A 54857-nucleotide genomic window follows, 5' to 3' on the forward strand; every position below is an offset into this window, starting at 1 on the left:
GGCCGCGTAGCGATCCCGCTTTGTCGGAGGTTATAAGCTCAAGTAACAGTAAATCACCATCAAGTATTGGGTGTTTACCGCCATTCATTGAGTTACCTGATGCGCGTGCTAAAAAATGTACTTGTGGGTCGAGCTTGCCCGCGCCAAGTGGCGCGTCCATCAATTCCATATCGCTTTCATCCCCTGTTTTAAAATGCCCACAAGCTATTTTAATATTGGGGAAATACGGCAGCTTTAATGCGTTATCTTGCTCTTTTGTTGTATCGGCACGATCTTTAAACGCTAGCTGAGTCACATTGTCAGCTTGTTGCACGGTATTTTGTTCAGTTGTTGCTACGTTTACTTTTAGCCGTTGGCTGTATTTAGCTAAGCTGTATTCAACCAGTTCTAACACGGCGTTGTTTAGTAAGTCGCATTTTTCTGCGGGTACGTCAAACGTGGCTTTTACTGTGTCGTTTTCTAGCTTAAACCACTGCGTGCCGTCTTTATTTTTATTGGTATAAGCTTTGATTGGGTTTTTACGCCAGTAGCTTTGCCATGTTTGTGAATCAGCGGCAGCTCGCTGCTCTTTGGCTGATAAATCGTGTTGTTTTAAATTTGGATGACGCGCTAATACTTTAGCACTCATGGCTGCAAGCTCTGCAACTGTTGGGGGAATAGCAAAACCATTTAATGCCACATAAGCTTCAAGCAAAATAGCTTTAAAGCATTTGGTCATACTGGTTGTTTGTATGCCCTTATGTAAAAAGTCATAGAACGGCGATAGTTGCTCAGCGCCTTGTTGTGCCTCATCATCAATGTTGTGTGTTTTAGCGATTAACTCAAACCAACTTGTGTAATTGCTGTTTACCTTTTTTATATCCCCATAGTGGTAGTAAAACTCACTTAAGGTAGGTAAATGCCCAAGTTGCTCAGCAAGTTGTGTTATATCTTCAAGAGCAGTGGTGCGCTGCGCCTTAGCAAGTTGTTGCCAAAAGTCGGTGACTTTTAAATCAATATTTATAAAGCAGCCGTTAGCAAGATTTGGCTTTTTAAGCTTTTTTACTACACCACTTGGCGTAGTTTCATGGAGTAACGCATAAGGCTTATTTAAAAAGCTATGGTGGTTACCAATAAAGTCGAGCACCACTAAATGCGTTTTACCTTCTAGCGTACGCAAACCACGCCCTAATTGCTGTAAAAACAGGATTTTAGAATCACTTGGGCGCAGCATTAAAATAGTATCAATGCTGGGTAAGTCAGTCCCTTCATTAAACAGATCAACGGTAAATAGCACTTCAACTTGGCGTTGTTCTAATTGTTTAAGTGCCTCATTTCTGCGTACTTTTGATTGGCTATGTACTGATAGTGCTTTTACACCCGCTTTATTAAACGCATCAGCCATGTAATCGGCATGTTTGGTGGAAATACAAAAGCCTAGCGTACGCTGTTGTTTGTATTGCTGCCACTGTGCAAGCGCATGATCGGCTCGTTTTTGTGTCGCAAATTTGTTTTCTAGTGCTGCAGGATCAAATCGACCATTGCGCCATGGAATGGCTTGGTAGTTTACGTTTTCGTCCCAAATACCATAGTAATGAAACGGCACTAACGTTTTTTGATCAATTCCTTGCGTTAAGTTTCTCTCAAACACTAAATTGTTGTCGCACAATCCTAAAATATCGGCTTGGTCGGTTCGTTCTGGCGTGGCGGTTAAACCGAGTAAAAACTGTGGTTCAAAATAGTTTAATAGCTGACGATAAACACGTGCGCTGGCATGATGAAACTCATCAACAATGATGTAGTCGAACGCCGTTGGTGCAAATTGCTTTAAATGATTACTTCGTCCAATGGTTTGAATAGAAGCAAATAAACAGTCGGCGTTTTTGTCGCGGTGTTTACCGTTATAGAATCCCGTTGAAAGCGGCAGTAGTTCAGCAAAAGTACGCTGTGCTTGTACAAGTATTTCTTCACGATGCGCGACAAATAATACCCGTTTAGCTTTGAATTGTTTAACATCAAACGCGCTTAACCATGTTTTACCCATGCCTGTTGCTAACACTACTAAGCCCCGTTTAAAGCCCTCAGCGCGAGTTTGCGCTAGAGCATTGAGCGCTTCAATTTGAGCTGGCCTTGGTGTTTTAGCTTCGCTTTGTTCAATAATTTGTTCCGCTGTATCGGCATGATTTACCGCTACAAACCGCTGTGTTTTGCGCCTAGCAATGTAGTTATTAATCCATTCATGGCTTAAATTGCTGACAAACTCGTGGTTGAAAATATGATTAAAAGCATTCCGAATACTTAAAAATTGCTGCGCTGCTTGGCTTGTTTTTGGCTGCATGTAATCATGTCTAAAATTCCACTCATGACCTTTAGTAAGTGCGCTGGCGCTAATGTTACTTGAGCCGATAAAGGCACAACCAGACGTAATTTCGCTGGTGTCGTTTGTTTTGACAAAAATATACGACTTCATGTGAAAGCTTTGGTTGCTCTGTGTTTGGTAAATACGCACATCGGCACCACGATCCACTAATACCATTAGCTCTCTGAGCGCATTAGGATGAGTAATATCAAGGTAATCGGAGGTTAACAGCTTTAGTGTTGCGCCACTTTGTAAAGCTTCATTGAGTGGGTCAAATAACAAAGCCAAGCCACTGGGTTGGATAAATGACACTGTGATTTCAATCTCTGTGGCATTATTTATTGCATGTACAAGATTAGGTAATAGCGGGTCATCGGCACCCGTAATAAGCTGCTGCTTATTACTTTGCAATTGGTGCTGTTCGTTAAAGCTATTCATTTATTAATTCGCTGCGCGTTAATAATGCGTTGAGCCACACTTCGCTTTCGCGCTCTGGTCGTTGGTCGACCGTTTGCCATTGTTTTAGTATTTTAAGCTCGGTGTGATGAGCAACTAGCGCGGTTAGGCCGTCTTCATTTAAATCGGTAAATTCGCGACCGTTATGTACGCGTTCTGTATCGCCATATTTAAACGACACATACAAAACCCCGTTTGGTTTTAGGGCATTTTGCAGTTTTAAAAACACCTGCGGAAGTTGGTTTTTTGGTACGTGTAATAAACTAGCGCAGCACCAAATACCATCGTATTGGTTGCTGCAATCAAGCTGCTGAAAGGTTTTAACTGCAACGGCTTGTTGTAAGTAACTACTGGCTAACTTTGCAAGCTCTTCGCTTGCGTCAAACGCGCTTACGGTAAAGCCTTGCAGTTTAAAATACGCAGCGTCGCGGGCAGAGCCGCAGCCTGCATCTAAAATATGGCCGTGGTTAGGGATAAGCGGTAAAAACTCAGCGTAAAGCGCCGACATATCAACATTAAGCGTTGAGTCGCTAAAGCTTTGTGCGTTTTGATTGTAGTAACTGAGTGTTTTATTAGACACTAAATCTACCGCTCCGTGGTTAATTAATAGTACTTAATGATTAGAGCGTTAAGCTTTCATTAAGTTTAACTCTAACCTAACATGAAAATGTATTAAAAACATAGAGTTTTCCGATGAGCACCAAGTACATAGCTGCTAATTAGCAAAAATTAAGAATTTTGTATTGGTTATATTTATTGAGCGAAGGTGCTAGGTTCTAGGGAAGTGACTAGGTGCTAGGGTTTGCCCGCCGTCCGTTATCTTCTCTGTGTAGCGCAGCGCCTCGGTGTTCTCGGTGGTAAAATAGCTTTTAAAACAATCACAGATCGAAAAAGCTGCGAGGTTCTAGGGAGTAACAGGCACTAGGTTCTAGGAAAGTGACTAGACTCTAGGCTGTATTCGTTACTCGTCGCTCGAAGCCCGATATTCGCAGCTCGTTGCTCGCAACTCGTTACCTTCTCTGTGTAGCGCAGCGTCTCGGTGGTAAAATTAATTTTAAGTGATTTATTCACCACAGAGATTAAGAGGCCTGCGCTTTAGAGAAAAACATAAAGAGTCTAATGTAGGTCGTGCTTTAGCGCGTCAATTTTCAACATTAGACATTGTCGCCATAAATGACGACCTACAAGGAAGCGCTAGGATTAGCCCGCCGCTCATTGCCCGAAGCCGGTTTATAGGGTGATATAAGTACGAGGGCTAGATGACAATACAAGTCAAACTAGAGTTAATCTAAACTCTAGTTTGCTTCAATTAAGCTTAAGGTCTACAATTAATAACATTATAAGTATGTAATTGTAGACCAAATGAATAAAGCAGAAAGATTATTAGCAATACTAGCTAGCTCTGTTAAAGCAGGTGGCGGTATTCATACCAGTGCAGAATTGGCTTTTATGATGGCTGAAAAACCCACTCCTGCATTCACTAAGTTTCTGACTGACAATGTTAATAAAGGGCTATTAAGAAGAGTCTGCAATGGTATTTTTGAAAGCACGCTCACGCCACCTGACCCCACCACCGCTATTTATAAAATAGTTAAAAAACTACGTGGCGACGTTTTAAATTACATTAGCCTAGAAAGCCAGCTCAGTTACACTGGCGATATTTCGCAAATATTATTTGATAGGTTAACGGTAATAACGAAAGGTCGTAGTGGCACATTTTCAACTCCGTATGGGGTTATTGAGCTGACCCATACAAAAAAACCAATTGATAAATTTGCGAAAAACCTATATTTCGATAAAAGCATCAAGATGTACCGAGCAAATACGCTGCAAGCGATTGCGGATCTAAAAGCCTGCAATCGCAACGTACACATGCTGGAGAACTAAATGTTAACAGAATATATACGCCAAATTATAGCTGCAAATCCAGAGTACGCTGGCGTCACGCCTGTGATTGAAAAAGAAATTCTTCATCACGACATTATGGCTGCAATGGTAAAACAAGGTGTTATGCCTTCGCTTACTTTTATTGGTGGCACCTCACTTCGTTTGTGCCATAACAGTTCTAGATTATCTGAGGATTTAGATTTTAATGGTGGGCATGACTTCAAGCCAAGTAGTTTCAGTGGCTTAGAAGTTGAAATCCAAAAATACATACAAAATAAATATGAGGTGCAGGTATGGGTAAATAAACCAGCTGAAGATAATCAAGCTAATACTTCATCTTGGAAAATAAGTATCGAAAAAGAAAGTAATCGTCCTGATCTTCCCCGCCAAAAAATGCATATAGATATTTGCGCTATCCCGTCATTTGATATCGAAAAAAGGCCATTAATAAATCACTATAATATTGTCGCGCCAACAGAAGGTTTGCTGATCCCTGTACAATCATTAACGGAAACGCTTGCAGACAAGTTTATTGCATTAGCCTACCGTGCTAGGCGCATTAAACCGCGCGATGTATGGGATATAGTATGGATAAAACAAAGAGGTGTTGCGGTATCTAAGCAACTGATCAATAAAAAGCTTGCGGCCAGGGGTAAAACCAACGAAGACTTTATTGAGGCACTGACTATTCAATTAGACAAGCTACAGCATGACGATGAAGTTCGTAAAGACTTTAATATTGAAATGAGCCGTTTCATTCCAAACCAAATCAAAGAAAGAACAATCGATAACCCTGATTATTGGCCATATGTACAATCAGAAATTAGTACTATGTCACTCTCAATCCTTAATAATGGTATTAAAAATAATAAGTTTGATATGGGGAGCTAACTTTAAGGCCTATAAAAAAGCACCTTAAAGGTAATATTTTGTAGACTGTAAGGAGCTAGGTTCTAGGAAAGTTACTAGGTGCTAGGATGATTACCTTAGACCGCTGCTTTGTCTTCTCTGTGCAGCGAAGCGCCTCGGTGCTCTCGGTGGTAAAATTGATTTTAAATGATTTATTCACCACAGAGGTTAAGAGGCGCTGCGCTGAAGAGAAAATGACGAAAAGACTTTTGATTTAGGGAAGTGACTAGGTCCCGAAGCTCGTGGTTTTATATCTTCTCTGTGTAGCGAAGCGCCTCGGTGAGCTCGGTGGTAAAATTGGTTTTTAAATAATCACAGCTAAAGCTCGTTCCTACAAAATAAAGGCGCTAGGTTTAGGGAAGTGACTAGGTGCTAGGGTGTATTCCGTAGCACGAAATCCGAAGCCGGTTTATAGATCGCGGGGTGAACCCGCTGCTAGGCGATTTAATGTGCATTCCTAACCAGCGTACTGGGTTTTTAACCCTTCACCTTTAGCCTTTAACCTTTCACCTACCTATTTACTTTTTTCTTAGCCAAAACAAGCTGCCTTCGGTGGCTATCCAAGCTTGTTTGCCAAGTGAATTTAGGTATATACCCACTTCTTCTTTACTGCCTGGGCTGTAAAAATGAAACTCCTCAGATTTTAGTTTTTCTTGCCCGGTGAGTATTTTTATAAAATGTTTATTAAGCTGTTTAAGTTGCTTTTTGTATTGCTTGGCTTGGCTAGAGTCACCATGTTTATGAAACTCACTCAAGGCGCGGCTTGCTGTGGCATGAAGTTCTTCGCTGTCGAAGTCGGCTAAAAACGCATCCAGTTTTTGCCACTGTCCTTTAATTACATAGCAGTTCATTAGCCAATGGCGATTAGCTTGATTATCCATGGGGTTTAGTTGCCAAAGCGCTTCAAATTCGTCAATAGCGTATTGTATGTTACCTTGTAATGCGTTGATTTGTGCACGATGCGCTCGTAACATCATATAAGGGCGTGTTTCGTGGATCAGCCAAAAGTGGCCTTGGTTCTGTGCTATGTATTGCTCTGTAATAACACCTTCAAACAGTTCCAGTAACGCTGCTATAGGTTCAAATGCGCTTGGAGTAAAATCGCTAAGGATTGCTTCCATTAATTGATCAATCACTTCGTCGTCGAGCACTTTACCAGCAAAGTCATCGTTGTGGTGTTCACCTGCAAACTCTTCCGCGAATTGTTCGTTAAACGCGGCTTCGTCTTCATCTGTCCAGCTGGGGTCTTCAATAAAACGAATGTTATAAAGCACGTCGGCTACAAAATAGCTGTAGTTCTTTTTATAGGCTTGCGCTAGGCCTTGGTTGTCAGCAAATTTTTTAACTGCTGCTTGTTCAGAGCTAAATGCACTCAGTACTTCGTTTAAACTCGTTAGCAGGTCTTTTTGGTGTTTGTTTAGGCTGCGCTTGTCGATAAATTTAAGTGCTTGTAATGCCCCTTTACAGTAATTAGGCAGTGGCATATTAGCTTTAAGTGAATCGCGGTAGTCACTTTTCGATAGGCTGCATTTAGCGGGCATTTTAAAGTCTTCGGCACTGACTTTATGCATGCTGCTATTGTAATTTTCCATCAGGCTTTCAAGGTACTTTAACTCAGTGTCTGTTGTAAAATTAATGTCACCTAATAGGTCTGACTGCCATTGGCTGGGCATTATTATGTCGGGCAGTAAGCCTAACCCTAAAAAATAACCTTGGATAAAATAGTAATCTGGTTTTTTATCGCTTAATACAGTTAATTTAATGACATCACTGCGTATTTTGGCGGGCGACATAGCTTGTCCTGCTCTTTATAAGTTGGCTCTAGTGTACCAATTGATTTATGGGTTACAAGATTATGGCGCGAAATTTTCGATAAAAACAACGATAGGAAGTTGATTAAGTTAATAACAAAAAACCCAGAGCGGTACGCTGGGTTTTTTGTTATTCGTTGAACTACCAAGTATTTAGTTATTCAGCAACACATTCAGGCCAATCATAGAATAAGCTTGATTTGTTGGCTGTGCGCCATGTTTCATATACGAAGGTGATTTCAGGAATTTCTTTAATGTTAAAAGAAAAATGAAAACCTTCAGATGCTTCTTCGTTACGAATACACGCAACCACAGGCAATATAGTTTTAAATGCAACTGATTTGCCCTTTGCTATTACTTGCTCATTTTTTAGATTTTCGAAACGCGGTGTTAAGCTTGCTAACCCACCATTAATATGGCGCACCTGTAAATTTTCAATGGTGTAATCTGCATCAGTGGCGGTTAATGACCAGCTAATATAACCCTCTTCAAGATAAGGTTTAGAGCTGGCACTAAAGTCATTCGCAAAGGGTGGAATATTCTCATACGGTAATGGATACCATAGGCTTTCATTATCTTCGTTGATGCTACGTAAACGTACACCTGTAGCCTCTGTGAGTGGGTCAACGTCAACGACAAAGTCATACTGCGGCGCATCATCAATTAGGTCTGTTGCAGAATAACGGAATGTATATTTACCTGGCTTTGTAAATACTTGCCCACGGGTATTTGGGCAATCTGCTTCACTTGGGTTGCTAGTAAACTCGCCGCCTGCTGGTGTACTGACAAGCTCTTCATGAGTGAATACTTCATCGCCATCGGCATCAACGGTTACTGGGCGATGTAATAACGACATGCACGGTAAAATTTGATAGTAGTCTTGGCCAGGATTTAAGCGTCCCCAGCTACGCGCCCATACAACGGAACGGATCTCTGGAGCGGTATTGGTAAATTTAGCTAAACCACTGTCTTGTGCATACGCCTTAGCAAATAAGCCACGGTCATCTTCTACAATTAACTGCGCGGTATAAGATCCCGGCACATCGGTGAGCACTTTTGCACGACGGTATTCTTGGCTTTGTGGTTCAATTACCGGTTCGATAGTCGCATTACTGCCATCAGGCTTATCTGTTAACTGCCAATGAAAGGTCAGTGGATCATCATTAGGGTCGCTACTTGATGCATCAAACACTAATGCATCACCCACCAGCACTGACTTTGATTGTGCATCAACGCCGCCAGTTGCAGGTTGACCGTTAACGTTACCTATTTTAGCTTGCATGCTGGCATCAACTGAAATTTGGTTTTCGCCGTCAGAGACAACCATACGTACTAAATAACTGCCGGTTATATCAAGCTTTTGAATCTTTTTACCCATAGGTTTCCAAGAACCAATATCCACTAGCTCTGCAATACTTCCTTGCGGTTTTTCAATAAGCGTAGCTGCAATAATTTGTAACGGCTCGCCTTCTGGATCATAGCCGGTAAAATTAAATTCAGCTCTTAAGCCTACTTCTTGTTCACCAATACTATTAGATGGGTAATAGCCGGTTGCTAATAATTTACCGATCGGTGGGGCATTGCTAGTCGCGTTAGGATCTTTTTTGACGGTAACTGTAACTTCTTTTTCTTCACTTTTTCGGGTGCCATCAAATACAAATAGTATTAATTTATAACTTGCCACAGCTTGTGGGGTAAAACGCACTACAGCCGTTTTTGTACCTGTAAGCTCTGGTAGTGGTACATTTTCGGGATCCGTTGCTGAGCGTGACGGCCATTGCCAGCGATATTGTAGTGGCTCCCCTTCAGGGTCAATGCTGGCTGATGCATCTAAGATAGCTTCTTCGCCTAGGATAATAGTTATGTCGTCGGCTTTAGCCACTGGTGGCGCATTACCTTCTGAAACGCTTACCACAACTTGTTTTGGTTCACTTGCTACGTCGTTATGAGTCACCACTAATTGCAATGTGTAATCACCGGCTAAATCAACAAACAGTGTGCTTTGGCTTTGCTCTGCGTTATTTAAATAACCCGCACTGTCAGTGGGCTTTTCCATAAGCGTCCATTGGTATAGTAATGAATCGGTGCCACCTGCTGGGTTTACACTTTGGCTACCATCTAAACCTACGCTATTAGTGCCTAAATTAACACTATGGACTGAGTCAGTAATTGCGACTGGATACGGGCTGGTTGCGCTTAGCGTGATACGCGCGGCTTCGCTATTATTTGCCCCGTCATTAACAATTAAACTCACAACATAATTGCCTGGTAAATCTGCAGTAAAGTCTGTTGTTATGGTATTGGTGTTGGTGATATTAGCAGTACTTGTTGCTGGTCGTTCAATGAGCTGCCATTGATAAATTAAATCTGTTCCCTCTGCACTTGTACTCGCCTCAGCATTCAGCGTGACTTTTACCGCGCCATCCTTTAGTGAGAATGCTGATTCTACTGGCGATTGCAGCTCAACAACCGCTGTTGGTTTTTGCTCTGTTGTTTGTGTACTGTCTTTGTTATCACTACCGCTACCACAGGCTACCATAGTAAGCGAAAGCCCGACTATGGCTATTGCGCCAAATAGTTTTTTCATTCTTTTGTACTCCTTGCTGATAGGTGTTATCAGTTAAAAATTATAAGTTAGGCTCAGCCGTGCAGTTCTTCCTGGTGCAGGTACTAAACCTAAACTTAAAGCGTCGAGGTAATAACGATCTGTAACATTATCGATGGTAAAATCGAGTGTTGTGTCGTCGTTAAATTTATAACTAGCGTAGATGTCTAAAAGGTTATAACTGTGCCAAAGTACCGGTTCATTAAACCCTGTAGGTGCGTTATAGCGAGGAATTGAGTTGCGCTCTCCCATAAATGTGCCACGCAGCCCAGCTTCTAATTGCTGCTCAAATAAACGTAAGCCAAGGTGAGCACTGGCGTGCCAATTTGGCGGGATCATGTTATTGATATAGCTTTCAGGAAGGCCCCAATCATTACAGTAGTAGCGCACATAACTGCCTACATTACATACTTCAATCTGGGTATAATGCGTGCCGCTAATCTCAGCAACCCAGTATTTTGTGTCGTAGCTAAAATTAAGCTCCCAGCCATTTAAATCTAGGCTGTCAATATTTCGCATTCGAAAAAAATCGTTGAGGCCGCCTTGTTTTTGCTCCCACGCATTGGGTTGCGTACGGGTTAAATAGTTATCAACATGATTTTGGAAATAGGCGAGCTTAAAGCCCACTTTATAGTTATTTGTTAGTAATGAGTCGGTTAAATAATTAAGGCCAATTTCTTGGTTTTTAGCATGCTCTGGCTCTAAAGGGATATCTAAAACGGGGCTGACAGACCAACCAGAGGTACTTTCAAATAGGCTTGGCATACGCAAAGCTTCACTGTGGCGAATATAAAACTGCAGTCCTTTATATGCCTGCCACTTTATAGCAACCAATGGTGCTGTGCCTGAGTGGCTATTTTCATACTGTACTTCTAGGCAACCATCGGCGCCGTCAGACACACAAGCAGGATCGTTGCTAGTAATGGTTACTGGGTTATTATCTTTCGATGAAAAGTGCGTAAAACGCAGTCCCGATTCGAGTGTCCATGCTGTTAAAAACTGCCAATCAATGGCTGTAAAAGCACTAAATTCTTTGCGCCAACCACTGCGCGACCCTGCATAGAACCCTTCGGTTTCAGGGGTGTCGGTATCCATGTCTTCATACTGTGCGGCAACACCATAGCTCAGCGCTAGTTCGCCCGCTGAATAAAACATCATGGTATTACTCACATCAGTTCCAAAGCGCTGATAATCATCGCTGCGAGCAACATTATCGACTATATCTACTGAGCCGACACCAGGGGTATTTAAATGGGTAAGTGCATCGGTATGCCAAAAGTTGGCTTTAAAATCAGCCCAATCATATTTGATTGGCTGCCAGCGATATCGCACTGTGTAAGTTTGATTAGTGACTTCGCTATCGAGCCATTGCCTTGCTTGACCAAAAGAGCGTATTTGCGATGGCATCATTTCGCCGTAGCTGCTGTTATAGCGTATATAACTCATTTCGAGGCTTTGATCGTTGGGCAGCAACACATTGCTTTTTAACAGCCAAGATTCACTAGAAAAATTGGTATTGGGGATGCGTTCATTGGCACGAAACCGCGATGCCCCTTGCATTGACACCGCCGTTTCGGTGTACCAAGCAAGTTTGTCGGGGGCTGCGTAAATTATTTCAGGTGCAGGGCCGTTACTACCTGCATAGTAATTACCTTGCTCGCGCTTAGCATAAGCAGCAATTAGATCGCCCCACTGAAAATGCTTAGCGGCAGCAAAACTGCCTGCATAACTAGCAAACTCAAATAAGCTGGGTCTATCCATGCCCTCCTCAGGAGCAAAGCGCTCTGGCATTATGTACTGCTCAGTACAATAACTCGAAAAGCGACACTGTGAACGATAGGCATTGCGTGGTAAATAATACCCTGCGTATGTACCTGGCTCTGGCGTATTAGCGCTATTACCTATGGCGCTAACACGTAATCTAAACCCGCTGAGCTCACCCTCTTTAACAATATCATCAGCCGACAATGTACTAACGCTCACCAAGCCACCTGTCGCCCCAGTGCCATCAGCACTCATGATAGGACCTTTACTGATTTTAAGTGAGCCAATCAAATCGGGATCAATGTAACTGCGGCTCGATACACCAGAATAGCCGCGATACACGGTGGTTTCTTGACGACTACCATCTATCACTACAGGTACTCGTCCTTGGCCTTGCATGCCACGAATATTAACATCAAGCCCGCCTGAGTTACGGTTTTCGCTGATCAAAACACCGGGTGTACCTTGAAATATATCGCCAACACTGGTTCCTCTAAAGCGTTCAATATCTTGCTGGGTAATTAGGTTTACTGATGCGGCTTCGGTATAGGTTTGATCTTTTAGATCCCTATTGCGACTTTGCACATTAATGGTATTTAGCGTGATCAAATCTTGGGTGGTTTTTTGTTGCACTAGCCATGCGCTATTACTAACAGGTAAAGCTTGTAGATTGGTATTGCTTAACAGCCTTTGTAAGGCTGCCTCTATGGTCATTTCATCGGTTATTGCAGCGACTGAAAAACCACCGACAACACGCTCTTCAAATGATAAAGTCACACCCGCTTGGCGTGAAAATAAAGTCAGTACATCACCAAGCTGGCCTGCGGGAAGATCAAATTTGATCATTTTTAATTGTGATGTTGCAGATACTTGTTCAGCTAAACTTGCTGAAGGGGTAATCACCAACAAACCTGTGACTACGATGAGTAAATTTAACGCTGCGCGGGGCATAAATGGTTTCCTATTTCTTTAATGCATACTTATATGACGCATGAAAATAGTAATCCCGTAACTCTAAATGATAATTATTTTATATTTTTTCCTGATGAACTAAATAAACATAGTTATGGGCGAATTTCGGCCCACCAACGGGTTCTGTAATGCACACTTGCCCGAGCGCTACGAGCGACTGTTTTAAGGATCAGGTGAGTGTCATTTAACTGAAAAACGCCGGAGACAAGGTAGTCATTTAAACTGGGGGCAATTTTTACAAAACCACGGTGATAACGAGATAGTTCAGCTAAAAAAGAATTGATTGACATATTTCGCACTGACAACAGCCCTGCTGTCCAACTACTGTAGTCAAATATATGATTGTCTAACTGTTGCATTGAATTTACGGTAATTTTATATAGCTCGCCAGCCTTGATCGCCTGATTGGTAAATAAGCCGTTTGCTTGCGCGAGCTTAACACTGCCTTGCATAACTTGAACTAAAGCATGATCGGCTTCATTACGCACAAAAAATTGTTTGCTGTCACAAAGTAAAGTTCCGTGCTGTAACGCCACCTGCACAGGCTGCGTATTAGCTGAAGCTATAAATTGCATTTCTCCTCGGGTTAAATGAATGTATCTATTGTGAGCATTAAAATTCAGTTCAACAGTGCTGTTATGATTTAACCAAAGCTGGCTATTATCGGCGAGCGTAAATAATTGCCGTTGATTGGTAGTTGCGTGATCTGCGTTAAGGTATTGCCATGCCCCCTGTTTGTCTGCCAACCAGCTTACACTGGCAAGCCCTAGTGTGGTTCCAGCGATCCTTTTTAGCGCCTGGCGACGACTCATGCTTTGTATATCATGATCGGTTTTTTTTAAGGTCATGTGAGCAATACGACCATTTTTTTTACTCACCCCGGCAAATGCAGCCTCCATGTTTTCTATCCGTTGCCAGGCTAATTCATGCATCGGATCGGCAAGCCGCCATCGCCTATATTCAGCCATATCTGCAGACTGTGCGTTGCCCGACTCTAAACAAATACGCCACGCAATCGCTTGCTGTACGACTTGTTCTGGTAAAGGTGTTTTTTGTGCACACGTATTATTCACAATCGCTTACTCTATATCACAGTATGTAAGGGTGTAGCACTCTAACATCGCTTTCGCCATGTATTTTTCAATAGATGATAGGCTCACCTTGAGTTGCTTTGCGACTTCTTTATAACTGAGCCCGTCGAGTCTAACCATTAAAAATGCTGTTTTTTCGATTGCTCTCAAACCACTCAATAATTTATCTATTTGCTCTAGTAAACTAAGCAGCTGTAGTTGCTCTTCAGGCGAAAAATAGGCTGCTTCTGGCATGCTTCCTAAAAATAATAAATAGTTTTCTTCTAGAACTTTGCGACGAATGTTATCGGTTACTAAGTTTCCGGCAACTTTTGTAAGCCATGCTCGCGGGCTTTGTATTTCGTTATACAAAGAGGGCTTATTAAGTAAACGCATAAATGTATCTTGAGCAAGATCTTGTGCATTATCTTTGTTGTAGGTACGTCGAGCGATCCAGCGAACAAGCCACTCATGGTGTTCCTGGTAGAGCGCATTAAACCCTACTGAGTTAGCGGTAGTGCTAGTCAAAATTTAACTATTCCTGTAGCATATTTACCGCAAGTATAAATGATTTTCATTCCCATTCAAGTTAATTTGGGTATTCTGCAAACATTATTAATAAAAAATTTATTATTCTTTTGATGAAAATCGGATCTCGTTCGGCATTAGTTATATAGCCAATAATTTGTCCATCAAAACGATGCGGCATATTGATCTAGTATGTTGGTGTTACATCGCCACATTTACAAATTACGTAAAAATTAGGGAGCAAAATGTTTATAAGAACTATGTTATTTGTGTGTTTAATGGGTGGTGGAACGTCTGCGGTTCACGCACAACAAGCGGCGCCGTCAACAGCCTCCAAAGTAGAAGTTACAGGTAATGCTGTTACACCAGAGGTGAATACAAATACGCTATCAGCTAAATCTTTAACCGTAGGATCTGACCTTGATACAGACACCAATACCACGGTTAGTGTTGACGAGGCGGCTTTTGATCAACATGACTTATCGCCAATCGGCATGTACAAGGGCGCTGATGTGGTTGTGAAGAGCGTAATTATCGGGTTACTTTTAGCATCGTTAGTCTCATGGGCTATCTGCATATTCAAATCTGTACAGTTAAATATTACTAAGCGAAATGCCAAAAAATTGCTTAAACATTTAATTCAAAGTGAAAGTTTTGCAAAGGCCAACCACACTTTATTACTACAACAAAGTGATGCCTTAACACTCCTAAAAGCAACCCAACATGAGTTACAACTAACTGGCGAAGGACTTACTACTGACGAAGGCTTAAAGGAGCGATTAGTCGCGCGTTTAGAGCGTGTACAAGCAGCGCTAAGCGCAAATATGAATCAGGGTACAGGCATATTGGCAACAATAGGCTCTGTTGCACCGTTTGTCGGTTTGTTTGGTACGGTTTGGGGCATTATGAATAGCTTTATTGGTATTGCTAAAACACAAACAACTAATTTAGCCGTAGTCGCCCCTGGTATTGCAGAAGCTTTATTAGCAACGGCTCTGGGGTTAGTTGCAGCGATCCCAGCCGTTATTATGTACAACCATTTTTCTCGTGTAATTGGCAGTTACAAAGCACAGTTAGCCGATATTCTGACAGCGATCATGATACTCGTGAGCCGAGATCTTGACCGAAAGCACCCTGATGCAAAACACATAGCCTACCTACTTAACGATGAAGACGCTGCAGATGCAGTATCTAAAGAGCTTTAAAATGGCATTTAGTAGTAACCGTACCGATAGCGATGAATTACAAGAGCAGCATGAGATTAACGTCACTCCGTTTATTGATGTGATGCTGGTGTTGCTAATAATTTTTATGGTGGCGGCCCCATTAGCCACTGTCAGTGTGCCAGTTAAGTTGCCTGCTGTTGCGGCACCAACCCAACCGAAAAGTGATGATCCAACTTACCTTACTCTACAACAAGACCTTACTTTAATACTTGGCGAGGGAGATAAAATAAACCAAAAAAATTTGGCGCAAGCACTAAAACAACATGGTATTGAAACACAGCAGCAAATTTTGATTCGTGCAGATAGCAAAGTTGAATATGGTCAGTTCATGGCATTAATGAATCAATTAACTAAAGCCGGCTACTCACAAGTTGCTTTAGTCGGTCTTGAACATGAAACGGATGTTGCCCAGTGAGTTTATTAGCAGGAAACGATACCAGCGCTTCTCGCTTGGTGCGTTGGCATGTTGTAGGCGCTTTTTTTATCGCCGCGATGCTTCATGCCGCCATTGCGGGTTATTTTTTAATGCCGACAGAGCATAACAATATCGTACCCATGCAAGCTTCACCGCAGGTGTTTGAAGTCAATATTGTGGCAGCCCCCAAAGCGGAGCCATCGGCACTTCCTGTCGGACCTGCGCAACAAGAGTCAGCACCAGTAAAGCGGCAGGTAAGCAAGCCGACAACAACAATAGATAACCCCTTGGTAAAGCCATTACTCGAAAGCAAATCTGACTTTACCATTAGCGATAAACAACCTGAGCCAGCACCAAGTAAACCAGTAGAGAAATCTAATCAACAACAAGAGCAAGATCCACAACCGACTCCGCTGCCTGATAACACCAGCATAACAGGAGCCAGTGAACACTTGGTAGAGCAAAGTAGTGCTCCTTTGGCTATTCCAGTGAAAGAGTCAACAGTCGCATCTGGTCCGGTAAAAGGTGCTTTAAGTGAACAGCAAAGTACAGCTAAACAACTATGGCAAAGTGCTATTCAGATCCACCTAGAACGAAAAAAGCGCTATCCACGAATGGCAAAGTTAAGGCGCCAACAAGGTGTTCCTTGGGTGAGTTTTACCATGGACAGAGCAGGTAATATTTTAGATGTCACATTATTTAAAGCAAGCGGAATAGCTGCATTAGATAATGAGGTCATCGAATTAGTTAGACGTGCTGAGCCCTTGCCCGTCCCTCCAGAAGAAGTTACAGGGAACCCAATAAAAATGGCCGTGCCTGTGGCATTTTTTATTCATTAACAGCTACTTGCTGTGCTTATTACGAATTACTGAAATATAAAACTAAGGACATACAATGATTGCAGACCAACATGTTAACAATGAGATTAATACGCCTTCATTAACAACACTATTTAAACTCAATACCACGACTATTCACGATAACCTTGATAAAACGATTATGACTAAGCGACCGTTTGCAAGTTTAGACCGTTATGCTTTATTTTTAGAAGTTCAATATCGATTTCATTTGGCTATTGCCCCTCTTTATAGCGATACTAATTTAAGCCGCTTAGTGAGCGATCTGCCAACACGGCAGCGCCTAAGCCATCTTGAACAAGACTTACGCGATATTAACGTCGATCTGAGTGAAGTAACAACCAGCGTTAACTTAGTGCCGGTTGACTACCCAGCCTCACTGGGTTGGCTTTATGTATCAGAGGGGTCTAATTTAGGCGCTGAGTATTTATTAAAAGCAGCAAAACGTATTGGCTTATCAGAAGAATTTGGTGCCTCGCATTTAGCACCAGCAACAATTGGCCGCGGGCAATCATGGCAAGATTTTACAACGGCTTTAAATACGGTTGAATTAACTAAAGAACAACAGACACTCGCAATTAATGGCGCTCGCGATGCTTTTAGTTTGGTTCGTAGTGCTGTTGATTGTGTATTTGTTTAAGTAAAGCGTGAGCTGCAAGTGCATTAAAATTAAGCGATAAAGTATGAAGCGTACAGGTAAGAAAAACTCGATGTTAGTTATTAGTAAATTTAAGCAAGTGACTTATTTATTAAGTGGCTTCGTGTTAACCGTAATGGGGATTGTCGGTGCTTTTTTGCCGATAATGCCAACAACAGTATTTCTTATTGGTGCTGTTTTTTGTTTTAGCCGTTCATCAAAGCGCTTTGAATCTTGGTTAATTAATCACCCTCGCTTTGGTAAAACACTAATCAATTGGCAAGCCCATGGCGCTATTTCTAAGTCGGCAAAAGTAATGGCCAGTTTAGGTATGGCTGTTGGGTATGGATTATTTTACCTAAGCGCGCAACCTTCTTTATTACTGGCAACTGTTGTCGCGCTTTTTATCGGTGGCAGCGCATATTACGTTTTATCTCGCCCCTTACCACCAAAAGACTGCTCGTGATGGTTGCCACTTAATTAGGCGCGAGATTGATAACCTCGTGCCTAAGTAAAAACAGAGGGAGTTAAGGTATCCAGTCAGCGCTAGCTTGTTAGCTACAGCTAAGTAAACAACTCACCTTTAAGCTGGTCCTCAGGCAGTAGCGGTTTAAGTTACCCTGTCACCAGAATATTTACTCAACAATGACCGTATTCTTTACGAGCAAATTGTTTGAGTATCATGCTAAAACTCTGAGTTTTATCAAATATAGCTAGCTCAGGCTCAGTGGAAAAGTAAAAGTGACGGTAATACCTTGCTCTGGCTGACTATGTATTTTTACATCGCCCTGAAGAGCTTGGGTGGCAAGGTTATAAACAATCGCCATACCTAAACCGCTGCCGCCATTGCCACGAGTGGTGGTAAAAAAGGGTTCAAACACACTTTGTAATACGTCCTTGCTCATACCGTGGCCGTTATCGCTATAGCGTAATGTGTAAGTGTGTTGCTGGGTATCTAGGTGAACGGCTATATTGATATGATTATCTTCGCGATCTTTAAAGCCATGCACACAGCTGTTACTCACCAAGTTCATAATAATTTGGCTTAAAGCCCCCGACACTGTGATAAGCGTTAATGCTTTGTCGCACTCAATTGTGGTGGTTACTTTGTGGCTGCGGGTTAATGGGGTGAGACTATGTATTGTATTAGCTAAGTAGTCATTTAACTTCACGGTGCTAATATCAAGAGAAGATTGATCGACCACTGTTTGTTTAAAATTACAGATCAATGCTGCGGCTCTATCAAGATTACTACTGGCAATGATTAAACACTCATTAATATGCGCGACAAATTTTTGCAAATTGCTTTTCGATAATGTGTTGTCATTTAGCTGTTGAGTTAGTTGTTTAAGATTATCTGTTGCCGAACTATTGGCGGTAACGGCATACCTATTGGCGTGTTTACTTCATGGGCAACACCTGCCACTAGGTTTCCTAATGCGGCCATTTTTTCCGCTTCAATTAGCTTTTCTTGGGTACCGGTTAACTCTTCCAATGTTTTTTGTAAGGTATTCGTTCGCTCAATCACCCGCTCTTCTAGGCGATGATTGGCAACTTCTAATTGTTGCTTAACTAAACGACTTTCTTGCGCCGACAATGCGCGGCCATAAAGATCAGCAAGTCCACTCAAAAAAGTGCATTCATCATCCTCCCATTGCCTAAAACTGCCAGTATGTTCACAACAAAAAATACCGATCATTTCTCCTTTGAATCGGATCGGTGCATCCAACATTGATTTTATTCCTAAAGGCGTTAAATAATGCTCTGAAAATTCAAAGGTAGCGGGATCAGTATGCGCATTATTAGCAATGATCACGCGCTGAGTATCTAACGCAGAAAAATAAGCCGGATAGTTCTCACGTGATAATATGAGGCTTTGGTTTACATTGTTGTTCGCGCGGTCAAACAGTAACTGACAATGACACTCGGTATTATCTTTATTAAATAACCAGATGCTAGCACGCGTATTATTTAAGCCATCAATAATGGCATTTACAATTAATTGTTCTGCAAGCTCTATATAGCCATCATCTAACGCTGATGAAGTAGACACTTTATAAAGTAATTGCACAAGCTGTTGCCGCATTGAATACACCTTCCCCAAACTATGGTCATCAATTTAGTTTAGTTGATGAAATTAAATCCTACCTCAACAATTATAATGCTTTAAATATTAAGACGTTGTTCAGATATGTTTGGTTATTATAAACACTCACTCCTGTTGATATCCCTGACGACTTTATGTTGTTTAAGCAGTTTTACCAGCTCTTTTTAGAGCTGGTTTTTTTTGCCTGTTTTTAATGGCTTCATTTTCTTCCATTACAGCAATGCAGCGATTACCAAGCACACAGCAGTAAAAACAACCTCGAAAGATCAACCCACCCTAGTTACTAATAGGTAGTCATGTTACAGTTTCAGTAATTTACTTAGCACTTTAATTTATCGACTAGGCAGTAGTATGCGTCATTATTTTGTATCAATTTTACTTCTTTTTGCCACTTTAGTGGCAGCTCAGGCACAGGCACAAGAGTCTCGCGCTGTACCCAACCTGCAACAGCAAAAACAGGCACTCAAAAAACTCCAAGAGCCGATGTACAGACCCTTGATGGAACGCTATATTCTTGATGAACTTAAAGCAGTACGCCAAGATCAGCAAAAACTACGTGAAGACGTTACCAAACAAGTCACTCATGCTCAGCTTGATACCGCTGATCGCGCACTGACTTACACCACAGATACAATTAATAATGTATTTTTTATCATCACTGCCACAGCCTCTATTTTGGTACTGGTTGGTTGGAACTCGTTACGTGATGTAAAAAACAAAGTAGAAGATATTGTAAATACCCGTGTCAGCGTGATCACCAATGAATACGAAGCACGTTTGAATACATTTGAAGAAAAGCTACGCGAGCGCTCTGAAGAAATCTTAAGTAACCAACAAAAAATATCTGTTACCAATGAAGTCCACTCTTTATGGATGCGTGCAAATTTAGAAAGCGATATAGCCAATAAGATCGAAATATTTGATGAGATTTTAAAACGTAAACCCGAAGATGTTGAAGCTATCGCTTATAAAGCAGATGCATTACTAGAGCTTAATGAAACAGCTCAGGCGATAGAGTTGTGTAACCAAGCCTTAGATATAGACAGTGACTACGGCTACGCTTATTGGCAACGTGCATGTGCCTATGCGTTGACGCATAAACACGCTGATGCGTTGGCCGATATTAAAATGTCGTTGGAGTATTCACCAAACTTACGTAATGAGCTATTGCATGAAAGTGCATTTGCCAGTTTGCACGACAATAGCAGCTTTAATGCGATTGTATCTGGCGACAATGATTAGCGTTCTAAGAAGCTTTCTATTGCTTGAGTGAGTAGTTCATCGAGTTGCTCCTCAAACTCATCTTTGTTGGTTTTAAAGTGCGCTAGATATGCCTGCGCATGCTGATCAGATAACAGCCGAGCATTAATACTGTATTCGCGCTCGGCTTTAGTTTTATCAAACCGCGGGGTAAAGTGGTACAAAGCAAAATAAGGGGCAACCAATTGCTGATTAGCATAATCGCAAAAGCGTTCAATTGTTTGCGCACCTGTTGGTCCTAAACAGCCAGGCTCTACACGATAAAGTAACTTAATTTTTTTATCATCACTAATGTCCATACTCGTCGCGGCCCCTTTATTTGCCTATATAATCTGCCTATTAATGCTCTATCTAAAAAAGAGCACTTTAGTTATTTTGCCGTTTTCAACTTGATAGCTAGAGATTAACTCCCCGCGCTTATCAACTACATTTGGATCTGTTGAACAGGTTTCTGACAGTTCATGATCGATAACGATATTACCGTGTACAATGCGTTTAATTGGGGATGATTTTATACACTTTAATTTTTTAAACATTATCCCGTAACGGGCAATCAGTTTTTCTTTGCCCTTAAACAGTAACTCATTTGGAAAGGCATAAAACTCTACATTTTCATCATACATACTAATAAATGCGTCGATATTTCTGGCGTTGTACGCCATAATTAATTGCTCGATAACGGCTAACGATTCGCGTGACTGTTTGGCTTTAACTTGTTGCTTGAGTGTTAGCGCTTCTTTAGCTTGGATCACCGCTTGCTCTGCTTGTGCGACTGCAAGCTGTTTTTCTTGTTGCGTTTTAGGAAGCTCAGCAGGTTTTGCCGCTTCGGTGCCAAGTACCTTACTGGTATCAACTTCAGGCTCGCTTGGTTTGCTGGTGTCTGTTTTAATTGGCTGTGTTGGTTCAACATTTACAGGTTCAGCTGATTGCTCATTTTGCGGGGTTAAAGTGATCACCGCAGGGCTATCTTGTAATTCAACCTCAGTTGATTTAGCTGGGGCTTTACTCTGCACTGACTTTTCTTCACCAGCGCTAGTGTCAGTCGTTTTTACTGCAGCAGGTAATTCAGCTGCTTTTGTTTCAGTTTTAGTCGGTGGTTCAACTACTTCAGCTGCAGTTGCTAATAATTGCCACGCAAGTAACAAACTTACTAAAAAAAATAACGGTTTCATACTGTTCCTGAGTAATTTAAGAAACTCTAAAATAACAAAATTTACCGGATCGCGATAGCTTTTTACCAATACTGCTCAACGGTGATTTGCCCAGGCTCCCGACGACGATTGCGAGTGTAGCCTTGTGCGGTTAATAATGCGCTGGTGTCTTTAACCATTTGCGGATTACCGCAGATCATAAATTGACTATTTTGCGGGCTAACTACACTGTCACAATGCTTAAATAGAGTGCCATCGGCGATTCGATCAGTAATGCGCCCATCTAAGCCGACAATTGCCTGCTCGCGACTCACTACGGGCAGATAACTCAATTGCGGATACTGCTGCTGCAACTGCGCGATTTTTGCTTGATAACTTAAATCTGTATTCAAGCGCACACCATGCACTAAGGTAATATGCTTAAACTGCTGCCACACATCAGGCTGCTCTAAAATGGATAAAAACGGCCCAATTGCGGTGCCGGTACTAAGCATAAACAACTGTTCACTAGCGGGAATTTCATCAATAGTAAAAAATCCACTGGCGCGGCTTTCAATCATCACTGTATCGCCAGGTTTAAGCTTGGCTAATTGTTGTGATAATAAGCCATCGATTACATTAATTAGGTAAAACTCTAAATCGGGAGAGCTTGGTGCATTTACGTAAGAATACGCTCGTGCAATACGTTTTTCATCCATCATCATAGAAAGCTTAGTAAACTGCCCTGCTTTAAACGGCTCCACATCGGCATTCACAATTAAACTAAATAACGTATCAGTCCACCAAACAATATCTTTAACACTCGCTTCAACCCAATTAGACACAATTAACACTCCTTAATTATTGCTTTGTATAACAGTGGCAAGAGTGCACAGCATTGTCAATGTTTGCGAGTTTGCATTCACTTATAAGGAGTGCGAGTTTGCGAGTCTCGCTAACTTTTCCCCACAAAAAAAGCCGCTTAGTTTAACTAGGCGGCTTTGGAGGTTAGTCTCACTGTATTTGGGCGTGTCTCCAAACGAGTGAATACGTTACCAAGGAACTTGTTGTTTATTACGCTTCGATTGACTCAAGCGCAATTTTAACCATTTCATTGAAAGTGCTTTGACGCTCTTCACTTGGGGTTGCTTCACCGGTGATCACGTGGTCACTTACGGTAAATAATGCCATGGCTTTTGCGCCATATTCAGCAGCAACACCGTATAAACCGGCTGTTTCCATATCTACCGCTAACATACCTAGTTTATCAAGTTCTTGATAAAAGCTGTTATCGGCTTGATAAAATGTGTCGGTGGTAAATACGTTACCCACTTTCGCTTTAATACCTAGCTCTTTTGCTGCATTAACGCCGTTTAATAGTAAATCAAAATCAGCAATTGCTGAGAAATCATAACCACGTACACGCGCACGGTTTACATTTGAATCTGTGCTTGCGCCTTGTGCAAAAATAACGTCACGAATTTTAATGTCGCTACCAATACCACCACAGGTGCCGATACGAATAAGGTTTTTAACGCCATAGCTGACGATTAGTTCGCGTGCATAAATCGACATTGATGGAATGCCCATACCAGAACCCATGATGCTTACTGGTTTACCTTTATAAGTGCCAGTAAAACCATACATGTTACGAACGCCGGTTACTTTTACAGCATCATCAAGAAAATTTTCAGCAATGTATTGCGCACGTAATGGATCACCCGGCATTAATACCGTTTGTGCAAAATCGCCATTATTTGCGTCAATATGTGGAGTACTCATTATTCGTTTCCTTTTACTTTTAGCGCGTTAAGCTTATCAATAAAGCCATCGCCATATTCAAGTGCAGGTAAGTTAAACCACTGGGCAAGTGTTTGACCTATGTCTGCAAAACTAGCACGTTCACCAAGCGGGGTATTTTCAAGCCCTACCTGATAAGCAAGTACAGGCACATATTCGCGGGTGTGCTCACTGCCCGGGAATGTTGGATCACAACCGTGATCCGCCGTAATAATTAGTACGTCGTCGGCTTTAAGCTGCTTAAGTATCGTTGGTAAGTAATCGTCCAACTGTTTAAGCGCTTTTGCATACCCAACAGGGTCGCGGCGATGACCAAATTTTTCATCAAAATCAACTAAGTTAGTAAATATCAAACTGTGATCTGGCGCTGATGCCATTACCTCAGTGGTTTTTGCTAACAAGTTTTGTAAGCCTGGGGCTTTGTGTTTTTGGGTGATCCCTTGATGCGCATAGATGTCAGATATCTTCCCTATGCTAATCACTTCACCACCGTCATCGGCTAGTTTGTCTAGCAATGTTGGCGCTGGCGGTAACACTGAATAATCTCGACGATTGCCCGTTCTGGCAAAGTCTTGATTATTGGAACCCAAAAATGGCCGCGCAATCACTCGTCCTATGTTCATTTCATCAAGCAGCGCCCGTGTGATTTCGCAGACCTGATAAAGTTTTTCTAGACCGAAAGTTTGTTCATGCGCGGCTATTTGAAACACGCTATCAGCTGAGGTGTAACAGATTGGTTTACCTGTTTTTATGTGCTCTTCACCTAGCTGTTCTAAAATCGTAGTACCCGAGGCATGGCAATTACCTAAAATCCCCGGGATACCGGTACGAGCAATCAGCTCGTCAATTAACTGTTGTGGAAAACTCGGTTGTGTTTTAGGGAAATATCCCCAATCGAATAACACCGGTACACCGGCCATTTCCCAATGACCTGATGGGGTATCTTTACCGCTAGAAAGCTCTTTAGCGTAACCCCAAGCAGCAATCGGTGTTTGGCGGTCGCTAACAAGGCACGGTTCGTTGCCTGCAGCTTCACATGCATCAACTAAACCTAATAACGATAAATTAGGTAGTGATAGCCGTTCGCCGGTTTCTTCAAAGTATGCTTTAAGCAAATGTGCAAAAGTGTTTGCGCCCACGTCGCCAAACTTATCAGCGTCTGGTGCTGCACCTATGCCTAGGCTATCTGCCATTAATATAATTGCTCTTGCCATACTCACCTCGATTATCCAATGTAGCTACTTTATATTTTTGTGCTTTTTAACGTACAGGACATAAGTCCTGTTTCATAAAACCTAAACATTATAAATTTCACCCCTTAAAGCGAAGCAAGAGAGATTATTCGTGTCTTTTTTGCTATTGTGATCTACCAACAATGTATCCTTCTGTGTGGATGAGAACTTTAGTGACACGAACAATAATAGCCATTGCTGGCGCTTCTGCGTCTGGCAAATCTCTTTTTAGCCAAACAATTTACAATGAATTGGTAAATGAGCTTGAACCAGGCGCCATCGCCGTGATTGAAGAAGATGCGTACTATAAAGACCAATCGCATCTGCCGTTTGATCATCGTACGCAAACGAATTACGACCACCCTGATGCGTTTGAACATGAGTTAATGTGTAAGCATTTAACACAGTTACGTGATGGCGAAGCGGTAGAAGTACCTACCTATGATTATGCGCAGCATACTCGCAGTGACAAAACACGCACTGTGATGCCAGCAGAAATTCTCATAGTTGAAGGGATTTTATTGCTTAGTGATAAAGCGCTACGTAAAGAATTTGATATCAAAGTGTTTATTGATACACCGCTTGATATTTGCCTGATGCGCCGTATGCAACGTGATATGGAGCAACGAGGCAGAACATTACAGTCCGTTGTTGAACAATATCAAGCTACTGTGAGACCGATGTTTTATCAGTTTATTGAGCCTTCAAAGCACAAGGCTGATTTAGTGGTTACACGTGGTGGTATGAATCGTGTTGCGATTGATATAATTAAAAGTAAAATAAAATATTTACTGCAAAAATAACAACGGGAATAAGCAAAGATGACAACATTTATGAGCTTAGTCGGCATGTGTATGCTGCTAGGCATTGCATTTGCGGCTTCGACAAATCGCAAAGCAATTAGTTTAAGAACTGTCGGTATCGCTTTTGCCCTGCAATTTATAATTGGTGGTTTTGTCCTGTTTTCAGACGCAGGCAAAAATGCATTAGTTGGCATGTCAAAAGCCGTATCATCGGTAATTGGTTTTGCAAATGACGGAATAGCATTTTTATTCGGTCCGCTTGCTAGCCAAGATGCCTTAGGGTTTATTTTTGCCGTACAAGTTTTACCCGTTATTGTGTTTTTCTCTGCATTGGTTGCAGTGCTTTATCACATTGGCATTATGGATTGGATAATAAGAATATTAGGCGGTGGTTTACAAAAGCTATTAAAAACCTCACGCACTGAGTCGCTCTCAGCGACTGCGAACATTTTTGTTGGCCAAACAGAAGCGCCGCTGATTGTAAAACCATTTATAGCAACCATGACTAAGTCAGAGTTGTTTGCTGTTATGGTGGGTGGTTTAGCCACCGTAGCAGGCTCAGTTATGGCCGGTTATGTGATTATTGGTGTAGAGCTTAAGTATTTAATTGCCGCCAGCTTTATGGCAGCGCCAGGTGGTTTTTTAATGGCCAAGATGATTGTGCCAGAGACCGAAACACCTAAAGATACTTTAGCCGACTTAGATGATATTGAAGATAAACCAGTTAATGTGATTGATGCTGCGGCATCAGGGGCAGCAAACGGTATGCATTTAGCACTAAATGTAGGTGCAATGCTATTAGCATTTGTTGCTTTAATAGCTTTATTAAATGGTTTGTTTGGCGGCATTGGAGGTTTATTGGCTAGCATCGGCGGTTGGTCAATTAACTTCAGTCATTTATTATATAAAACTGCTGGTGACTGGGAGGTAATAGATGGAATCGCAAGTTTATTTAACTCCATTGGTGATTCGCTAAATAGCACGGGTGCTTGGATAAGCTCTTTAACGTTACAAATGATTTTAGGTTATATCTTTGCTCCGGTTGCCTGGTTACTTGGCGTACCGTGGAGTGAAGCAGTTATAGCCGGTAGCTTTATTGGTCAAAAAATAGTAGTCAATGAGTTTGTTGCTTATTTAGACTTTATGAATTATCGCGATACGTTAAGTGCGCACACACAAGCGATTGTCACATTCGCGTTATGTGGGTTTGCTAACTTATCATCGATAGCCATTTTACTAGGTGGATTAGGCGGTATGGCGCCTAGTCGGCGAAAGGATATCGCACGCTTAGGGCTCAGAGCAGTGTTAGCAGGATCTATGGCTAACCTTATGAGCGCCGCAATTGCAGGTTTTTTCCTCTCGCTAGCTTAGAAACTTTGAGATGAACCTTAGTTGCAAAACAATAGGATAAGCCTTTAAGGGGTTAAAGACTTATCTTACTTGAACGATACTTCACAAAGGGCCTTTATGGCCCTTTTATCGTTTTTAATTCACTGTTTACTTTCATAATACTTTTCCTAGTTATTGCTATACTCAAAGTTCTATCGTCAAAAAGAGAAAATAAATGCGGCTATTTATTAATCTGCTACTTCTTTGTATCAGTGTCCATAGTACTGCAAATCAAAACTTAATGGTTGTGACCGAGTTGTCACCGCCGAATCAAGTTTTGCTGAATAATCAGGTAACTGGTTATAGTACTGAGTTAGTAAATATGATTATTTTAGAGGCTAAGCTCAATGCCCCAATCAACATGTACCCTTGGGCACGTGCTTATAAAATGGCGGTTAATAATAGCAACACCTTAATTTACAGTATGGCACGCACTACGGAGCGCGAAACACTGTTTCATTGGATTGGGCCAGTAGCACAGTTTGAAATGGGCTTTGTAAAACTCTCTGAGCGCAGTGATATTAACTTTGATAATACAGAGCAAGCCAAGCAATATAAAATTGCCGTACAGCGCCATGACCTTGCATCGCAAGTATTAGTAAAACGTGGTTTCGAAGTATTGCTGACCACTGATATTCAAAAGTCATATCAGTTACTACTAGCAAGAAAAGTTGATCTGGTAGTAGACGATGCTAATTATCTAGCTTCAATGAGTGAGCAGCTAGCGATCAATGCTAACGCACTGACGTTCGTACATGCCATAGAAGGACTGGCAGTAGCTGGTTACTTAGCTGCAAATATTAATACTGATGAAGATATTATAAAGGCACTGCAGCAGGCTTTTTTAAAGGTTAAAAATACTGAAAAATACCGTCAATTAATAACGGCTAATTAATTAGCTATTTTACATAACGATGCCGATAAGCATCAAAGTTATCCACCGCTTTGAGTTTTTCTAACTGCTCATTGAAGCGCTCAACTATCTCGATAGGCATCTCTTTATTAAAAACTAAATAATTACCCTGTAATGTATTTACTGGCAGCTCAACAAGTTGGACGACTTCTTTACCACCGTGACCAAATTGCTGTAGTTGGTAATCTAAGGCAAACTCTGAGCCGAGTATTAAATCAATTTTGTTTTTAAAAAATAGGTTCATATACTCATAGTGATGAGCTACTTTCAATAGATTTTTATCTTGTTTGAAGCCAATACTCTCCACTAACCCCTCATAAATATTGCCCCTAACAACCCCTAAAGTATATGCACTAACCTGAGTAATATCAGTTGGGTTAATGTGTTTGTTATCACGAAGGCGATAAAAAAATGTACGCGAAGAAACCAGCGGGCCAACCCAGTAAAATAAATTTTCTCGCTCAGCACTGCGAGCGGTTGATACTAGCCCTGAGAGCTGATTTTTTTGCACTAAATCGTATGCCCTTGCCCAAGGCAACAGCTCAAATTTGCACTCCACTTGTGAAAGCTCACACAACGTACGCACAATATCTAAATTAATCCCTTGCAGCTGCCCTTTATTCGAAAAATTATAAGGGGGAAACTGTTCAGTAAAAATAGTAATTATTGGCTTTGCAGCGCAAGTAAAAGTGAATCCAAGGCTAAACACTAGGATAAGTAATCGGTAGATAATCTATCTCGTTACAGAATAATAATAATAGATAAAGAATAGGAGGGGGAGCAAGTTACGTCAATTTTCAAACACAAAAAAGCAAGCCTAAGCTTGCTTTTTTTATTCTACCTAAAAGGTAAAATTATACAGCAGTGATGTTCTCTGCTTGTGGACCTTTTTGACCTTGTGAAAGAGTGAACTCTACACGTTGGCCTTCAGCTAAAGTTTTGAAACCTTCGCTTTTGATTGCTGAGAAATGTGCGAAAACGTCTGGGCCATTTTCTTGCTCGATGAAACCAAAACCTTTAGACTCGTTGAACCACTTAACTGTACCTGATACGATGTTAGACATTGTAATATCCTGATATAAAAATAAAATAATTGCTCTAATGAGCGGTGTAGCAAAAAATGAGATGGTACTTTAAAAACTTCAGGACGGTACTACAAGTATTACTTATACAACATCGAAATGGAGATTTATAGCTTTCATGCTTTCTTTCTAGCTGCAGCAAACTATACAGGGTTAATAAGTTATGTCAACCCCTTTATTAATTAATATATAAATACTCAGTCATGAGCCAACCTGTAGTAAATTCAAAACTAAAAAACAGCACGCAGCGGTAACATGCGTTTTTATAATGGCTTGTAAATACGACCAATAAAAAAGCCCTTGCAGCTAACTGCAAGGGCTTTTCTTAATCGTTACTAATATTATGATTAACGCTTACGGCGACGACCAAATATTGCTAATGGAGTAAGTAATAACATCAAGAAGCCTAGACTACCGCTACTTGATTTCGATTTGGGCTTTTCAACCACAGGTTCTGCTTCGTTGCTTACGGCAACCGTTACTTGCTCGGTAACCGATACGGTGCCATCACTGACCGCAACTTCGAACACGACTTCTTCGTCGCTTGTGATTGCGCCTGGAGTAAAGCTAAGTACCGCAGTATCTGCATTAGATAGTGTTGCGGTTGTGCCACTTACTTGTGTCCATGCATAAGTGAGTTCATCTGCATTTCTATCCGTGGCTACAGCATTTAAAGTACTGGTTACTGATTCCTTAATACCTAACTCACCGGTAACTGTTACTATAGGAGCTGCGTTATCACATGCGACTGCATCGCCAGCAATTACTGCTGAGAAGATTGGCGTTGTTACATTGTTAAATGTAAGGTTATCAATCCACCATCCTAAATCACCAACAGCGCCATCTGATGAAAGGCGAAAGCGTAGTTTTGCTCTATTACCATTGAGTTCACTACCAAAATTAATTGTTTCGTAGTTACCGTATACGTTATCCTGATTGATGTTGTTACCTGTAAACGTATCACGCTCTTGGATAGCTTGGGAGTCATTCTCAATTAACGGACCATCGTAACCACGATTAAATGTACCACCCATTTCAGTCACATCAACCCAGCTACCACCATTGACGCTAATTTCAACAACACCACCATCCCACTCGTTTTCAATACGATAAAAATGCCAGAATGACACCTCAAAGTCACCTGCAAAGCCAATATCAAATCCTTTAGTTTCTATCGCTACATCTGATTGGAAATCGTTGTTCTGCAAGAACATCGTTTGCTCACCAAGCTCAAAACCAAAGCTGTTGAAAAAGGCAACATTATCATCAGCTGCCATACTTTGTGTACCTTTAGCTAAATCACCACCGATCATTACATTTTCTTTTAGATCATATAATGATGCTCTCGCTACTTCCATGTTATCCATAGTTTGCGCGCCGACTGGCTGTTTTTCTTTAAAAGCCATGTTGACCGAATAAGTAACTTTTTCAGTGGCAGCTTCAACAATTTCATCGTCAGCAGATAACTCTGGGAATGATACTTCAATTTCTAAGTTTTCAGCTGTACCTGATTCATTTAAGGTAAACTTAAGGGGTGAACTCGTTGCAGTCGAAAATGGCATTGTGTCAGCAAATGTAACTAAACCATCATTTTCAAATGTCACATCATGATCACTGACCACAGTCAGTTGAGCTTGCGTACCAGTAAGCATTTTACTACCAGTATTTGTAATACTCACAGTTAATGTGGCCGTTTCACCTTTATCGACAATACCGTCATTTGAACAAAAGCCTAGCTCTGCACCATTGTAGTTTGCATCAATAGCCACATCTTTGAGGTTAAAGCTAGCCAGTTCCATCTTGTCAGATTCTACAACGCCCGTTAAATCTTCACTGAAACGATCTGGCGCTACAGCACCTAAACCCATGCCGCGTTTAGCAAATGCACCTAAAATAAGCTCATAATCTTTGGTATCAACAGCGTATGCCGCCGCTAATATCGCATCACGTGCTTCAGTATATAAAGGCGCAATTGGTGTTAATTTATAGCCTGCAACAAGGTAGTTAGCCATGCGATTTTGTGCTTCTTCAAAACCATGTTCATTGATTAATGCTACATAACTTTCCCAAAGCATAGTCGCCCAAATTTCACCCGCAGCATGTGGAGAGGCTACACTTGTTGGTGAAATGCCTACATCTGCACCTGCATTTTCAGTAATGTGACGGAATGAAAGCGGATTAACTTCTTTATTTGTAGAGTATGGTACACGACGAATACCATAGTAGAAGTCTTCAACAAACGTACCACTGCCGTATGCTTTTTGGAACTTGTCGTTACCTGTGATGTTGATGTCATCAGCTTTAGCAATAAACATCAGGGAGTGGAAATCACCCCAGCCTTCACCCATTGCACGGCCTTGGAAGTTAATTAGACCCGCAGAGTTACCAACTAAACGGTTACTAATATAGTGGCCCCATTCATGAGCAATAATACCGTTATCAAGTGTGCCATCTTTTAACTTGGCATTATTGAACATATTAACAGTAACTGTATTACCAGCACTTATAGAGTCATACATGAGATGACCATCAGCAAAGTTAAGACCCATATTAGGAATTAACACCGCATCATCTTCACCGCCCATAGCCGCAGGCTCATCAGTGTCTGGAACGTTGTTTACAACAATTGCGCCGATTGCTCCAACTTCTTGAGCATGTAAAACTTTTGCTGTGAAGTTGCACGAACCACGATCAATTAGGGCAATTTTTCCAGCTAACTCTGCGCCATTAGTTGCAGGCTCACAGCCATCGAAAACGCTACCTGAATCAGTGTCATTACCATCAACCAAACGTACAACTTCAGCTGTAACATCAGCAAATTGGAATTGCCCAAAGCCCGAGACTTTAGAAGACTCAAGAACTCCAATAGTTGCGTCAGAGGTTACAACCACACCAAAGTCTGTGCCTACTTTTGCATCTTTACTATTATACAAATACATTTGCATACGTGGACTTGCACCATCAGCTGGTGTTGCCATATTAGCATTATCTAAACCGCTATTATCTTGCGCTTGAGCCTCAATTGGATCCCCTTCAATGCCACCGCGCTCATAGTTAGAGAGCTGAGCTACATTCGAAGTTTCATCAAAACCATGATCATAGAAGAAGTCGTGCAAAAAGTTATTCATGTAGAATAAGTTTACAATTGCCGCTTTGCGATTGTCGTAACTGTTTGCGACTTGATCAACTTGATAGGGGTAATCAAATGTAAAATCTGAGGTTGTTTCAGCAGTGAAGTCACCTTCAGTGAAACCTTGTGGTGCTATAACGTCGGCATATGCAAATACGTTATTACCAGATGTAGTTGTAGCATCATCAGTAAGCCATGGATCCATGGTGCTTAACTTACTGTAATAAGAAAGGCTCACTATCGGTGCATCAAGGATTTCGGTTTCATCTGTTTGATCAGGACCGTCAGCAGGAATAACATCACCATGTGGGCCTTCCCATGGGTAACCATCTGCATCAGCCCAGACACGGTAGTTAAAATCAGCAGCATGCGCTTTCAGGTCTTTTTTGAAATATACTTTGCTGTTTTTTGCACCAATAACATAGCTGAAGTAGTCACTTTCTAAACTGTTCTTATCTGCGACTTCAACTTCAACATAATAAGCTGATTCAAGTTGACCATTAACCTCAAAGAATACTTTTTTAGCGCGCGGCTGGCCAACTACAACTTTATCACCACTTTGATTAGTTACAGTGTATTTAACGTAATCGCCTTGTTCAGTTGATTTTGTAAGGGATACATTAATATCTGCTAGCTTTTTAATCGCTTGTTTAATGCTCTGCTCAGCACCAACAAAATCAGCTAATGGTGCTAATGAACGTTTAGTATTTGCACTTGTGTTAGCAAAATAGCCTGATCCTGCCACCAAGTTATGTTCCTTATCCATGATAAGGTTATATTCACGATTAAAAACTTCAACGCCATGAACTTGTTGTTTATATTTAGCCGTTACAGAACCACTTTTTTGTTTAGATAAATCTGCAAGAACTGCGTTTGACGTCCCTTTTTTACTAGTACTGAAACCGGTTAAAGCATTTAAATAAAAATCTGCAGCGTATGCATTTCTTTGTTCAGGTAAAACAACTGACATATTAGGTTTTGCTTGACCAACGGCTTGCCAAAGAAACGTTGCCTTGCCAAGCTGAGCATCAAAAATTGAATCATGCCCCGATACTGTTCTACGTTCAGCTAATGCACGTTGCTGGGTTATTTGTGGATTAAATTGAACTTGAGAGCTGACGCTTGGCGCATTAAAAAATCGAGTTTGCTCAGTAGCTTGTACTTGAGTCGATGCCAAAATAGCCGTAACCATCGAAGCAACGGCCGTTACTTTAAATTGATACATTAATAATCCCCTGTTGTTATAATTTTAATTTGGTTAACATTCATAACCAAGAACAATGTACACTAATGATGTTAACCAAAGAAAGCCAAATGTAAACAAAGGTAAATGGAGAAATTTAAAAAATGTCAAATAACTTTAAATTACAGCTAGTTATAATTACAATCGCACTAATAAGTGGATGTAAAAAAAATGAAACACTAACTGATAGTACCGAAAACAGCGTCAATACTAGCAATGAAAAAGCTCAAGAAGTAGCTTTAAATACTTCACAAAAACTAAAGAATGTAGAAACAACACTTTTAGTTAGCAATTCAATTAATAATAACGGGGAAAAGATTAGCTATAAAACGGATAAATTACTTAAAGGAACAACTGTCCATAATCACGCGACATCGGAGCAAGGAATTGTCACTGGAGCCGTGTTTATCACCTTGAAAAGCGACGATATTCCGCTAGCACTCAAAAGTACGTACAACACAAAAAAAATTACCAAGCACACCTATCAATTCCTAGTCGATAAAAATACCGACTTGAAATCAACAATAAGTGATTTAAAGCAATATACCGTTATTGATACTATTGAAATCGCAATTAATTATTCACCCATTGAGGAGCAGTTTTAATTACTCGACCACAAAGTCAAAATAGGTATTCGGGTAGGCTTGCGGCTGATAGGTAAAGTGCCACCACTCCATTGCGTAAGGCGAAAATCCAGCGGCCAGCATGATATTTTTTAACTTATATCTGTTTGCTTGTTGGTCTTGAGTAATACGCGGATCATCGGTATTTGAGATGGTATCGAACATATCAAACAATGAGCCCATATTTAATGCTTTGCCTTGACTATCAGTCAAAGTTAAATCAATTGTTGAACCACGGCTGTGGCCCGATTTAGCTGCGATATAATCACCGAGTAACTGATCTTTTCCTAAATTAGGGTAATACGCTGCTTTGGTTTTTGTGTCAGTTGCGTCGTTAACCCAACGCACAAAGTGGTCAACGGCTCGTTGTGGTCGATAACAATCATAAATTTTAAAATTATAACCTGCTTGCTCCGCCTGAGAATGTGCTTTTACCAGCGCTGCAGCTGCCGTTTTATGCAATAAGCATTTAGGCGCGTTATAACCTTCGATTGGTTTACCAACAAAGTTTTGCCCACTAAAATAGCGAATATCAAATAATGCGGTCGGTATTAACGTTGCAACATCAACAAACTCACTACGATAGCTTTGAGCTGGGTCGGAATATGTAGCGTTAGCGTCATGGGCAATTGCTGCACTGCTTAAAGCATACACTCCAAGCAGTGACATTAGTTTAAAACTGATATTTAACAACATTGTAGTAGCTTATAACATTAAAAACAGGCTATTAATATTGCATAGTTAAAAACCATTGCCAATAAATTATTGCTGCTCGACAAGTTCAGGTTGGATAAACTGAGAATCAATAATACACCGATTACGACCCGTTTTTTTCGCTTTGTATAAAGCCTGATCCGCTTGTTTGAGTATCTCTTCAACACTCAATTGCATCAGTGGCCAGCCAGAAATACCTATTGATATGTTGATACTTCCTACTGGTTCGATGATTGTTTCTGATACACGCATACGTAATCGTTCCGCAAGTTGATAAGCTGATTTGGCGTTAATATTTGGTAATATAACAATAAACTCCTCTCCTCCCGTACGTGCAACAAAATCATTTTCACGGGTTACATCAACAATAATTGTAGCCAACGATTGCAAAACAATATCACCAATATCATGGCCAAACTCATCATTAACACGCTTAAAAAAATCAATATCGATAGCAAGCACAGTGAAGGGTGTTTGCTGTAAAGTTAATTGATCTAACATGAGCTCCAGGCTACGTCGGTTATGTAAGCCCGTAAGTGGATCTGTTTGTGCTTCATGCTGTAATAGACCAATCTGGTTTTGTAATAAGCCGACTCCTTTTAGCATAGCTAAACGCAGTTCAGAGCTTTCATAATACCAAGACCGCACTTGCTTTAACTGTTGCGAAGTTGACGGGTTATCAAGTGTTTTAGCCGTTTCTGCAAGTTGCCTCAAAGGCTGTGAAATTAATCGAGCTAGCACCCAAATAAATATAAACGTTGCCAACCCTACCGGCAGGGTTCGATATAAAACATTCATCATCAAACCATCTAGTGGCGCAAATGTAGCGTCTAATGGTCGTTGTGTGACAATGCCCCAAGAAGCACTTTTTAATGGTGCATAACCTGCCAGCATGACAATGTTTTGACTATTTTTTAACTGCCTAGTGCCACTTTCACCTCTTAGCACCGCTTCGATCACTGGATTGCCAAAAACTTGTTCACCGATCCGAGCAACATCAGGGTGATAAAGTAAGCGCCTATTCTTATCAACAACATAAGTATAAGAACCGTCTTTATAAAAATGTAGTTGTAGCAAATCATGTAAAATCCCTTTTTGCTTTAAATACAAGGTCCCTCCTATATAACCAAGGTATTCATCTTGAGAGTTAAATATCGGATGCGAAATAAATATTATGAGATTCCCTGCCGCAGAAATATAAGGCTCACTGATCATTGGCTTTTTATTCGCTAACGCTTGTTTTGCGCCATCACTTTCTAATAGCTGTCCTTTGAGCTTTAGACTCAATGGCGAGAGCCCCAAAACTACGCCATCTTTGTCAACGACAACCGTTGAGTTAAAGCTATCAGTTTGCAACCGAAGTCGCTGCGTTTCTTGTGCAAGAGTGTTTGCATCATTAAATTGGATAGCAAGGATTTTTGCTGAATAAGCGAGTTGCTGCTGAGCAGCCAATAAAAAACGGTCAGTGGCAGAGACAAGTTTAGCGGCATACGCATTATGGTTTTTTAAGGTTTGTGATTGTAGTTGCTGTTTTTGTACTTGGTAGCTGGAATAAAAGCCATTTAGAAAGGTGATCACAGTCACTGAAATAGCTAAAAACAAGATTAACTTTTTTAAATCAAGGTTGATATTCTTAAGGCTTCGCAAAATAGTTTTTCTCTATGCTGGCCTTGTATTTCCTTGGCGGTTATGTAAACAACCCATACTAGCAAGTTACTCTCACAACCGACAACTCAATCCGCTCTAAACTTGATTTAGCGCAAATTAACAGTGTATTTATTAACATTTACTTGTTCTAATCGCTGGCGCTAAGCGATTGCTGTTTCCCCATAGAAAAATCAATTTATCTGTTTGCGCTTTTAACAAAATAAGCGAAGAAAATTTACCTTGCGCGAAATGAATAAATTATTATAATTAAAAAACAAAAAAATAAATAAAAGAACATTATGGTTAAACATCACTGCCAGAATATATTGTCACAATTACCCAGTCATCGTTTGCTCGCCTTAGATGTACTGCGAGGGCTCACTATCACTGCGATGATTCTAGTCAATAACCCAGGGAATTGGTTATATACCCACTGATTTAATTTTCCCATTTTTTATTTTTAGTGTTGGGATGTCGATCACACTATCGGTTAATGCAATCCAGGCAAAAGGAATTATCAGGAATATTTGCGGATACTATATAAGCACTGAAAAAAACCTTGGCAAACAAGTCAGAATATTTACCCTAGTGGCTATTACAAGCATTGTTTGCGGGTGCTTACTTTCACTTTTAATACCAATAAACAAAGCACTATGGACACCAAGCTATGTAATAATCAGCTCAGGACTAGCGATGTTATGCTATGCACTGTGTAGCTATATTCTCGATATTCGTAAAGTTCGCTTGTGGAGTGCGCCGTTTTTAGTGTTTGGCGCTAACGCTATTTTGTTCTTTATGTTTGCTGGCATCGTAGCGCGTATTTTAATTATGATCCCAGTGGCTGATACAAGTTTAAAAGGTGCTATATTTAATCAAGTATTACAACCGCTATTTGGTAATTATTTAGGCTCTTTTAGCTATTCGTTGCTATTTTTACTCGCCTCTTATCTAGTGATGTATGCGTGCTATAAACGCGGGATTTTTTGCAAAGTATAATGTCTAAGCCTCATCAAGAGGCTGCTTGACTCACTTTATCTAATAAATACAGCACAGATTGGTAGTTAATACCACTGTGCTGAGTTAAGCCAATTTCACAACTGCGGCTATTAGAAATACCGCTACTGCAATTTTGAGGCACTTGGTTACGCAGCGTTTTTAATGCATTAGCATTTAGCTCTGGCAAGTTAAAGCCCTTATCGCCGGCAAAGCCACAACATTCAATATCAGCTGGAATAATCACTTCGTTACTGCATGCTTTAGCTACGGCAACAAGTTGTTGTTCACTGCCACGGCGTTTGCTACTACAGGTAACATGTAACATAACCGGCTCTGGTTGGGCTGTGATGGTCAGCTTAGGCAATAAATATTGATAAGCAAACTCAGCGCTTTCGAGTACTGTTAAACCGCGCTGTTGCGCTGCTTCATTGCTTGTTAATGCACATGGACTGGCGTCAAAAATAATCGGGTAACGACCATTTTCAGACACCTGCTGCGCGATATCGAGTAACTGCTCAGCTTTACTTTTAGCCTGTTCAGGTAAGCCTTTACTGGCAAAGGGCATGCCACAACATAGCTCATTAATTTGCATCGGCAGTAACAGTTCAACTCCCGCTTTAGTCGCGAGGCTATGCATAACTTGCATAATTGAGCGGCGATCATCCGCTTGCTCATCGGCTGCAAACACCCTGCTGGCACAACTGGGAAGATAAACCACTTTATCAGGCTGTTGTGCCTGTACTATGCTGTGATTAATTGGCTGCTCCCCCCTTGGCCACGCTGAATAATAAAGTGGGGTGCCAATCAGCTTATTAGTAGGTTTGGTTAAAGTACGCAGTGCCTGTGCACCAATGATGTTTCGCACCATCGCCATACTGGTTAAACCAAAGCGTGCTGTATTTGCTAATACCGCAAAATGTTTGACCGCAAAACTGGCTATGCGCGGCGCCATTTTTGCATTGAGTTGCTTTTTTGCCCTCAGGGATTTTATAAATTCACCGGTGTTAATACCGACGGGGCATTTCATGCCACACAGCCCGGTTGCTGCACAGCTATCAATACCTAAATATTGAAAATCTTTTTCGATACTGCTGAGCTGACGATTAATGTGCTGTTTTTCGCTAATATCACCAGTGTTACTAAGTTGATTAACCAATTCAGTGCGACGTCGCCACAGCGTAATACGTTGGCGCGGCGTTAAGGTGAGTCCTTTTGATGGGCATACGGTTTCGCAAAAACCACACTCAATACATTTGTCGATTATATCGTCGCTGCTAGGCATGGTTTTTAAATGCTGAATATGGCAGTTTTCATCGGTATTGATGATCACTCCTGGGTTTAAAATGTGGTCTTTATCAAACAATTGTTTAATACGCTGCATCACAGCAAAGCCATCAGTGCCCCATTCAGTTGCCACAAACGGCGCCATATTTCGCCCAGTACCATGCTCAGCTTTTAATGAGCCATTAAGTTCAACCGCCACCAGTTGCGACACGTCCCGCATAAATTGCTCATAACGCGCTACTTGCGCTGGTGTATCGAATGCTTGGGTAAATACAAAATGCAAATTACCCGCTAAGGCATGGCCAAAAATAATCGCTTCATCGTAACTGTATTTATCAAATAATTGATGCAGAGCTTTAACACCCTGAGCTAATACATCCAGCTCAAAAGCCACGTCTTCAATGATCACAGTGGTGCCATTTTCGCGCACTGCACCGACTGCCGGGAACGTACCTTTACGAATATTCCATAATGATGCATTGCGCTTAGCATCTGTTGAAAACGCCATAATCGCTAATTGATGGGCGCTAAAATGTGCGACAAGCTGATCCACTTGTTGTTGTAAATTAACTAATTTTGTTGCGTCTTCTGCACGTACTTCGATTAATAATGCTGCACTATCTGCTGGGTAGTTATGAACATCTTTAGGCATGATGTCATGCTGCGCGACGCACAGGAGCGAGCGCTTATCCAATAACTCAACCGCCGCTACATCAAGCGTTGCTAGCTGCTTTACTAATTCACAGACTTGGCTTATATCATCAAAAATAATAAACGCTGAGCTTTTATGAGCATGATCAATCACCGTGTGGTAAGTAATATCAGCAATAAACCCCAGCGTACCTTCAGAGCCAATCATTAAATGCTTAATGATCTCAATCGGATCAGTGTAATCAATTAGCGCGTTTAAACCATAACCCGTGGTATTTTTTAAGCGGTATTTATGAGCAATACGCTGTGCCAACTCAGGATTATTTGTAACCTGCTTGGCAAGTGCAGTGATATCGTTAATAAACGGTTGATGGCTATGTAAAAATTCAGAACGGCTTTGCTCACTGCGTGTATCAAGCACTGTACCGTCAGCGAAGATTAAGGTCATGTCCTTTACTGTATGGTAACTATTTTGTGCCACGCCACAGCACATACCTGATGAATTGTTGGCTGCCATGCCAGCGATTTTACAACTATTGATTGAAGCGGGATCAGGGCCAATTTTACGGCCAAAAGGCGCAAGTACGGCATTGGCACGAGCACCAATAATAGCTGGCTCTAACCGAATGGCAGCGCCGTTATCTTCAATTTGATAACCAGACCAGCAATCACTAAGCAGCACTAATACAGAATCTGTAATTGCTTGGCCTGATAGGCTAGTACCGGCGGCACGAAAAGTAATGGCAACTTTATATGTTGCAGCGGCACTGATGACCTGTTGCGCTTGTTGCTGATCAGCAACCAGTACTATTAATTGCGGCACTAAACGATAAAAGCTGGCATCAGTGCCAAAAGCATAGCGCCTAGGGTAATCTTCAATAAACGCCGAGGCAGGCAGCTTATCACTGAGTTGTTGTTGAAATAGTGTCAGTGCTGTTGCCATTATTTGCCCCTTTGCGTTCTGTTAATTTACTCGCTTGGCGACCCACCAAGCATTATGGAATATATTATTACTTGAAATAAGAGCGAATTACCATTAATAAAAGCTCGTCTAATATTATTTTTTTTCATCTAAATAACTATTAACTCTTAATATTTATGTAATGATCAGGCAAGCATGTGATTCGTCGGTGGTTTTTGCAGTTCTGCAAAAAAAACGTTAATGTGACAAAAATATGTTGTATTTTAATCCAAAATGGCATTACCATCAGGAATAAAATATTCACAAATAAAATAAGCAATTCAGCTTTGGAGCCTACTGTGTTAAATAAGTTTGCCATATCATCAATTCTCTTTGGACTAGGGTGTTTATTACCAATGAAATCGACCTTTGCAGCGACCAATTTAACCCTTGAGCAACAGCTTGGCCAAAAGCTGATGCTCGATTTTCGTTATTATTGTGAGCAAGACAGCGAGAACACACCTGAGCAAAAATGCCGTAATGCAGTCACTGAATTACCTGCAGATTTAGCCAAGGTGATCACTAAACATAATATTGGTGGGGTGATCTTATTTGCTGAAAATATCGATAATATTGCGCAAATCGTTAAATTAAATAATGCTATGCAACAAGCTGCGGCAAAGTCGAGCTTAGGCGCACCTTTATTTATTTCAATTGACCAAGAAGGCGGACGTGTTGCACGTATTCCTCGTGATATTGCCACTTCATTTACTGGTAATATGTCGATTGGCGCAAGTTATGCGGTTCACGGCACCAAGTTTGCTACACAATCTGCACAAGTGATTGCTGATGAATTAAAGGCCATTGGTGTAAATGTTAACTATGCACCAACTATTGATGTAAACATGAACCCTGATAACCCGGTTATTAATGTGCGCTCATACGGTGAAGATCCAACACTTGTGAGTATTTTAGGTGGCGCACAAGTTGCTGGCTTTGAAGGTAATGGCGTAATTACCTCACTGAAACACTTTCCAGGCCATGGTGATACAAACGTTGATAGCCACACTGGCTTGCCAAAAGTAATGCACGATAAAGAAACTATCTGGGAAAAAGATTTACCTCCGTTTCAAACTATTATTAAAAAGCAAAACCCTGGCATGATCATGACTGCGCATATTCAGTACCCAGCACTGGATAGCAGCACATTTGTTAGTAAAGATGGCAAAACCATGATCAAACCTGCGACGATGTCGCATAAAATCATCAGCGAATTATTACGCGATGAAATGGGCTATCAAGGTGTAGTGATCACCGATGCGCTAGATATGGCTGGTATTAGCCACTTTTTCGAACCAATTGAAGCCGTTGTAAATACCTTTGCTGCCGGGGTTGATATTGCTTTGATGCCAATTGAAATTCGTAGTCCAAAAGATTTAGTCGTATTAGATAAACTGATCAGCCGCTTAGTGAGCGAAGTTGAAAAAGGTAATTTACAAGCCGACGAAGTCGCTATCTCTGCTCAACGCATCATCAATTTAAAAAGTAAATTTAAACTGACCACAGAGCTTGACGAATCGTTAGCAATGCAAAAAGCACAACTTATTCTCGGTGATGATAATCATCGCAAAGTCGAAGCAGAGCTGGCTCTTGCCGCCATTACCCAAGTTAAAAATGACCAGCACACTTTACCGATTAAACTGACGACAAATAGTAAAGTACATATCATCATGCCTGATACCCGCAAGTGTTTGGCGCTACAACAGGCAATTACAGAAAATACTCAACAACCACTTGCATTTAGCTGCACCAGTTTACAAGGCTTTGAGCCCACAGCGACGTTAAAAGCAATCAATGAAGCGGATATCATCATTGCAGGCAATGCATCACCAAACCAAAGCGCGGTAGAAATTGGCGGCATGGATGACCTTGCTGATAACCCTGCATTTGCAATTGCAAAATCGGCGCAAGGTCCGGCACTTGAAAAACTGCTTCAGCAAGCGCAACAAGCTGATAAGAAAACCGTTTTTGTTAGTTTACGAGCACCATACGATATTGCCACATTTGGCCAATATGCGGATGCAATTTTAGCAACTTATGCGTATAACATAGATGTAGATAATGATGTTAAAGTAGCAGGGCCAGCTTTTACTGCTCTTGCAAAAGTACTAGTTGGTAAAAAGCCAGCGCAAGGTACTTTGCCTGTTACCGTCAGTGGCATTAACAACAACTAAAAGTTTACGAGGATACTATGCAACATAACGCATCACTTACTACGCCTTACGCTATTCGTAATATGATCAGGAATGAAGATTATACCGGTAGTACATCGGGCTTTGTTCCCGGCTTTGTACAGGCTAATTTAGTGATTTTGCCCCAGCGCTATGCGTTTGATTTTTTACAATTTTGCCAAGCAAACAAAAAAGCGTGCCCAATTGTAGCAAGTAGCCGCACGCCTGGAGCTACCAGCATTCCAAATGTTGCGCATGATTTAGATATTAGGACTGACATACCTCGCTATCGTATTTTTAAAAATGGCCAATTGATTGAAGAAGTAACGAATATCAAAGAGCAATGGCGCGATGACTTAGTCACTTTTTTAATTGGTTGCTCGTTTTCATTTGAAGAGTCGTTAAAGTTGGCGGGCCTAGAAATACGTAATATTACGGAAAATAAAAATGTACCTATGTACATGACTAATATTCCCTGCGAAAGCGCCGGTATATTTCATGCTAACATGGTCGTTAGTATGCGACCGATGAAGCCGGCAGATGCGATTCGGGCAATCCAAATATGTAGCCGCTTTCCAGATGTGCATGGAGCGCCAGTTCACTTTGGGGATCCAGCTGCAATAGGTATTAAAGATATTAATCGCCCTAACTTTGGTGAATCTGTCACCATTAAAGACGGTGAAGTACCGGTATTTTGGGCCTGTGGTGTCACGCCGCAAGTCGCCATAGCTAATGCTGCGCCTGATTTTTGCATTACACATAGCCCAGGTCATATGCTGATCACCGACATTCAAAACGCCCATATCTCGGCTTTTTAAACGGAAATAATGATGAAGCTCAATTGTGATTTAGGGGAAAGCTTTGGCGCATGGCAAATGGGCCTTGATGAAGAGGTAATGCCGCATATTGATATGGCTAATATTGCTTGTGGTTTTCATGGCGGTGATAGTGATGTTCTAGCACGCACCCTGATGCTTGCTAAACAACATAACGTCATTATAGGCGCGCACCCCAGCTATCCTGATAAACAGGGCTTTGGTCGTCGCTCCATGGCATTAACACCACAAGAGCTAAGCAATTGCCTGCATTATCAAATAGCCGCAATTGAAGGCATGGCAAAAGTTCAAGGCCTCACTTTAGAGTATGTGAAGCCACATGGCGCGTTATATAACGATATGATGGCCGATAAAACAATTTTGACCACTGTGATGCAAGCTGTTGCCAGTTACCCGAGCCCTTTAAAACTAATGCTTCTCGCCACTGCGAAAGCAGAGCAACATCAACAACTTGCTCAACAATATCACCTTGAATTAATTTTAGAAGCATTTGCTGATCGCCAATATACCGATGACGGTCAATTAGTATCACGGAAAATTGCTGGTAGTGTGCATGATAAACCTGCGCTAATAGCGCAAGTTAAACAGTTACTCGCCACCGGCTGCGTAACCACACAATCGGGCAAACAACTGCCTTTACACGCCGACAGTTTATGTGTGCATGGCGATAACGCTGCAGGCATTGCCCTTATTCAAGAGATCAAAGCGTTATGCCACACTCGTTAAGTGATGAACAATTAAGTCAAGCAATCGAAACCATGATGGTAGAACAAAACCTACGTGGTATGCAAAATCTCTATGCCTATCAACAGACAGGTACTTATCTGCGCGCTGCAAAGTCGTTATTTGATGCCAAAAGTACGGTACTCATTGGTACCGGTTTTGCCGTCAAGCAAACCTTTGAAACCGATGGTCCTGTAGGCGCCATTGCTTTATACAATGCTTTAATTACGCTGGGTAAAAATCCTATTTTAGTCTGTGGAAACCCCCTTTACAGTGCACTGAAAAATGAATTTAACTGTTTTGAATTGCCACTGAATAATTTTACTGATGCAATGGCTTTTAGCAAAGCTGCGCTGGCTGAATTAAAGCCAGATTGCGTATTGTCTATCGAGCGCCCCGGGCTGTGTCACGGCAATAAATATTACAATATGCGTGGTATTGATATTTCGGCTGATTGTGGTTGTTTTGATTTTTTTGTCAGCCAAGCACCCTGCCCAACTGTAGCTATTGGTGATGGCGGTAACGAAATAGGGATGGGCAATTTATCACAATATATGACTGAGCTGAGCATTATGCCGTGCCTTACTTGCTGCGATGAACTGCTGTTAGCGGATGTATCAAACTGGGCAGCTTACGGCATTATTGCGTTTTTAAGCCGCTGGCATAGCCAAGACTTACTCGCAGAAGTCGATACTTTAGCAATCCTGCAATATTTGAGTGAACGTGGCAGTGTAGATGGCGTTACTCACAAAAACGAATTAACCGAAGATGGCTTACATGCTATGCATGGCCAACAACTCATCGCAAGACTACGTCAGCTTAGCGATGTTGCCAATCAGAATGAGGATTTATAATGAGTACGGTGTATTTAAACGGCGACTATATGAACGCAGAGCACGCAAAAATATCGCCAATGGACAGAGGCTTTTTATTTGGCGATGGTATTTACGAAGTGATCCCTGCCTATAATGGCAACATGCTTGGCTTTGCAGCGCATATTGAACGCATGAAGAATGGTTTAAATGAACTGGAAATTGTACTCGATTATACAGCTGATACATGGCGTGAAATCTGCCAGCAGCTGTGTGAGAAAAATCACGGTGAAAACCTTGGTATTTATTTGCACGTTAGCCGTGGCGCTGATACTAAGCGTGCTCATGCCTACCCGAGTGGTATTACGCCAACGGTATTTGCCTACGCCTTTGAAATTCCAGCACAACCCGTTAGTGATATCGACAACGCCACGACTTATACTGTATCCGTTGAGCAAGATAAGCGCTGGCAGCGTTGCCACATCAAGTCAACCGCATTACTCGGCAACGTGATTCATTACCAGCATGGTGCGGCGGCTGGCAATAAAGAAACCATTTTATACAATCGCTTAGATGAGCTTACCGAAGCAAGCTCAAGTAATGTGTTTATTGTTAAAGATGGCGTGATCAGCACCCCCCCATTGGATAACCAAATTTTACCGGGTATCACTCGCTGGTTAATTTTAACGATATTACACAGCCACAGTGACTTCAAAGTCCAAGAACGTATTATTACTAAGCAGGAACTATTTGCAGCCGATGAAGTGTGGATAACCAGTGCCACAAAAGAAGTTGGCCCAGTGGTAAAACTCAACGGTCAACTGGTCGCTGATGGCAAACCAGGGAAAATATGGCAACAAGTACAGAGCTTATTTACTGAACATAAGTTTGATTATTAATAGCGCTAAGCGGTAATTATAAAAGCTGGGTTTGTTAAGTAAACACGGCTTTTAAAATCCAATTAAGTTTTCGCTTACTTAGGCTGATACGGCCAAACTTCTAGTACTCCATCACTGCTTCCGCTGACAATTGTTTTATTTTCTTTATCATACGCTACAGCTAAAACTGAGCCACGAATGCGCTGTTGTGTCGCTTTATACTCAGCCAATAATGTACCATCTTTTACACGCCATAATTGTATCGTGCTTTTCGGTGAGCCGGTTAAAAACCATTTATCATCATTTACAAACCGCGAGTGGTTAAACTCTATAAAATTAGTAAATATATTTAGCTCAGCTTTTTTTAATACCGGTGTTTAAATCAAGAAGTATACGATCATCAACAGAATCTATCGCAAAACCTAAACTTGCATTTTCGTTTATACTGACATGATTAACACGAGTCGCTAATTTGAACTCTTTTAAAATAGTGCCATCTTTCGTTGACCATAAATAACTAAACTTATCGCTTGAACCGCTTAATGCTGTTTGTCCATCTGCAGATAGTGCTACAGAATTAATATCAAGGCGATGAACTTGAAATAGCGTATTTTGCTTCGTTAGAGAGTTGATCACATCAGCTTCACAGCTACGATAGCCTACCACTATTAACTGACCGTTTGCTGATATTGCAATATCACGAGCAATGTTTTTCCCTGTTGACCAACTACCCAGTAGTTGACCATTTGCAACTGAAAATAATATTAATGCTAAAATAAATATGTTAGTAAATCTCTTAACCAAAGCTCAGCTTAAATAGTCATAGCCTTTACTTTATTTATGAAGTTATTAGCGTATTATCAAAGTCTTACTAATGACACTAAACAAAACAGCAAAATGTTATGGATTTTTCTCTTTATACTAAACTGAGCCCACAACTTAGTCATAATAGTTATTGTTGTGAGTTTGACAGTAGCAGTTTTATTGACAGTGACTTTTTAAATTATCAGATTGTGTTACCGCAACAACTACAAAAGGCTGTTGTTAAACGAAGAGCTGAATACCTCGCCGGCCGTTTTTGCGCAAAACAGGTGTTAACCGCCCTCAATATCCCCTGTTTTGATATTATCTCAGGCCCCGATCGCGCGCCCATATGGCCTAAAAACATTATTGGTAGCATTACCCACACGCAAGGGATCGCAATGGCTATAGCATGTCAGCACACTGATATCGCTGGAATTGGTATTGATATAGAGCAACTAATGAGTGCCAAACAAGAGCTAGAGCTACAAAAGCAAATTTTGCATCCTGATGAATATCCACTGTTTAGGCGATTGGCTGGGCAGCTTTCACATCCATTAACCGTCATTTTTTCAGCAAAAGAAAGTATTTTTAAAGCACTATATCCAAGCGTAAAGCAATTTTTTGGTTTTGAAGCTGCACAGCTAATTGCTTTTAATCAGCAACAATTGCAGTTTAAAATTACTAAATCGCTCGCAGAGCAAGTGCCTCAAGACACTTACGTAACCGTTTTCTATCAATGTAATAAAAGTGTAGTACTCACCGAGTGTGAATTTACTATCGCAGCTCAACCACTCAAAAATACTAATGTCGGCAAGTAGCCACTAATAATCAATCAGGTATTCATCGCATGATGGTGTACCTTTGGGTTTTGTTATTCTATAACGGTTAGGTGCGATAATTAATAACAAGGAATTAAAATGAAATTGATTGCCCCCGCAGCCCTCCTAACCTCGCTGTGTTTTTCAGTATTAGCCAATGATAACCTGCAAACTTTTCAACTAGAAAATGTATTCGACCTTGAATATGCCAATCAAATTGAAATGACTAACGACGGTAAAACCGTCTACTTTGTTCGAAATCGGATGGACATTAAATCAGATAGTAAAGTTAGTAATATTTGGTCTGTCGACAGTAGTTCAAAGCAATTACAACCGCTTACATCGGGTGTACATATGGATTACTCCCCTGTCTTGTCGGCAGACCAATCACGTTTAGCGTTTATTTCAACTCGTGATGGCAGTAGCCAAATTTATGTAAAATGGCTAAAAACAGGCGCTGTTGCAAAAATTAGTAATCTTACTCAAAGCCCTGCAAGTTTGCAGTGGTCACCTAATGGTCGGCAATTACTGTTTAGCCAATTTGTACCGAGTAAAGTTAGTTCTCCTATTAACTTACCAGGCAAGCCTGAAGGTGCCAGCTGGGCAGAGCCTGCTAAATTTATTGATGACGTATATTATCGTGCCGATGGCGGCGGTTATACCAAGCCTGGTTTTCGTCATTTGTTTACTATTGATGCCAATGGCGGTAATGCCCGTCAGTTAACCTCTGGCGACTTTGATCATGGCGGGCCAGTTAGCTTTTCTGAAGATGGTAACAGCCTTTATTTTTCGGCTAATCGCCATGCTGACTTTAAACTCAAACCAACAAATTCTGAAATATATCAGCTGACATTAAATGATCTAAAAATAACAGCGCTTACCGACCGAGAAGGTCCTGATCAGCAACCGCAAATATCACCAGATGGGCGTTATCTTGCCTATACCGGTTATGATGATAAACGTACCAATTATGAAAATACCCAGCTATATATTCGCGATTTAAAATCGGGTGATACCACAAGTTTAACCGCTGATTTTGACCGCAGTGTCGAGCAAATTAAATGGGCTGATAACTCTAAAGGGCTTTATTTTAGTTACGCCAGTGAAGGCCAAACCGCACTCGCTTATCAACCACGTAGCGGCAAACGAAAAGTGATCACACAAAAAATAGGGAGTGTTTCATTCGGTCGCCCTTATTCTGGTGGTGACTTTGATATAAGCGACGATGGTAATGTGGCAATCACGCTTGCTGATACCCAACGTCCTGCTGATATAGCAATAGTTAAAAATGGTAAAACACAACGTTTAACAAAATTAAATGACGACGCGCTTGGTAATAAACAGCTGGCAAAAGTAGAAGAAATTTGGCTGAAATCAAGTTATGACGACTTATCAATTCAAGGTTGGGTCGCCTACCCTCCTGGGTTTGATAGTAATAAAAAATATCCCCTTATTTTAGAAATACACGGCGGCCCTGTCGCTAACTACGGTCCACACTTTAGCGCTGAAATACAATTATTTGCCGCTAAAGGTAATGTGGTTTTATATATGAACCCGCGTGGTAGTGATTCATACGGGAAGGAGTTCGCGCAAACTATTCATCACAATTATCCTAGTAACGATTTTGATGACTTAATGACTGGCGTTGATGCGCTTATTGGCAAAGGTTTTATTGATCAGTCAAAACTGTTTGTAACCGGTGGCTCAGGTGGCGGTGTACTTACGGCGTGGATTGTAGGCCATACCGACAGATTTGCCGCCGCTGTTGTTGCCAAGCCGGTGATCAATTGGATCAGCTTTGTACTAACTGCTGACTTCTACCCATTCTTTGCCGATTACTGGTTCCCAGGTAAGCCATGGGATCATATTGAGCATTATATGAAGCGCTCGCCAATTAGCTATGTTGGTAATGTTAAAACACCAACCATGCTACTCACTGGTGAAGCGGATTACCGCACTCCTATTTCTGAGACCGAGCAATTTTATCAAGCATTAAAGCTACAAGGAGTTGATACAGCAATGGTACGTATTCCTGATGCATCACATGGCATAACAAAACGGCCGTCAAACTTGATGGCTAAAGTCGCTTATATTCAATGGTGGTTTGATAAACATAGTAAATAGAAATTAGTTAGCGGCGAGAGTAAAGTTAACAAGTTGCAAGTGTGAAGCTAGAAACCGTAGCTTGGTCCTTAGCAACTTTTACTCTCGCTAATTTGTCACTAGTCAAATCCCCTGTAAACCCCCTTTACAAAAAGTGAGTGCTCATTCACATATTCTAAAGTTTACACAAATATCGGACTTTGTAAAAAATCGAGTTAGTAAAATTTCGGTTTATGACATTTTTTGGTCATTGAGTTAGTAAAAAATCGGTTTGAGTCACTGTTTATGGCGTTTAAGTTGGTAAAAAAGTGGTTTGTAGTCGGTTAGAGTTGGTAAAAAATCGGTTTATATTTTCTGATTAATGGCTAATAACGGCCATTTTTATCAAAATCCCCCCTTTCCAAAGAGCTAAAAGCTGATTAAATCGCTAAATTGATAAGAAATACCGCAAAAAAATTTACTTGATAAAAATCTGATCCAAAAATTGAAAGTAAATCTGATGCTAGTTAAATACTGATCCAAGCCTTAGTTAAAATCTGATCTGAGCGGTAAAGTTAGCAGGTGTAAAGCTGTATATCCTGTGTAATTGCTAGCATCAAAAAAAGGGCCTTGCGGCCCTTTGTAACATTGTTGAGTTGGACTGTTATGTTAGAACTGGTTCATAGTGTTTGCTTCACCGCCAGCTTTAAGCGCATTTTCACCTGAGAAGTACTCTTTATGGGTATCTCCCATGTTAGAACCTGCTAAGTCTTGATGCTTAACGGATGCTTGTTCGCGGCGAATTTCTTGACGCTGCACATCACGTACATAAGCCAGCATACCTAAGTCACCAAAGTAGCCTTCTGACAGAATATCAGTGCTCAATGCAGCCGTGTGATAGGTCGGTAGCGTAATTAAGTGGTGGAAAATACCAGCTTCGCGCGCGCCATCGCGTTGGAAGTTTTGTACTAACTCATCTGCTGCGACTGCAAGTTCAGTTGCATCCATCTCTGGTGCCATTAGCGCCTTATTATCATCAATACTTGGATAAGCAGATAAGTCTTTGCCTTCGTCTAACCACTGTTGATAAACTTGCTCGCGGAATTTCAATGTCCAGTTGAAAGAAGGTGAATTGTTATAAACCAGTTTAGCGTCAGGAACTTGCTCTTTAACCCGATTAACCAGTTCAGCAATTTGTTTTACATGTGGTTTTTCAGTTTCAATCCACAGTAAATCAGCACCCGACTGCAAGCTGGTAATACAATCTAGTACAACACGGTCTTTTTCTGTGCCTTCGCGAAATTGGTATAAACCATTATCAAGGCGAGTCGGCTTACATAGTTGGCCGTTCAGCTTCATTGCCGTATCACCTTCATTTAAATCTTCAACACCGTTAATTGGCGTGGTTTCTAAAAACGCATTGTACTGACTAGCAAGGTCGCCAGGTGTTTGTGATACCGGCACTTTTTGGGTCAAGCTGGCACCAAGTGAGTCAGTACGTGCGACAATAATACCGTTATCAATACCCAGTTCTAAAAAGGCATAACGCACGGCGTTAATTTTTGCTAAAAAGTCTTCGTGTGGCACAGTTACTTTACCTGCTTGGTGACCACATTGTTTCGCGTCTGAAACTTGGTTTTCGATTTGGATAGCACATGCCCCCGCTTCAATCATTTTTTTAGCGAGTAGGTAGGTTGCTTCTTCATTACCAAAACCAGCATCAATATCTGCGATGATCGGCACCACATGACTTTCAAAGTTATCTATTTTATCAAGTACCGCTTGTACATCACCACCAGTTGCTTTGGCGTTATCTAAGTCTTTAAATAAATGGTCAAGTTCACGAGCATCGGCTTGTTTTAGGAAAGTATAAATTTCTTCAATCAACGCCGGTACTGAGGTTTTTTCGTGCATACTTTGATCCGGCAGTGGGCCGAACTCAGAGCGCAGCGCAGCAACCATCCAACCGCTTAGGTATACGTAGCTACGCTTAGTGGTTTTTTGGTGACGTTTAATCGCCATCATCATTTGTTGGGCAGTAAAACCATGCCAGCAACCAAGCGATTGTGTGTATTGGCTGGTATCAGCATCATATGCAGCCATGTCTTCACGCATTATGTCAGCTGTAAACTGGGCGATGTCTAATCCCGTACGAAAACGATTTTGCAAACGCATACGACTTGCGTATTCAGGATTAATTGCTTGCCATGTTTTACCTTGTGCTTGACAAAGTGTAGCTAAAGTATCGGTTTCACGTTGATAAGTAGTCATAATAAAAAATCCTCTGAACGGGTTAAAACTAAATTTTATTTATATGGTTGTGTGAGAGGCTAAGAGTTAATGCTCTGTAGCGCTTAAATCAACATTAGGCCGATTTATTGGATTTAGTAAATTTATAGTTGTTATGCTGGCTATATATTTAGTGAATGGCTAAAAGAACACCTATTGCGTATTTTTAGGTTATGGTTAACAAAAGATTGCTTACATGCAGTCAATTGCACCGTGACCGTTTAAAAGGATATCGATTATGACACTCTCTCACAGCCAATTTGGATTAACCGTAGATAACCAATTAGCCGATTTTGTTAACCAGCAACTGCTACCCGGTACAGGTATTAGCGAACAACACTTTTGGCAAGGATTTGCTGAAATTATTGATGACCTTAGTCCGCTTAACCGTGCATTATTAGTCAAGCGTGAAGACCTACAACACCAAATTGATAGCTATCACCTAGCAAATAAACACTGGGATGCAGCGCAATACCAACAGTTTTTAACTGACATTGGTTATTTAGTCCCTGAGCCCGATAATTTTTGCATTGAGACAGAAAATGTTGAGCCTGAAATAGCCCGCACAGCTGGCCCTCAGCTGGTTGTGCCAGTAAGTAATGCACGCTTTGCACTTAATGCCGCTAACGCACGCTGGGGGTCGTTATACGATGCCTTATACGGCACTGATGTACTTAGCGAAGAAGATGGCGCTGAAAAAGGCAGCAACTATAATCCTGTTCGCGGTTTTAAAGTAATGGCCTACGCAAGGCAGTTTTTAGATAAAGCGTTACCACTTGAAAATGGCTCTCATATTGAAAGTACTAATTATTCGGTAGTTAATGGCCAGCTCATCATCACCTTACGTGATAGCTCACAAACAGGCTTAAAACAATCAGCGCAACTTGTTGGTTTTCAAGGTGAAGCACAAAACCCCAGGGCAATTTTATTACTCAGTCATGGCCTCCATATAGAGCTACAAATAGATCATAATCATAGCATTGGTGCCGCCGACAAAGCGGGCTTAAAAGACGTCCTCCTCGAAGCTGCACTTACCACCATTATGGATTGTGAAGACTCCGTTGCCGCCGTTGACGGCGAAGATAAAGTGCAAGTTTATCAAAATTGGTTAGGCTTAATGAAAGGCACTCTCGCTGAGTCATTCACAAAAGATGGCAAAACGATTGAGCGTATACTCGCTAAAGACCGCAGTTATTCAGGTATTGATGGCAAACCGCTAAGTCTAAAAGGGCGTAGTATGATGTTTGTGCGTAATGTTGGCCATTTAATGACAAACCCTGCGATTCAAGATAGCCAAGGCCGCGACGTATTTGAAGGTATCATGGATGCAATGATCACGGTCACTGCCGCACTGCATGACTTAAATGGCAATAGCCCGGTAAAAAATTCAACTGCAGCCAGTATCAATATCGTCAAACCGAAAATGCATGGTCCTGAAGAAGTTGCTTTTACCAATACATTATTTAGTCGTATTGAACAGCTTTTACAGTTACCCAAAAACACCATCAAAATGGGCATTATGGATGAAGAGCGCCGTACATCGGGGAACTTAAAAGCCTGTATTAATGCTGCTAAACAACGTGTGGTATTTATCAATACTGGCTTTTTAGACCGTACAGGTGATGAAATTCATACCTCAATGCAAGCAGGTGTAGTATTACCAAAAGCAGCCATTAAACAACAAACTTGGATCAATGCTTATGAAGACAGAAATGTCGATATCGGTTTGCAAACCGGGTTAAGTGGTCGCGCACAAATAGGCAAAGGTATGTGGCCAATGCCCGATAAAATGGCGTTGATGATGGAGCAAAAAATTGCCCATCCGCAAGCAGGCGCTAATACAGCCTGGGTGCCCTCCCCTACTGCAGCCACCTTACATGCTATGCACTATCATGACGTTGATGTGTTTGCCTGTCAAAAAGCGATTGCCCAGCGTCAACAAGCTAGTTTAACAGAACTATTAACTCCGCCTTTGATGGTTGATCCTAATAGTTTGAGCAAAGAAGATATTCAGGCAGAGCTGGATAACAATGCTCAAGGTATTTTAGGTTATGTAGTACGTTGGATTGATCAAGGTGTAGGCTGTTCTAAAGTGCCTGACATTAACCATATAGGATTAATGGAAGATAGGGCTACACTGCGTATTTCAAGCCAACATATGGCTAACTGGTTGCAGCATGGGGTATGCACGCAAGCACAAATAGAAACTACTATGGCGAAAATGGCAAAAGTAGTGGATAGCCAAAATGAAGGGGATCCGGCTTATGTTAATATGGCTGATTCAGTGCAAAGCTTAGCACAAAGTATTGCATATCAAGCGGCATTAGCCCTTGTATTAGAAGGAGTTAAACAACCCAGTGGTTATACTGAACCATTGTTGCATGCGTTTCGTATAAAATATAAAGCGCAACAATAACTCCCCTTCGAGTTTGTTAGTGTCATATTGCCAGCCCTCGGGCTGGTTTTTTTTGCTTAAATTATCCTTTAACCATAACTTTGCTGAATAATCAGCATTCAGAAAAATAAGCCATCAACAACAAAAAAGCACATTCCAGCAATGAAATGCGCTTTTGTATCTTCTCGAAACTAGTGTTACTACTGGCTAAATTTATAACTTCAGCCTAATTCACTACCGTGGCGTTATGATAAACGTTTTGTACGTCGTCACAATCTTCCAACATTGCAATAAATTTATCAAAATTAGCGATAACATCGGCATCAGTAATTTCTATATGCACTTGTGGCACGAAGGTGATTTCGTCAACTTCAAAAATAATACCTGCAAACGCCTCTTCTAATGCTGTTTTTGCTTTGTAATATTCGGTATGTGGAGCAAAAACCGATACTTTGCCATCTTCAACTTCTACATCGGTTACATCAACATCAGCCATCATTAAAGCTTCAAGTACCACTTCATCATCGTCACCACTAAAACCAAGTACAGCTAAATGATCAAACATATGTGCTACACAGCCTGGCGTACCTATTTTTGAGTCGGTTTTAG

General features: G+C 41.2%; 45 protein-coding genes. 21 read left to right on the forward strand and 24 right to left on the reverse strand.

The window, feature by feature from the left end; genetic code table 11:
* Positions 1–2776, reverse strand: a 2776-nt coding sequence (locus tag H5232_RS08210; protein WP_182830758.1) for a DEAD/DEAH box helicase family protein, incomplete at its 3' end; no start/stop codon positions are given.
* Positions 2769–3374, reverse strand: a complete 606-nt coding sequence (locus H5232_RS08215; protein WP_182830759.1) for a bifunctional 2-polyprenyl-6-hydroxyphenol methylase/3-demethylubiquinol 3-O-methyltransferase UbiG — start codon at positions 3372–3374, stop codon at positions 2769–2771. The genes H5232_RS08210 and H5232_RS08215, both read right to left, overlap by 8 nt.
* 782 nt (positions 3375–4156) lie before the next feature.
* Between H5232_RS08215 and abiEi the strand changes: the two genes are divergently transcribed.
* Together abiEi and H5232_RS08225 are read left to right on the forward strand one after the other, a co-directional pair.
* On the forward strand, positions 4157–4681 hold the full coding sequence (gene abiEi, locus H5232_RS08220; protein WP_182830760.1) for a type IV toxin-antitoxin system AbiEi family antitoxin: 525 nt from the start codon (positions 4157–4159) through the stop codon (positions 4679–4681).
* Entirely contained in the window at positions 4682–5572 is an 891-nt protein-coding gene (locus tag H5232_RS08225) for a nucleotidyl transferase AbiEii/AbiGii toxin family protein (RefSeq protein ID WP_182740597.1), read from the forward strand.
* A gap of 536 nt (positions 5573–6108) precedes the next feature.
* Here the strand turns inward: H5232_RS08225 and H5232_RS08230 are convergent.
* The 5 genes from H5232_RS08230 to H5232_RS08250 all read right to left on the reverse strand — a co-directional run bounded on the left by H5232_RS08230 (position 6109) and on the right by H5232_RS08250 (position 14340).
* Positions 6109–7383: a lipopolysaccharide assembly protein LapB gene (locus tag H5232_RS08230; protein WP_182719368.1), complete on the reverse strand. Its 1275-nt coding sequence runs from the start codon at positions 7381–7383 to the stop codon at positions 6109–6111.
* A 175-nt stretch (positions 7384–7558) separates the two neighbouring features.
* A complete protein-coding gene (locus H5232_RS08235; RefSeq protein ID WP_182830761.1) occupies positions 7559–9988 on the reverse strand; it encodes a PKD domain-containing protein in 2430 nt (809 codons plus the stop codon).
* A gap of 33 nt (positions 9989–10021) precedes the next feature.
* Complete coding sequence (locus H5232_RS08240) at positions 10022–12721, reverse strand: TonB-dependent receptor (RefSeq protein ID WP_182830762.1); 2700 nt, start codon at positions 12719–12721, stop codon at positions 10022–10024.
* Between the two features lie 113 nt (positions 12722–12834).
* Positions 12835–13815, reverse strand: coding sequence for a FecR domain-containing protein (locus H5232_RS08245; RefSeq protein WP_182762128.1), 981 nt, complete (start codon positions 13813–13815; stop codon positions 12835–12837).
* Positions 13816–13821: 6 nt separating this feature from the next.
* Positions 13822–14340, reverse strand: a complete 519-nt coding sequence (locus H5232_RS08250; protein ID WP_149981994.1) for a sigma-70 family RNA polymerase sigma factor — start codon at positions 14338–14340, stop codon at positions 13822–13824.
* Between the two features lie 245 nt (positions 14341–14585).
* Here H5232_RS08250 and exbB point away from each other — a divergent pair, with 245 nt between their 5' ends.
* From exbB to H5232_RS08275, 5 genes are read left to right on the forward strand one after another with little or no spacing between them, the layout of a single operon-like run.
* On the forward strand, positions 14586–15545 hold the full coding sequence (gene exbB / locus H5232_RS08255) for a tonB-system energizer ExbB (protein ID WP_259400114.1): 960 nt from the start codon (positions 14586–14588) through the stop codon (positions 15543–15545).
* Between the two features lies 1 nt (position 15546).
* Positions 15547–15981: a biopolymer transporter ExbD gene (locus H5232_RS08260; protein WP_149981995.1), complete on the forward strand. Its 435-nt coding sequence runs from the start codon at positions 15547–15549 to the stop codon at positions 15979–15981.
* Positions 15978–16820: an energy transducer TonB gene (locus tag H5232_RS08265; protein ID WP_182830763.1), complete on the forward strand. Its 843-nt coding sequence runs from the start codon at positions 15978–15980 to the stop codon at positions 16818–16820. Before H5232_RS08260 ends, H5232_RS08265 begins: the two co-directional genes overlap by 4 nt.
* Positions 16821–16875: 55 nt before the next feature.
* A complete protein-coding gene (locus H5232_RS08270; protein WP_182719361.1) occupies positions 16876–17478 on the forward strand; it encodes a biliverdin-producing heme oxygenase in 603 nt (200 codons plus the stop codon).
* A gap of 43 nt (positions 17479–17521) precedes the next feature.
* Positions 17522–17941, forward strand: a complete 420-nt coding sequence (locus tag H5232_RS08275) for a YbaN family protein (RefSeq protein ID WP_149981998.1) — start codon at positions 17522–17524, stop codon at positions 17939–17941.
* 247 nt (positions 17942–18188) lie between these two features.
* Here the strand turns inward: H5232_RS08275 and H5232_RS08280 are convergent, their stop codons facing one another.
* Both H5232_RS08280 and H5232_RS08285 read right to left on the reverse strand, forming a co-directional pair.
* Positions 18189–18776 (reverse strand): sensor histidine kinase, encoded by a 588-nt coding sequence (locus tag H5232_RS08280; RefSeq protein WP_182830764.1) that lies wholly within the window; start codon positions 18774–18776, stop codon positions 18189–18191.
* A 38-nt stretch (positions 18777–18814) separates the two neighbouring features.
* Complete coding sequence (locus tag H5232_RS08285) at positions 18815–19561, reverse strand: GAF domain-containing protein (RefSeq protein WP_182719359.1); 747 nt, start codon at positions 19559–19561, stop codon at positions 18815–18817.
* Between the two features lie 372 nt (positions 19562–19933).
* Between H5232_RS08285 and H5232_RS08290 the strand changes: the two genes are divergently transcribed.
* Entirely contained in the window at positions 19934–20824 is an 891-nt protein-coding gene (locus H5232_RS08290) for a TPR end-of-group domain-containing protein (protein WP_182740591.1), read from the forward strand.
* Here the strand turns inward: H5232_RS08290 and H5232_RS08295 are convergent.
* From H5232_RS08295 to H5232_RS08315, 5 genes are all read right to left on the reverse strand, one after another.
* Complete coding sequence (locus H5232_RS08295) at positions 20821–21141, reverse strand: hypothetical protein (protein ID WP_182719357.1); 321 nt, start codon at positions 21139–21141, stop codon at positions 20821–20823. The two genes, H5232_RS08290 and H5232_RS08295, sit on opposite strands and share 4 nt — an antisense overlap.
* A 48-nt stretch (positions 21142–21189) precedes the next feature.
* Positions 21190–22014 carry a nuclear transport factor 2 family protein gene (locus H5232_RS08300; protein WP_182830765.1) on the reverse strand — a complete coding sequence of 275 codons (825 nt, stop codon included), beginning with the start codon at positions 22012–22014 and terminating at the stop codon, positions 21190–21192.
* Between the two features lie 62 nt (positions 22015–22076).
* On the reverse strand, positions 22077–22817 hold the full coding sequence (locus H5232_RS08305) for a ferredoxin--NADP reductase (protein WP_182830766.1): 741 nt from the start codon (positions 22815–22817) through the stop codon (positions 22077–22079).
* Between the two features lie 229 nt (positions 22818–23046).
* Entirely contained in the window at positions 23047–23754 is a 708-nt protein-coding gene (gene deoD, locus H5232_RS08310; protein WP_182797661.1) for a purine-nucleoside phosphorylase, read from the reverse strand.
* Positions 23754–24986 carry a phosphopentomutase gene (locus tag H5232_RS08315; protein WP_182717346.1) on the reverse strand — a complete coding sequence of 411 codons (1233 nt, stop codon included), beginning with the start codon at positions 24984–24986 and terminating at the stop codon, positions 23754–23756. The genes deoD and H5232_RS08315 overlap by 1 nt, the downstream gene beginning before the upstream one ends.
* Before the next feature lie 191 nt (positions 24987–25177).
* On the opposite strand from H5232_RS08315, the gene udk reads away from it, so the two are divergent.
* The 3 genes from udk (at position 25178) to H5232_RS08330 (ending at position 28091) form a co-directional block, all read left to right on the forward strand.
* A complete protein-coding gene (udk, locus tag H5232_RS08320) occupies positions 25178–25807 on the forward strand; it encodes a uridine kinase (RefSeq protein WP_145238801.1) in 630 nt (209 codons plus the stop codon).
* A gap of 51 nt (positions 25808–25858) precedes the next feature.
* Positions 25859–27178 carry a NupC/NupG family nucleoside CNT transporter gene (locus H5232_RS08325; protein WP_310736867.1) on the forward strand — a complete coding sequence of 440 codons (1320 nt, stop codon included), beginning with the start codon at positions 25859–25861 and terminating at the stop codon, positions 27176–27178.
* A 193-nt stretch (positions 27179–27371) separates the two neighbouring features.
* Positions 27372–28091, forward strand: coding sequence for an ABC transporter substrate-binding protein (locus H5232_RS08330; RefSeq protein ID WP_182739355.1), 720 nt, complete (start codon positions 27372–27374; stop codon positions 28089–28091).
* A gap of 4 nt (positions 28092–28095) precedes the next feature.
* On the opposite strand, the gene H5232_RS08335 is transcribed toward H5232_RS08330, so the two are convergent.
* From H5232_RS08335 to H5232_RS08345, 3 genes are all read right to left on the reverse strand, one after another.
* On the reverse strand, positions 28096–28818 hold the full coding sequence (locus H5232_RS08335) for an ABC transporter substrate-binding protein (protein WP_182830767.1): 723 nt from the start codon (positions 28816–28818) through the stop codon (positions 28096–28098).
* Positions 28819–28963: 145 nt separating this feature from the next.
* Positions 28964–29173 (reverse strand): cold-shock protein, encoded by a 210-nt coding sequence (locus H5232_RS08340; RefSeq protein ID WP_058559473.1) that lies wholly within the window; start codon positions 29171–29173, stop codon positions 28964–28966.
* Positions 29174–29538: 365 nt separating this feature from the next.
* On the reverse strand, positions 29539–33546 hold the full coding sequence (locus H5232_RS08345; RefSeq protein WP_182717343.1) for a rhombosortase-dependent M36 family metallopeptidase: 4008 nt from the start codon (positions 33544–33546) through the stop codon (positions 29539–29541).
* Between the two features lie 122 nt (positions 33547–33668).
* Here H5232_RS08345 and H5232_RS08350 point away from each other — a divergent pair, with 122 nt between their 5' ends.
* Complete coding sequence (locus H5232_RS08350; protein WP_182717342.1) at positions 33669–34169, forward strand: hypothetical protein; 501 nt, start codon at positions 33669–33671, stop codon at positions 34167–34169.
* Here H5232_RS08350 and H5232_RS08355 read toward each other — a convergent pair whose 3' ends face one another.
* A complete protein-coding gene (locus H5232_RS08355) occupies positions 34170–34883 on the reverse strand; it encodes a M15 family metallopeptidase (RefSeq protein WP_182717341.1) in 714 nt (237 codons plus the stop codon).
* A gap of 66 nt (positions 34884–34949) precedes the next feature.
* A complete protein-coding gene (locus H5232_RS08360; protein ID WP_259400115.1) occupies positions 34950–36548 on the reverse strand; it encodes a sensor domain-containing diguanylate cyclase in 1599 nt (532 codons plus the stop codon).
* Between the two features lie 693 nt (positions 36549–37241).
* Between H5232_RS08360 and H5232_RS24170 the strand changes: the two genes are divergently transcribed.
* Positions 37242–37544 carry a hypothetical protein gene (locus H5232_RS24170; RefSeq protein ID WP_259400116.1) on the forward strand — a complete coding sequence of 101 codons (303 nt, stop codon included), beginning with the start codon at positions 37242–37244 and terminating at the stop codon, positions 37542–37544.
* Positions 37545–37557: 13 nt separating this feature from the next.
* Here the strand turns inward: H5232_RS24170 and H5232_RS08370 are convergent, their stop codons facing one another.
* Complete coding sequence (locus H5232_RS08370; protein ID WP_182830768.1) at positions 37558–40422, reverse strand: FAD-binding and (Fe-S)-binding domain-containing protein; 2865 nt, start codon at positions 40420–40422, stop codon at positions 37558–37560.
* Positions 40423–40796: 374 nt separating this feature from the next.
* Here H5232_RS08370 and H5232_RS08375 point away from each other — a divergent pair, with 374 nt between their 5' ends.
* The 5 genes from H5232_RS08375 to H5232_RS08395 are packed head-to-tail and all read left to right on the forward strand — an operon-like array spanning position 40797 to position 45881.
* Positions 40797–42614 carry a glycoside hydrolase family 3 protein gene (locus H5232_RS08375; RefSeq protein ID WP_182830769.1) on the forward strand — a complete coding sequence of 606 codons (1818 nt, stop codon included), beginning with the start codon at positions 40797–40799 and terminating at the stop codon, positions 42612–42614.
* 17 nt (positions 42615–42631) lie between these two features.
* The gene (locus H5232_RS08380) at positions 42632–43429 is read left to right on the forward strand and encodes a putative hydro-lyase (protein WP_149980357.1); all 798 of its coding nucleotides are present in this window, start codon (positions 42632–42634) and stop codon (positions 43427–43429) included.
* A gap of 12 nt (positions 43430–43441) precedes the next feature.
* The gene (locus H5232_RS08385) at positions 43442–44173 is read left to right on the forward strand and encodes a 5-oxoprolinase subunit PxpA (RefSeq protein WP_182767388.1); all 732 of its coding nucleotides are present in this window, start codon (positions 43442–43444) and stop codon (positions 44171–44173) included.
* Positions 44158–45024 (forward strand): glutamate cyclase domain-containing protein, encoded by an 867-nt coding sequence (locus tag H5232_RS08390; RefSeq protein ID WP_182731975.1) that lies wholly within the window; start codon positions 44158–44160, stop codon positions 45022–45024. Before H5232_RS08385 ends, H5232_RS08390 begins: the two co-directional genes overlap by 16 nt.
* Positions 45024–45881 carry an aminotransferase class IV gene (locus tag H5232_RS08395; RefSeq protein ID WP_145238837.1) on the forward strand — a complete coding sequence of 286 codons (858 nt, stop codon included), beginning with the start codon at positions 45024–45026 and terminating at the stop codon, positions 45879–45881. The genes H5232_RS08390 and H5232_RS08395 overlap by 1 nt, the downstream gene beginning before the upstream one ends.
* Positions 45882–45955: 74 nt before the next feature.
* On the opposite strand, the gene H5232_RS23925 is transcribed toward H5232_RS08395, so the two are convergent.
* On the reverse strand, positions 45956–46090 hold the full coding sequence (locus H5232_RS23925) for a WD40 repeat domain-containing protein (RefSeq protein WP_220496064.1): 135 nt from the start codon (positions 46088–46090) through the stop codon (positions 45956–45958).
* 124 nt (positions 46091–46214) lie between these two features.
* On the reverse strand, positions 46215–46664 hold the full coding sequence (locus H5232_RS08400) for a WD40 repeat domain-containing protein (RefSeq protein ID WP_182830770.1): 450 nt from the start codon (positions 46662–46664) through the stop codon (positions 46215–46217).
* A 98-nt stretch (positions 46665–46762) separates the two neighbouring features.
* Between H5232_RS08400 and H5232_RS08405 the strand changes: the two genes are divergently transcribed.
* A complete protein-coding gene (locus tag H5232_RS08405) occupies positions 46763–47482 on the forward strand; it encodes a 4'-phosphopantetheinyl transferase (RefSeq protein ID WP_182761154.1) in 720 nt (239 codons plus the stop codon).
* 99 nt (positions 47483–47581) lie between these two features.
* Positions 47582–49606: a S9 family peptidase gene (locus tag H5232_RS08410; RefSeq protein WP_182761153.1), complete on the forward strand. Its 2025-nt coding sequence runs from the start codon at positions 47582–47584 to the stop codon at positions 49604–49606.
* Positions 49607–50233: 627 nt separating this feature from the next.
* Here H5232_RS08410 and H5232_RS08415 read toward each other — a convergent pair.
* Positions 50234–51835, reverse strand: a complete 1602-nt coding sequence (locus H5232_RS08415; protein ID WP_145238853.1) for an isocitrate lyase — start codon at positions 51833–51835, stop codon at positions 50234–50236.
* A gap of 256 nt (positions 51836–52091) precedes the next feature.
* Between H5232_RS08415 and H5232_RS08420 the strand changes: the two genes are divergently transcribed.
* The gene (locus H5232_RS08420) at positions 52092–54269 is read left to right on the forward strand and encodes a malate synthase G (RefSeq protein ID WP_182830771.1); all 2178 of its coding nucleotides are present in this window, start codon (positions 52092–52094) and stop codon (positions 54267–54269) included.
* 205 nt (positions 54270–54474) lie between these two features.
* Here H5232_RS08420 and H5232_RS08425 read toward each other — a convergent pair.
* A partial coding sequence (locus H5232_RS08425; protein ID WP_182830772.1) for a YebC/PmpR family DNA-binding transcriptional regulator occupies positions 54475–54857 on the reverse strand: 383 nt, incomplete at its 5' end.

The sequence above is a fragment of the Pseudoalteromonas sp. SG41-5 genome (genome assembly GCF_014164495.1).
GTDB lineage: Bacteria > Pseudomonadota > Gammaproteobacteria > Enterobacterales > Alteromonadaceae > Pseudoalteromonas > Pseudoalteromonas rhizosphaerae.

Coding starts and splice junctions, on each gene's coding strand:
- H5232_RS08330 (WP_182739355.1), top strand. CDS start 27,372: ATGCGGCTATTTATTAATCTGCTACTTCTTTGTATCAGTGTCCATAGT.
- H5232_RS08270 (WP_182719361.1), top strand. CDS start 16,876: ATGATTGCAGACCAACATGTTAACAATGAGATTAATACGCCTTCATTA.
- H5232_RS08345 (WP_182717343.1), bottom strand. CDS start 33,546: ATGTATCAATTTAAAGTAACGGCCGTTGCTTCGATGGTTACGGCTATT.
- H5232_RS08370 (WP_182830768.1), bottom strand. CDS start 40,422: ATGGCAACAGCACTGACACTATTTCAACAACAACTCAGTGATAAGCTG.
- H5232_RS08235 (WP_182830761.1), bottom strand. CDS start 9,988: ATGAAAAAACTATTTGGCGCAATAGCCATAGTCGGGCTTTCGCTTACT.
- H5232_RS08295 (WP_182719357.1), bottom strand. CDS start 21,141: ATGGACATTAGTGATGATAAAAAAATTAAGTTACTTTATCGTGTAGAG.
- H5232_RS08300 (WP_182830765.1), bottom strand. CDS start 22,014: ATGAAACCGTTATTTTTTTTAGTAAGTTTGTTACTTGCGTGGCAATTA.
- H5232_RS08325 (WP_310736867.1), top strand. CDS start 25,859: ATGCTGCTAGGCATTGCATTTGCGGCTTCGACAAATCGCAAAGCAATT.
- H5232_RS08240 (WP_182830762.1), bottom strand. CDS start 12,721: ATGCCCCGCGCAGCGTTAAATTTACTCATCGTAGTCACAGGTTTGTTG.
- H5232_RS08395 (WP_145238837.1), top strand. CDS start 45,024: ATGAGTACGGTGTATTTAAACGGCGACTATATGAACGCAGAGCACGCA.
- H5232_RS08375 (WP_182830769.1), top strand. CDS start 40,797: ATGAAATCGACCTTTGCAGCGACCAATTTAACCCTTGAGCAACAGCTT.
- exbB (WP_259400114.1), top strand. CDS start 14,586: ATGTTTATAAGAACTATGTTATTTGTGTGTTTAATGGGTGGTGGAACG.
- H5232_RS08260 (WP_149981995.1), top strand. CDS start 15,547: ATGGCATTTAGTAGTAACCGTACCGATAGCGATGAATTACAAGAGCAG.
- H5232_RS08340 (WP_058559473.1), bottom strand. CDS start 29,173: ATGTCTAACATCGTATCAGGTACAGTTAAGTGGTTCAACGAGTCTAAA.
- H5232_RS08230 (WP_182719368.1), bottom strand. CDS start 7,383: ATGTCGCCCGCCAAAATACGCAGTGATGTCATTAAATTAACTGTATTA.
- H5232_RS08350 (WP_182717342.1), top strand. CDS start 33,669: ATGTCAAATAACTTTAAATTACAGCTAGTTATAATTACAATCGCACTA.
- H5232_RS24170 (WP_259400116.1), top strand. CDS start 37,242: ATGTTATGCTATGCACTGTGTAGCTATATTCTCGATATTCGTAAAGTT.
- abiEi (WP_182830760.1), top strand. CDS start 4,157: ATGAATAAAGCAGAAAGATTATTAGCAATACTAGCTAGCTCTGTTAAA.
- H5232_RS08355 (WP_182717341.1), bottom strand. CDS start 34,883: ATGTTGTTAAATATCAGTTTTAAACTAATGTCACTGCTTGGAGTGTAT.
- deoD (WP_182797661.1), bottom strand. CDS start 23,754: ATGAGTACTCCACATATTGACGCAAATAATGGCGATTTTGCACAAACG.
- H5232_RS08415 (WP_145238853.1), bottom strand. CDS start 51,835: ATGACTACTTATCAACGTGAAACCGATACTTTAGCTACACTTTGTCAA.
- H5232_RS08410 (WP_182761153.1), top strand. CDS start 47,582: ATGAAATTGATTGCCCCCGCAGCCCTCCTAACCTCGCTGTGTTTTTCA.
- H5232_RS08380 (WP_149980357.1), top strand. CDS start 42,632: ATGCAACATAACGCATCACTTACTACGCCTTACGCTATTCGTAATATG.
- H5232_RS08385 (WP_182767388.1), top strand. CDS start 43,442: ATGAAGCTCAATTGTGATTTAGGGGAAAGCTTTGGCGCATGGCAAATG.
- H5232_RS08420 (WP_182830771.1), top strand. CDS start 52,092: ATGACACTCTCTCACAGCCAATTTGGATTAACCGTAGATAACCAATTA.
- H5232_RS08315 (WP_182717346.1), bottom strand. CDS start 24,986: ATGGCAAGAGCAATTATATTAATGGCAGATAGCCTAGGCATAGGTGCA.
- H5232_RS08285 (WP_182719359.1), bottom strand. CDS start 19,561: ATGCGGCAACAGCTTGTGCAATTACTTTATAAAGTGTCTACTTCATCA.
- H5232_RS08275 (WP_149981998.1), top strand. CDS start 17,522: ATGAAGCGTACAGGTAAGAAAAACTCGATGTTAGTTATTAGTAAATTT.
- H5232_RS08390 (WP_182731975.1), top strand. CDS start 44,158: ATGCCACACTCGTTAAGTGATGAACAATTAAGTCAAGCAATCGAAACC.
- H5232_RS08225 (WP_182740597.1), top strand. CDS start 4,682: ATGTTAACAGAATATATACGCCAAATTATAGCTGCAAATCCAGAGTAC.
- H5232_RS08290 (WP_182740591.1), top strand. CDS start 19,934: ATGCGTCATTATTTTGTATCAATTTTACTTCTTTTTGCCACTTTAGTG.
- H5232_RS08405 (WP_182761154.1), top strand. CDS start 46,763: ATGGATTTTTCTCTTTATACTAAACTGAGCCCACAACTTAGTCATAAT.